The sequence below is a fragment of the Winogradskyella sp. ECml5-4 genome, assembly GCF_036903175.1.
Lineage (GTDB): Bacteria > Bacteroidota > Bacteroidia > Flavobacteriales > Flavobacteriaceae > Winogradskyella > Winogradskyella damuponensis.
Genome location: NZ_JAYJLF010000012.1, coordinates 1 through 57,671, shown reverse-complemented (window position 1 = coordinate 57,671; position 57,671 = coordinate 1). Strand labels below are relative to the sequence as shown.

Annotated in this window: 47 protein-coding genes and 2 tRNA genes (1 of these 49 running past the window's edge); 14 read left to right on the top strand and 35 right to left on the bottom strand. The window is 32.6% G+C overall.

Annotation, left to right across the window (positions count from 1 at the left end; genetic code table 11):
• Positions 1-374, top strand: partial view of a nucleotidyltransferase family protein gene (locus VDP25_RS13640; protein ID WP_334470676.1) — the end only. It extends 700 nt beyond the left edge of the window; only the last 374 of its 1,074 coding nucleotides appear in the window; the start codon falls outside the window, past its left edge; its stop codon occupies positions 372-374.
• 84 nt (positions 375-458) lie between these two features.
• A complete protein-coding gene (locus VDP25_RS13635) occupies positions 459-1,028 on the top strand; it encodes an outer membrane beta-barrel protein (RefSeq protein WP_334470674.1) in 570 nt (189 codons plus the stop codon).
• A gap of 73 nt (positions 1,029-1,101) precedes the next feature.
• On the opposite strand, the gene VDP25_RS13630 is transcribed toward VDP25_RS13635, so the two are convergent.
• Positions 1,102-2,043, bottom strand: a complete 942-nt coding sequence (locus VDP25_RS13630) for a UDP-glucuronic acid decarboxylase family protein (protein ID WP_334470672.1) — start codon at positions 2,041-2,043, stop codon at positions 1,102-1,104.
• 47 nt (positions 2,044-2,090) lie between these two features.
• Entirely contained in the window at positions 2,091-2,948 is an 858-nt protein-coding gene (locus tag VDP25_RS13625) for a zinc-dependent peptidase (RefSeq protein ID WP_334470670.1), read from the bottom strand.
• 237 nt (positions 2,949-3,185) lie between these two features.
• On the opposite strand from VDP25_RS13625, the gene VDP25_RS13620 reads away from it, so the two are divergent.
• On the top strand, positions 3,186-4,163 hold the full coding sequence (locus tag VDP25_RS13620; protein WP_334470668.1) for a Gfo/Idh/MocA family protein: 978 nt from the start codon (positions 3,186-3,188) through the stop codon (positions 4,161-4,163).
• Here VDP25_RS13620 and nhaA read toward each other — a convergent pair.
• The 3 genes from nhaA to VDP25_RS13605 all read right to left on the bottom strand — a co-directional run bounded on the left by nhaA (position 4,156) and on the right by VDP25_RS13605 (position 8,465).
• Positions 4,156-5,469: a Na+/H+ antiporter NhaA gene (gene nhaA / locus VDP25_RS13615; protein ID WP_334470667.1), complete on the bottom strand. Its 1,314-nt coding sequence runs from the start codon at positions 5,467-5,469 to the stop codon at positions 4,156-4,158. The genes VDP25_RS13620 and nhaA overlap by 8 nt on opposite strands.
• Positions 5,470-5,647: 178 nt before the next feature.
• Positions 5,648-8,026 carry an outer membrane beta-barrel family protein gene (locus VDP25_RS13610; protein ID WP_334470665.1) on the bottom strand — a complete coding sequence of 793 codons (2,379 nt, stop codon included), beginning with the start codon at positions 8,024-8,026 and terminating at the stop codon, positions 5,648-5,650.
• Positions 8,027-8,042: 16 nt separating this feature from the next.
• The gene (locus VDP25_RS13605) at positions 8,043-8,465 is read right to left on the bottom strand and encodes a DoxX family protein (protein WP_334470663.1); all 423 of its coding nucleotides are present in this window, start codon (positions 8,463-8,465) and stop codon (positions 8,043-8,045) included.
• Between the two features lie 466 nt (positions 8,466-8,931).
• Here VDP25_RS13605 and VDP25_RS13600 point away from each other — a divergent pair, with 466 nt between their 5' ends.
• Positions 8,932-10,521, top strand: a complete 1,590-nt coding sequence (locus tag VDP25_RS13600; protein ID WP_334470661.1) for an FMN-binding glutamate synthase family protein — start codon at positions 8,932-8,934, stop codon at positions 10,519-10,521.
• A gap of 248 nt (positions 10,522-10,769) precedes the next feature.
• Positions 10,770-12,896: an FUSC family protein gene (locus VDP25_RS13595; protein ID WP_334470659.1), complete on the top strand. Its 2,127-nt coding sequence runs from the start codon at positions 10,770-10,772 to the stop codon at positions 12,894-12,896.
• A gap of 110 nt (positions 12,897-13,006) precedes the next feature.
• On the opposite strand, the gene VDP25_RS13590 is transcribed toward VDP25_RS13595, so the two are convergent.
• The 17 genes from VDP25_RS13590 to mraZ form a co-directional block, all read right to left on the bottom strand.
• On the bottom strand, positions 13,007-13,543 hold the full coding sequence (locus tag VDP25_RS13590) for a hypothetical protein (protein WP_334470657.1): 537 nt from the start codon (positions 13,541-13,543) through the stop codon (positions 13,007-13,009).
• Between the two features lie 101 nt (positions 13,544-13,644).
• Complete coding sequence (locus tag VDP25_RS13585; RefSeq protein ID WP_334470655.1) at positions 13,645-14,022, bottom strand: hypothetical protein; 378 nt, start codon at positions 14,020-14,022, stop codon at positions 13,645-13,647.
• A gap of 233 nt (positions 14,023-14,255) precedes the next feature.
• Positions 14,256-14,329, bottom strand: a tRNA-Arg gene (locus VDP25_RS13580).
• Positions 14,330-14,370: 41 nt separating this feature from the next.
• Entirely contained in the window at positions 14,371-14,817 is a 447-nt protein-coding gene (locus VDP25_RS13575) for a GatB/YqeY domain-containing protein (RefSeq protein ID WP_334470653.1), read from the bottom strand.
• 162 nt (positions 14,818-14,979) lie between these two features.
• A complete protein-coding gene (gene ftsZ / locus VDP25_RS13570) occupies positions 14,980-16,920 on the bottom strand; it encodes a cell division protein FtsZ (RefSeq protein ID WP_334470652.1) in 1,941 nt (646 codons plus the stop codon).
• 65 nt (positions 16,921-16,985) lie between these two features.
• Positions 16,986-18,317 carry a cell division protein FtsA gene (gene ftsA, locus VDP25_RS13565; protein ID WP_215927265.1) on the bottom strand — a complete coding sequence of 444 codons (1,332 nt, stop codon included), beginning with the start codon at positions 18,315-18,317 and terminating at the stop codon, positions 16,986-16,988.
• A 3-nt stretch (positions 18,318-18,320) separates the two neighbouring features.
• Entirely contained in the window at positions 18,321-19,043 is a 723-nt protein-coding gene (locus VDP25_RS13560; protein ID WP_334470650.1) for a cell division protein FtsQ/DivIB, read from the bottom strand.
• Entirely contained in the window at positions 19,036-20,382 is a 1,347-nt protein-coding gene (murC, locus tag VDP25_RS13555) for a UDP-N-acetylmuramate--L-alanine ligase (protein ID WP_334470648.1), read from the bottom strand. The genes VDP25_RS13560 and murC overlap by 8 nt, the downstream gene beginning before the upstream one ends.
• Positions 20,383-21,486: an undecaprenyldiphospho-muramoylpentapeptide beta-N-acetylglucosaminyltransferase gene (murG, locus tag VDP25_RS13550; protein WP_334470646.1), complete on the bottom strand. Its 1,104-nt coding sequence runs from the start codon at positions 21,484-21,486 to the stop codon at positions 20,383-20,385.
• Positions 21,487-21,616: 130 nt separating this feature from the next.
• Entirely contained in the window at positions 21,617-22,807 is a 1,191-nt protein-coding gene (locus VDP25_RS13545; RefSeq protein WP_215927257.1) for an FtsW/RodA/SpoVE family cell cycle protein, read from the bottom strand.
• Positions 22,808-22,854: 47 nt separating this feature from the next.
• Positions 22,855-24,186, bottom strand: a complete 1,332-nt coding sequence (murD, locus tag VDP25_RS13540) for a UDP-N-acetylmuramoyl-L-alanine--D-glutamate ligase (RefSeq protein WP_334470644.1) — start codon at positions 24,184-24,186, stop codon at positions 22,855-22,857.
• Positions 24,186-25,427, bottom strand: coding sequence for a phospho-N-acetylmuramoyl-pentapeptide-transferase (gene mraY, locus VDP25_RS13535; protein WP_215927253.1), 1,242 nt, complete (start codon positions 25,425-25,427; stop codon positions 24,186-24,188). Before mraY ends, murD begins: the two co-directional genes overlap by 1 nt.
• Before the next feature lie 71 nt (positions 25,428-25,498).
• On the bottom strand, positions 25,499-26,962 hold the full coding sequence (locus tag VDP25_RS13530; protein WP_334470642.1) for a UDP-N-acetylmuramoyl-L-alanyl-D-glutamate--2,6-diaminopimelate ligase: 1,464 nt from the start codon (positions 26,960-26,962) through the stop codon (positions 25,499-25,501).
• A complete protein-coding gene (locus VDP25_RS13525) occupies positions 26,959-28,917 on the bottom strand; it encodes a penicillin-binding protein (protein WP_334470781.1) in 1,959 nt (652 codons plus the stop codon). The genes VDP25_RS13530 and VDP25_RS13525 overlap by 4 nt, the downstream gene beginning before the upstream one ends.
• A gap of 57 nt (positions 28,918-28,974) precedes the next feature.
• Positions 28,975-29,301 carry an FtsL-like putative cell division protein gene (locus VDP25_RS13520; protein ID WP_334470641.1) on the bottom strand — a complete coding sequence of 109 codons (327 nt, stop codon included), beginning with the start codon at positions 29,299-29,301 and terminating at the stop codon, positions 28,975-28,977.
• Positions 29,298-30,194: a 16S rRNA (cytosine(1402)-N(4))-methyltransferase RsmH gene (gene rsmH, locus VDP25_RS13515; RefSeq protein WP_334470639.1), complete on the bottom strand. Its 897-nt coding sequence runs from the start codon at positions 30,192-30,194 to the stop codon at positions 29,298-29,300. The genes VDP25_RS13520 and rsmH overlap by 4 nt, the downstream gene beginning before the upstream one ends.
• Positions 30,181-30,651 carry a division/cell wall cluster transcriptional repressor MraZ gene (gene mraZ, locus VDP25_RS13510; protein ID WP_334470637.1) on the bottom strand — a complete coding sequence of 157 codons (471 nt, stop codon included), beginning with the start codon at positions 30,649-30,651 and terminating at the stop codon, positions 30,181-30,183. The genes rsmH and mraZ overlap by 14 nt, the downstream gene beginning before the upstream one ends.
• A gap of 285 nt (positions 30,652-30,936) precedes the next feature.
• On the opposite strand from mraZ, the gene VDP25_RS13505 reads away from it, so the two are divergent.
• On the top strand, positions 30,937-31,701 hold the full coding sequence (locus VDP25_RS13505; RefSeq protein ID WP_334470635.1) for an alpha/beta fold hydrolase: 765 nt from the start codon (positions 30,937-30,939) through the stop codon (positions 31,699-31,701).
• A gap of 95 nt (positions 31,702-31,796) precedes the next feature.
• Positions 31,797-32,414 (top strand): ribosome biogenesis GTP-binding protein YihA/YsxC, encoded by a 618-nt coding sequence (yihA, locus tag VDP25_RS13500; RefSeq protein WP_334470633.1) that lies wholly within the window; start codon positions 31,797-31,799, stop codon positions 32,412-32,414.
• Positions 32,415-32,423: 9 nt separating this feature from the next.
• Here yihA and VDP25_RS13495 read toward each other — a convergent pair whose 3' ends face one another.
• Together VDP25_RS13495 and VDP25_RS13490 are read right to left on the bottom strand one after the other, a co-directional pair.
• Positions 32,424-33,518, bottom strand: a complete 1,095-nt coding sequence (locus VDP25_RS13495; protein WP_334470631.1) for an ABC transporter permease — start codon at positions 33,516-33,518, stop codon at positions 32,424-32,426.
• 8 nt (positions 33,519-33,526) lie between these two features.
• Positions 33,527-35,671 (bottom strand): carboxy terminal-processing peptidase, encoded by a 2,145-nt coding sequence (locus VDP25_RS13490; RefSeq protein WP_334470629.1) that lies wholly within the window; start codon positions 35,669-35,671, stop codon positions 33,527-33,529.
• 258 nt (positions 35,672-35,929) lie between these two features.
• Here VDP25_RS13490 and surE point away from each other — a divergent pair, with 258 nt between their 5' ends.
• The 4 genes from surE to VDP25_RS13470 are packed head-to-tail and all read left to right on the top strand — an operon-like array spanning position 35,930 to position 40,435.
• Entirely contained in the window at positions 35,930-36,703 is a 774-nt protein-coding gene (surE, locus tag VDP25_RS13485) for a 5'/3'-nucleotidase SurE (RefSeq protein WP_334470627.1), read from the top strand.
• Positions 36,704-36,728: 25 nt separating this feature from the next.
• A complete protein-coding gene (gene lpxB, locus VDP25_RS13480) occupies positions 36,729-37,847 on the top strand; it encodes a lipid-A-disaccharide synthase (RefSeq protein ID WP_334470625.1) in 1,119 nt (372 codons plus the stop codon).
• An 11-nt stretch (positions 37,848-37,858) separates the two neighbouring features.
• The gene (locus VDP25_RS13475; RefSeq protein ID WP_215927230.1) at positions 37,859-38,368 is read left to right on the top strand and encodes a C40 family peptidase; all 510 of its coding nucleotides are present in this window, start codon (positions 37,859-37,861) and stop codon (positions 38,366-38,368) included.
• Between the two features lie 36 nt (positions 38,369-38,404).
• Entirely contained in the window at positions 38,405-40,435 is a 2,031-nt protein-coding gene (locus VDP25_RS13470; RefSeq protein ID WP_334470622.1) for a ComEC/Rec2 family competence protein, read from the top strand.
• Positions 40,436-40,439: 4 nt separating this feature from the next.
• Here the strand turns inward: VDP25_RS13470 and VDP25_RS13465 are convergent, their stop codons facing one another.
• The 4 genes from VDP25_RS13465 to VDP25_RS13450 form a co-directional block, all read right to left on the bottom strand.
• Entirely contained in the window at positions 40,440-40,988 is a 549-nt protein-coding gene (locus VDP25_RS13465; RefSeq protein WP_334470779.1) for a thioredoxin family protein, read from the bottom strand.
• An 86-nt stretch (positions 40,989-41,074) separates the two neighbouring features.
• Positions 41,075-42,859 (bottom strand): peptide MFS transporter, encoded by a 1,785-nt coding sequence (locus VDP25_RS13460; protein ID WP_334470620.1) that lies wholly within the window; start codon positions 42,857-42,859, stop codon positions 41,075-41,077.
• A gap of 34 nt (positions 42,860-42,893) precedes the next feature.
• Positions 42,894-44,417: a peptide MFS transporter gene (locus tag VDP25_RS13455; protein ID WP_334470777.1), complete on the bottom strand. Its 1,524-nt coding sequence runs from the start codon at positions 44,415-44,417 to the stop codon at positions 42,894-42,896.
• A 207-nt stretch (positions 44,418-44,624) separates the two neighbouring features.
• Complete coding sequence (locus VDP25_RS13450; RefSeq protein WP_334470618.1) at positions 44,625-46,802, bottom strand: S9 family peptidase; 2,178 nt, start codon at positions 46,800-46,802, stop codon at positions 44,625-44,627.
• Between the two features lie 183 nt (positions 46,803-46,985).
• On the opposite strand from VDP25_RS13450, the gene VDP25_RS13445 reads away from it, so the two are divergent.
• A complete protein-coding gene (locus tag VDP25_RS13445) occupies positions 46,986-48,359 on the top strand; it encodes a hydroxymethylglutaryl-CoA reductase, degradative (protein WP_334470616.1) in 1,374 nt (457 codons plus the stop codon).
• Between the two features lie 21 nt (positions 48,360-48,380).
• A complete protein-coding gene (locus VDP25_RS13440; RefSeq protein ID WP_334470614.1) occupies positions 48,381-49,310 on the top strand; it encodes a GYDIA family GHMP kinase in 930 nt (309 codons plus the stop codon).
• A gap of 87 nt (positions 49,311-49,397) precedes the next feature.
• Here the strand turns inward: VDP25_RS13440 and VDP25_RS13435 are convergent, their stop codons facing one another.
• The 7 genes from VDP25_RS13435 to VDP25_RS13405 form a co-directional block, all read right to left on the bottom strand.
• On the bottom strand, positions 49,398-51,545 hold the full coding sequence (locus tag VDP25_RS13435; protein ID WP_334470612.1) for a peptidylprolyl isomerase: 2,148 nt from the start codon (positions 51,543-51,545) through the stop codon (positions 49,398-49,400).
• Between the two features lie 107 nt (positions 51,546-51,652).
• Positions 51,653-52,942, bottom strand: coding sequence for a hemolysin family protein (locus VDP25_RS13430; protein ID WP_215927215.1), 1,290 nt, complete (start codon positions 52,940-52,942; stop codon positions 51,653-51,655).
• A 3-nt stretch (positions 52,943-52,945) separates the two neighbouring features.
• Complete coding sequence (locus VDP25_RS13425; RefSeq protein WP_215927213.1) at positions 52,946-53,137, bottom strand: hypothetical protein; 192 nt, start codon at positions 53,135-53,137, stop codon at positions 52,946-52,948.
• Positions 53,138-53,260: 123 nt separating this feature from the next.
• Entirely contained in the window at positions 53,261-53,827 is a 567-nt protein-coding gene (lptC, locus tag VDP25_RS13420) for an LPS export ABC transporter periplasmic protein LptC (protein ID WP_334470609.1), read from the bottom strand.
• Positions 53,827-55,227 (bottom strand): tetratricopeptide repeat protein, encoded by a 1,401-nt coding sequence (locus tag VDP25_RS13415; protein ID WP_215927209.1) that lies wholly within the window; start codon positions 55,225-55,227, stop codon positions 53,827-53,829. Before VDP25_RS13415 ends, lptC begins: the two co-directional genes overlap by 1 nt.
• A gap of 14 nt (positions 55,228-55,241) precedes the next feature.
• The gene (locus VDP25_RS13410) at positions 55,242-56,564 is read right to left on the bottom strand and encodes an outer membrane protein transport protein (protein ID WP_334470607.1); all 1,323 of its coding nucleotides are present in this window, start codon (positions 56,562-56,564) and stop codon (positions 55,242-55,244) included.
• Positions 56,564-57,292: a type III pantothenate kinase gene (locus VDP25_RS13405; RefSeq protein ID WP_334470605.1), complete on the bottom strand. Its 729-nt coding sequence runs from the start codon at positions 57,290-57,292 to the stop codon at positions 56,564-56,566. Before VDP25_RS13405 ends, VDP25_RS13410 begins: the two co-directional genes overlap by 1 nt.
• A 102-nt stretch (positions 57,293-57,394) precedes the next feature.
• Here VDP25_RS13405 and VDP25_RS13400 point away from each other — a divergent pair.
• Positions 57,395-57,470: transfer RNA gene (locus VDP25_RS13400), tRNA-Phe, on the top strand.
• Positions 57,471-57,671: the final 201 nt, after the last annotated feature.

Here is a 57,671-nt window from a genome sequence, read left to right as displayed (position 1 = left end):
GTGCTTTATACAACAGTATAAGTTTTAGGTCTATTTACGATACAATTATATTACAACAAGAATATAAAGGAAATAAAGAATGGTATAAAAACAAGATATTTAAAAAATATTTTATATATTCTAGCCTATTCTTTAATGACATAATTATTGTAAAGCATGGATATACAAGAGTTTTAACTGGCTTTTACTTATTTAAACTAAAACACATTAAATTTTATAAAAGTTGGAATAAACTCTTAAAATTAATAAGCTTTATACCAATTATCACAAATCGAATGTGCTTTTTTATGTCAAATAGTTCCTATAGAAAAGCCGTAATTAAGGATAGAAAGCGAATTTTTGCTCATTTTACATCTATTTTGAGCAACAATTAATTTTTTTTGAGTATTATTATAAAACTTTTCGTAATATTTGTTTTATAAACCATAAAGTTTACCTTTGAACAAAATTATTTTAGCATGAAGAAATTATTTTTAATTGTATTATTAGTAGCATTTAGTATATCGTCTTTTGCTCAAAGAAGTGATAATGATTGGTATTTAAACGTTGGGGTTAACGCTATCAACAGTTTAGGATCAAGATCACCTATCTACCATCCTGGTGATTGGACTTTCCAGTTCCCTGTCTCTGCTGCGGTTGAATTTAATTGGAGTGAGAATTTCTCAATAGAACAAGCTATTACATTCAATGGATTTAATGAAGATAAGCTTATTGATGGTGTTGATTTACAAGAAGATTACAATTATTTATCTTTAGACACCCACGTAAAGTATTATTTTGGTGAACATATTTTAGGAAGAAATGCTGATTGGATTGATTTTTATGCCAATGCAGGTGTTGGTTTCTTTCATATAGACGAAACAAATATTTCTGCCAATGTTGGTGGTGGTGCTCTTGTTTGGTTAAATGGAAGTAGAACTTTTGGCTTAAGAGCGCAAACCATAGCTAAATTTGCCTTTAGTCATTCCGAAAGTGGGTTTGACAACAACCACTTTCAATACCACTTACAAGCTGTCTTTAAATTGTAAAAAAGTACATATAAAATAATCATAAAAAAAGGTTCACAATTAATTGTGAACCTTTTTTATATTCTATACTTAATTATTCTTTAAGTAACTTATCAAAGTAATTAATAGTGTGTTTAAGACCTTCTTTTAAATGCACCTTTGGTTCCCAACCTTCTAACTCTTTTTTTGCCAAACTAATATCTGGTTGTCGTTGTAAAGGATCATCTTGAGGCAAAGGAAGGAATGTAATTTTAGATTTAGATCCTACTAAGTCTATCACTTCTTTAGCTAATTCTAACATGGTAAACTCTATTGGATTACCAATGTTTACTGGACCAATAAAACCATCTCTACTATTCATCATGCGATGGGTTCCTTCAATTAAATCATCAACATACTGAAAACTTCTAGTCTGAGTACCATTACCAAAAATTGTAATGTCATCACCTTGGAGGGCTTGCACAATAAAGTTTGAAACAACACGACCATCTTGAGGATGCATTCTTGGACCATAAGTATTAAAAATACGTATGATTTTAATTTTAACATCATTTTGATTATGGTAATCCATAAATAACGTTTCGGCACAGCGCTTACCTTCGTCATAACAAGATCTCAATCCAATTGGATTAACATTTCCCCAATAACCTTCTGTTTGAGGATGTACATTTGGATCTCCATAAACTTCGCTAGTAGAAGCTTGTAGTATTTTTGCACCAACACGTTTTGCCAGACCTAACATATTAATAGCTCCCATTACAGACGTTTTTACCGTTTTAATAGGATTATGCTGATAATGAACAGGTGATGCAGGACAGGCTAAATTGTATATTTCATCAACTTCAACCATATAAGGATTAATAATATCATGACGTACTAATTCAAAATAATTATGATCCATTAAATGTTCTATATTTCTTTTAGAACCTGTAAAATAATTATCTAAACAAATAACTTCATTTCCTTCATTTAATAGGCGCTCACATAAATGCGATCCTACGAAACCAGCTCCACCAGTTACCAAAATTCTCTTCATATTTTTCCTTTTTATGGGTCAAAAATAAGGTTTATTTTAAATAGTGACTAATAACCTGTAAACTTATAATTAACCATTTGTTTCATATATCTATAAAGCTCTGGAAATTGAGCCTTAAATTCAGTAGGCGTCTCAATAAAATTCTCTAATAATACAGCAAAAAACTCATAATGATTCGTATAAGCATAAGCTCTAAAATATTTTGAAGCAATTAAATTTTCTCTAATAGTTTTATTGTGCTGTAAGTATGTCATCAGTCGATTAAATCCATGCTTAAACATTAAACTACTAGCATCATTATTTACAGTTGCATTAAGATGTAGTGCATGACCAAATTCATGAATTCCAAGATTAAGGTTATCATCGCCTATTTTATAACCGTGTTTAAAATCTTCCCAAGAAAACACTATCGCTTTCATTTGAGGATTTGTTTCACCTTTATGGTATGTTTTATTAATATGAGAGTAATAAGCCTTTGGGTATATAATGACTGTTTTTATTATTTCTAAAAGATACTTACTGTATCCGTAAGTTAACATTGTAGAGGTTCCTGCGACTAAAACTTTCATCTCATCAGTAACTACTAAATCGTCTCTACCTATAAATTTAGTCTTCTTTATAAATGTAGCTACTCTATGCTCAAAATAACGCTGATGCTTACCTGATAATTTTTTAAAAAATGAATACTCTTTTTTTAATATTGAATGCTGTACAGGAGTAAGTTTATTAAGCTTAAAATAAGTATGAGTATACACTGGCTTTTTAAAATATGAGACATAATAAAACTGAAAAACTTTAGCCAATCTATACAGGATAAAGAGCATTATAAGACCAATTACAATTGGTATAACGTAGTTATAAATTAATTCCGATTCAATTTTTTTTTGCTCAGTCTGTAATAGCATTTAATAAGTCGCACTAATAATTATAAAAGCTATTATTTTATGAGCTTTTAGCGCAAACTAAGACGTTTGCTTAACCATATATTATAGGAACAAATGTATAGAAAATTGAGGTCTTTTTTATCAAAATACGGATTAAAGCCTACTACTAAAAAAATTAAAACATTATATTAACATCTCCTATTATGGATTACAAATTAACACAACAATACCATTAATAAAAAAAGCTAAATTAAAGTAATGAGCATAAAAACATACAATTGGGGAATTATAGGCTGTGGCAAAGTTACCGAACTAAAAAGTGGTCCTGCCTACCAAAAAACAGAAGGATTTAAACTATCTGCTGTTATGAGACGAAGCTTAGAAAAGGCGGAAAGTTTTGCCAAACGCCATAGTGTTCCAAAGTATTATGCAAATGCAGACGATCTTATTAATGATGTAGATATTGATGCCATTTATATAGCAACTCCACCTGACTCTCATGAATATTACGCTTTAAAAGTAGCAAAAGCAGGAAAAATATGTTGTATTGAAAAACCTATGGCTCCATCTTATGACGCTTGTGTAAGAATTAACAATGCTTTTCAAGATAAAAACCTACCCTTATTTGTAGCTTATTATAGACGTTCTTTACCGCGATTTGCACAAATAAAGACATGGATAGACAATCATGCTATTGGAAGTATAAGACATCTTAATTGGCACCTAAGTAAACCTGCTAATGATATAGACTTATCAAAAACATATCATTGGAGAACTGATGCTAATATTGCACCTGGAGGTTACTTTGATGATTTAGCATCACATGGTTTAGATTTATTTATTTTCTTATTAGGAGACATTGTTCAAGCAAATGGTATTTCTATAAACCAACAAGGTTTGTACTCTGCAAAGGATGCCGTTACAGCAAATTGGCTTCATAAATCAGGAATTACAGGTTCTGGAAGTTGGAATTTTGGTACTGAAAAGCGTGAGGACATCGTTCAAATATATGGAAACGAAGGCAAAATAGAGTTTTCAGTTTTTGATGAAAAACCTATTATTTTAGAATGCAACGGAGTATCTAAAAGCTTAGTTATTGAACATCCCGAAAACATTCAACTTCATCATGTTCAAAACATAAAAAACCATTTGTTAAATCACGCAACACATCCTTCAACTGGCACGTCTGCGGCACATACATCTTGGGTAATGGATCAAATTTTACAACCTAAATAGTAGCCTTGGTACTTTTATTTGAGTCTAAACGCAATATAATATAACCTATAATAGCTGATATAAAAGAGCCTATAAGAATACCTATTTTAGCAGAATCTATGTATTCTGGTGTAGAAGCAAATGCTAAACTTGCAATAAAAATAGCCATAGTAAAACCAATACCTGCTAAAAACGCAACACCTATAATTTGCTTAAAACTAATTTCATTTGGCACTTCAATAAGTTTAATTTTTTGTGCAATCATTACAATTGAAGTAATTCCAATACCTTTTCCTAGCACTAAACAAATCACGATATTAGTTACCAATGCAATATCTAAATTATCTGCACCACCTATAAGTACACCTGCATTTGCTAGTGCAAAAATTGGAATGATAAAGTAGGCTACCCAACCGTGTAAATTATGTTCTAAATGCTGTAATGGAGATTGAAATTTAGATGACCAATCTTCTAAATCATCTATAAGCTCTATTTGCTCTGTAGAAAGAATAGGCTTTTGCAATACACTTGAGTTTTTAATATCAGTATATACATTTTCTAATTGCTCTAAAAATGTTGATGTATCAATTTTTTGTCTAATAGGAACTGAAAAAGCCAATAAAATACCAGCTACTGTTGGATGTATTCCAGATTTTAAGAATAAAAACCAGATAATAACACCAAAGAAAAACATTATAAATCGAGAGTAGTAACCTTTAAATGAGAGGTAATATAGAAACATAAGCATTACCACAGCAATCAATAATAACGTTATATTAATAGTTCCACTGTAGAATATAGCAATGACTAATACTGCTCCAATGTCATCTACAATAGCAAACGCTGTTAAAAACACTTTAAGGCTTAATGGTACACGTTTTCCTAAAACATTTAAAATTGCTAATGAAAAGGCAATATCAGTTGCCATAGGAATTCCCCATCCCTTATAAGTATCTGCATTTTGATTTAGCAATAAAAAAAAGGCAACAGGCACTAGCATTCCTCCAATTGCTCCTACTAATGGAAAAGCAATTTTTTTTGGAGAGTTAAGCTCTCCTATTAACAATTCTCTTTTAATTTCTAAACCAATTAGGAAAAAGAAAATAGCCATTAACCCATCGTTTACCCAGAGAATTAAAGGTTTTTTAAACTCAAATGTTTGGGTTACAATACCAATATCATACTGCCATATTTCTCTATAAACATCTCCAAAGGGCGAATTTGCCCAAATTAGAGCTACAATTGTAGCTAACATTAATAGAATACCACTAGAGCTTTCTATTTTTACAAATTTTTGGAATGGTGTGAGAAATACTTTTTTAATCATATAAATTTTATTTGATATAAAGTGTGTTTAACTCCAAAGATAAGATTTCAAGATATGAAAGCTTAAATTTTTTCATCATTTAAAGAATTTTTAACTTAAAATTGTTTGTTTTATAATTTATTATACTTTGTATAATTTTCGAAATATTTTTAAATCTGAGCGTTTAAAATCGCGTAGATTATCGTCGTCTTCCTCCTGAATACGTCATAGCTTCTCCTTTTCCAAAACCATAGCTTAATCCTAATGTAATGAAACGACCACGCTGATCAAAACTGTAAGTTTCAAAAGTTGGTTGTGATACAAAACGCTCTGAAATTCTTGATTCAAATACATCTCGCACACCTAAATTAACAATTGCTTTTCCTTTAAAAATCTTTTTTCGAACTCCTAAATCTAAAAAAGCATAACCAGTTACATCTCCTTGAACAGTATTGAAACCAGACTGATAATTACCTGTTAACTCGATATCAATATCTGCTGGCAATCCTATTTTAGAACCTAATCTTGATGACCACTGACGTCCTGAAAAATCAAAGGATTGTGATTGAAAACTCCCAACACGATCAAAATAATTAAAGTTAAAGTCGCCCGTAAATGTAAGCCACTTACTTAGACTATACTTTCCGTTGGTTTCAAAACCTATAGACGCATTTGTACCTATATTTTCTGGAGTTGTAGTAGTTACATTATCAACAGATGTAGAGACTCGTTCTACCACTTCTGTTGTATATTTATGATAAAGACTAGAACTAAAAGAGGCTTTTCCTATTTTATAAATACTTGTTAACTCATACGAGTCGGTGAATTCTGGCTGTAAGTTTGGGTTTCCACGACGGATATTAAAATTATTTCTAATGTTAAAAAAGGGATTTAAATCCCATAACCTTGGTCTAAAAATTCGTCTTGAATAACCCGCTTGAAACGAGACATTATCATTTACTTTATAAGAGGTATGTAAGGATGGAAAGTAATCTGTGAAATTTTGGGAATTAGCAGAATTGGTATTGGTCAACAAGGTGTTTAAATCTGTATTTTCTAATCGTAAACCTCCTTTTATTCCCCATTTTTCAAGTTCATATGACCCTGTAAAATAGACTCCCAAAACTTTTTGATTATATTCAAAATTATTAGAAAAATCATCTATCACCTCATAGTTGCCGCCTATTAAATCTCGTACTTCGTAATCGTTTCCTACATCATTAATTACATATTGCGCACCTGTTTCAATCGTAAAAGTTTCTGATAATGGACTGGTATAATCTGCTTTAAAAGTATAATCTGCTTGCTGAAACTTTGTTTCTGTTTGCTGATTGTTATCCGCTACAGTTCCTATTCTTACAGAATTATCAAACTGAGAAGATTGATCTTTTCCAAAGAACCTTCCTAAAACACTTAAAAGTAATGAATGGTCATCATTATTTTTAAACTGCTTTTTATAGTTAAGTTCATACTGATATTTTGGATTTGTAGCTTCTGTTGTTTCTTTTCTTAACCAACTACTCAATAATGTATTGTTAGAATCATAGGTTTTAAAATTAGTTTCCGATGGTTGGTCCTCAACTTCATAAGCAAAATTACCAGATAAGGTTAATACATTAAGGTCGTTTATATGATAATCTGTTCCTAAAGTAATGGTATAAAAAGTTTCATCTCTATAGGAAGTACCTTTACTAAAAACGGCTTCATTGTTTGATAAATCAGTATTAATTGCCTCACTATCTCTTGGCAATGAACGGTAACCGACCCCAACTTGTGTAAACAAATTAAATTTTTCCGTTCTGCGATTAAGGCTTAAGCCAATACTGTGATTGTCTGGAATTCCAGTATTTAATGTCACGGAACCATTCCAGCCTTTTTTCTCCTCTTTCTTTAAGATAATATTTAAAATACCTGCTGTACCAGAAGCTTCATATTTGGCAGAAGGGTTTGTTATAACTTCAATACTTTCAATCATATCTGCGGTTATAGTCCCTAAAGCATTGCTAGACTCATCTGCTAAAACAGATGGTTTTCCATTAATTAATATTTGTACACCTGAACTACCACGAAGGCTAACCTCCCCTTCAATATTAACATTAACCGATGGTACGTTATTTAATACTTCTATAGCACTCGCACCAGTACTACTAATATCTTTTCCAATATTGAACACGCGTTTATCTAGTTTAAAAACAGTTTTGGATACTTCTGCCATCACAACAACTTCTTCGAGTGCTTCATTATCTTCTGACAGCTTAATGACACCCAAATCAATTTTAGAATTCCTAAGTGTAAAATCGGTTATGGTTTTTGTTTTAAAGCCCATAAAACTGATTTCTATATAAAACCCAGAAGCTGAAGTATTAATATAAAATTGTCCTTTATCATCCGTTGTTGCTCCTGTAATAATATCCTTAGTACTATTATTGTAAAGCGCTACAGTGGCATAAGGAATAGGCTGCGAGCTATTAGCATCAACTAAAGTACCTATAACCTCTGTATTGGTTTCTTGAGCGACCACAAAATTACAAGTTAGAAGAAGCCCGATAACAACTAATTTTTTAAAACCTATTTTCATTGTTTATAAACTATTATTATTTCTCTCGGTTTTTACTTTTTAAAAAGGCATCTACAGAATATTTTCCTGGTCCTGTAAAACATAAAGCCATATAACCTATTCCATATAGTAGTGCTTTTTCCATTACTCCAAATCCATCAGAAATATGAACAACAAATGCTGCTATCAGCATGGTAATAATTAATGGTAATAATGCCCAACGAGTAAATAACCCTAAAGCCAAAAGAATTGCACATATAACTTCTGCAAATACAGCCATTACTAACGATGGTGTTGCACCAATACCAAATGGGTCTGCAAACTGAATCTCTTCACCACTAAAAAGTGTATTCCATTTTCCTATACCATGACCAAAACACATGGCTAATCCTAAAAACACTCTTAGTAATAAAAGACCTAAATCATTAAAGGTGTTTGTTCTGTAATTATGTTTATTCATCTTTATTATGCTTTTGATATTTACAAAGAAAACGTATTCTTTGTAAAACTTAAATCTAATTGAATTCTTTTACAAGTGTAACAACCTAACTTAATTATAAAAAAGAGCTTCAATCTTAATATTCTTTCACAAAGTTGTATGTCTTTTGATTAATAAAACCCAAACGGCGTAACCATTTGTTGGGATAGTTTTAAACTGTTTTCAAAAGTAGTAGAAAGTTGTTTTTGACCTATTTTTATTGGAAACCATAGCCTTAATAATTTTTAAATTATGAATTCTTCAAAAAGGTAGCTTTTTAGTAAAAATTACAATTCATTAATTTCATATATTTTAAGAGATTTATAAAAAAACCTTTAGATAATTATCGATTTAAAAAAATAATTAGCATAAAAACATAAACTACACAATTTTAATTTATTATTTGATTGGGTAATCTTATCTTTGCCGCTTTAATAAATTCAGTACTATGAAAGTTCGTGAAAAGTTTATACTAATTTCTACAATTTTAGTTTTAGCTATTATTGGAATAGCCTTCTTTTGGTCACCTATACTATGGAGTTTTATATTAATAGGCCCACTTGTAATTATGGGGATTTTTGATATTCTACAAACCTCACATACCATTAGACGTAACTTTCCTTTAATAGGAAGATTTAGATATATGCTAGAGTCTATTAGACCTGAAATAATGCAGTACTTTGTTGAAACTGATACACAGGGAAGACCTCTTAATAGAATTCTTAGATCTTTAATTTACAGAAGAGCTAAAGGCGAAAACGACACCGAACCATTTGGTACTCAAATGGACATTTACCATTCTGGATACGAATGGTTAGAACATTCAATGTATGCCAAGACTAACCCAAAAAACATTGGTGAGTTTCCACGTTTAATAATTGGCGGTAAGGATTGTAAACAACCTTATTCTTCAAGTTTATTAAATATTTCGGCAATGAGTTTTGGTTCATTAAGTGATAATGCAATACTGGCCTTAAATAAAGGTGCAAAAATGGGAAACTTTGCACACAATACAGGTGAAGGTGGTATTAGTGATTACCATTTAAAACATGGTGGAGATTTAATATGGCAAGTAGGTACTGGTTACTTTGGCTGTAGACATGACGATGGAAGTTTTAACGAAAAGACATTTAGAAAAAATGCGACAAGACCTGAAGTAAAAATGATTGAAATAAAGCTATCTCAAGGTGCAAAACCTGGTCATGGTGGAATTTTACCAGCTTCAAAAAACACAGAAGAAATTGCAAAAATCAGACATATAAAACCTGGTATAGCTGTGCATTCTCCTCCGTCGCATTCTGCATTCTCTGATCCTATTCAGTTTATGTACTTTATAAAAAAACTTAGAGAGCTTTCAGATGGTAAACCTATTGGTTTTAAGCTTTGTTTAGGTAGAAAGCAAGAATTTATGGATTTTTGTGAAGCGATGATTTTTACAGGAATTCTTCCAGATTTTATTACCGTAGATGGTGGTGAAGGTGGAACTGGAGCTGCGCCTGTTGAATTTTCAAACTCCATGGGAATGCCGTTACGTGAAGGCTTAATTTTTGTACACGACACATTAGTAGGCTTTGGATTACGAAAAGAAATCAAAGTGATTGTTGCTGGAAAAATAATAACAGGTTTCCACATGGCAAGAGCCATAGCCTTAGGAGCTGATGGTTGTAATAGTGCACGAGCAATGATGCTTTCTATTGGTTGTATCCAAGCCTTACAGTGTAACACAAACACATGTCCTGTTGGTGTAGCAACGCAAAACCCTTCTTTAGCTAAAGGTTTGGTTGTAGATGATAAAGCACCAAGGGCTAATCGTTATCATGAAGCAACAATTCACAGTTTCTTAGAACTTGTGGCTGCCGCTGGACTTAATAGTCCGGCCGAATTAACAAGAGATCATATAAGTAAACGTGTAGGTTTATATGACGTAAAAACCTATCATGATATTTATCCTCCTATTGAAGAAGGTTGTTTATTAAACATAGATACCATACCAGAAGATTATAAAAAGTTTTTCCAACTGACTCGTATTATGAAATAATAAAAACTTTTTTAGCATTATTAAGCAGCTGATAATTTTCAAAATCTCGAAAATTATCAGCTTTTTTTTTCTTAAAACAATTCAATAGTCAATAGTACCTATGAGGTCTTCCTTATTCAAGTTGTATCTTTGTACTGAATTATAAAATATAAAATCTCATTTTAACTTTTATCCTAAAACACGCTAAAGAATTATTAGAATTCTTTAAAAGCACTAGCTTTTCAAAAGCCGTTTTAATTGGTATTGCAGTGACAACTCCTATTATATTAGGTATTGCAACCAACCATTTTGAAATTGGCTTGGCTATTTGTTTTGGTGCTTTTTGGTGCTCGCCAAGTGATGTTAGCGGAAGATTAAAACACAAACAAGTCGGGATTCTTTTTTCGGCTATTCTTGTGGTAGTAATAAGCTTTATTGGTGGCTATTTTGACATTTCAAACTTCTTGCTTTTTCCTATTCTAGGGTTTTTAACCTTTTGTATTGCCTTTATTTCAATTTACGGATTTAGAGCATCGCTAATTAGTTTTTCAGGATTATTAGCATTGGTTTTAAGTTTTGCTCATACTTCTAGCACCTTAGAAGTGTATCAATATGCCTTATTAATTGGTCTTGGCGGCATATGGTATTTATTACTTTCAACATTATGGTTTTATATTAATCCCAAAGCTCAAACCGAAGAAACCCTAACTCAAACATTCCTACTCACAGCTAGTTTTTTAGATATTAGAAGACAGCTCATTGGCGAACAACCCAATAGAGACGACTTACAGGTACAACTCTTAAATATACAAAGTGAATTAACAGAACATCATGATACTTTAAGAGAAATATTAATCTTATCTCGTAAAAGCTCTGGTAAATCGAATTATCAAAGCAGACGATTATTAATATTCATTCAATTGGTAGAACTATTAGAAACTGCTATTGCAAATCCTGTAAACTACAATAAAATGGATATGCTTTTTGATGCACATCCCGAGTTTAAAACCGATTTTCAAAAGTTGCTTTCTGAATTCTCTCTTCAATTACGCGCTATTGCACAAGACCTCAACAAGTCGAAAAAATTCCCTTCTAACAACATACTGTCGGAAACCTTTAAAACGCTTGAAAATGATATTTTAAAGTTTAAAAACGAGAACCATATTGAAGATTACGAACGCTTTTTAATGCTCCAAAATCTCCTAGACTATCAAAAAAAGCAATTTGAAAAATTAAAAAAAATCAAATGGTTATTAGGTAATCCTGAGCTGACTTCAGACGATTATATTAAAAATGACAAGCTAAAACGTTTTATTGATTCGCAAGACTACAATCCAAGGTTATTACTTAGAAACTTAAGCTTTAGGTCTACTATTTTTAAACACTCTTTACGATTATCTGTAGCTGTAATGCTAGGTTATGGTATTGGTCTGTTTTTCGATTTTCAAAATCCGTATTGGATTATTCTAACTATTATCGTCATTATGCGACCTAGTTATGGACTCACAAAAACACGTTCTAAAGACCGAATTATTGGCACATTAATAGGTGCCACTCTTGCAAGCGGCCTAGTATTTCTAATTAACGACCCTTATATTTATGGTGCAGTAGGTGTACTGTCCTTAGTCGTGGCATTTTCTATGGTTCAGAAGAACTATAAAGCCTCGGCAACCTTTATAACCTTAAGTGTTATTTTTATTTATGCCATCTTACAGCCTAATATTTTAACCGTTATTCAATTTAGAGTTATTGACACCTTAATTGGTGCCGCATTGTCTTTTATAACCATGCGATGGCTATGGCCTGCATGGTCAATTATGGAGATTGGAGATAATATTAAAGATAGTTTAAAGGCCAATGCTGCCTTTTTTAAATCTATTAGCAACTTTTATCAAAAAAAAGGGCCTGTACCTACAAGTTTAAAAGTAAATCGAAAGGAAGCTTTTTTACAAATGTCTAATTTAAGCTCTGCTTTTCAGCGTATGGCTCAAGAACCAGAATCAAAACAAAACCATATAGACGACATTTACGAACTTGTTGTTATTAATCATAGTTTCTTAGCCTCTTTAGCATCGTTAAGCACATACATTCAAAACCATACGACTTCTAAAGCTTCAGAAGATTTTAAAATGATATCTGATAAAATTGATAACAACCTCAATCATGTCTGTTCACAACTAAAGGGTATTAATTTTAAAGAACCAAAACCTAAAGGCTCCAGTTTTAAACCAGAACCATTTAACTTTCCTACCAACCATATCAGTAATGAAGCTATTTCACAATCTCATAGCGAACGGACTAATAAGGAAGCTCATTTAGTTTGGGAACAATTGTATTGGTTGTTTAGCTTAAGTGAAAAAATGCTGAAGTTAACATCCAAGTTTAAGTCCAAATAGTATTACTTCTAACAACTTTACTCCACCAAAATAAAAAAATAAAAAAAAAACGCCTTTCAATATAATACTGAAAGACGTTTTACTAATTAAATAATTAAATCACACTATAATCAATTCATTGCAATAGCTATACGATCTTCTTTTTGAGAGCTTAAAACCCTACCCTTTGAAGCCAAAAGCTCATTTAAATAATCTTGCCATTTTTGCGCAACACTAAGCTCGTCACTTAAAGTCACTTCATCATCATTATTATAAAATTCTAAATAGGTGATATCATCTCGATTATGGTTTATAAGAGATAATTGTAACTTATCAATAACATCATAATGCTTAGATTTGTTTTTAACGCGCTTCGTTTCTTTTATTATTTTACAAACAGCAACTGATTTTAAATCGACAACTTTAGCAAAAACGACATCTGTTGTTGCTTTATAAAAAAACAACTTTTGCGCATCAGTGTCAACACCTAGTGCAAAGTTATTATACATTTCAAGTTTTGTTAATTTACAGTTGTGCTGTGCTGCTTCTGTTTCTATTGCTTTACGTAATTGTTTTTTTCTTTTTGCTCTTCCGTTTATAAATAATGCGAAAGGCAGAATAACGATAGCGATAATAATCGCATCGATAATAAATAATCCTGTTTCCATGATAATTTGTTTTGGATATAATTTTTAAGTGTATAAAGATTAATATGACGTTTTAGGCCATATTCCGACATCACTTTCACATGATGTTATTTACACTTATTTTACCAAAACGAATGAAATGGAAAAAGGGTTTCTCGTAAATGAAAATTGTAAAAACTAAGCCGCTCTGCAATAGTAAATTGTGAGCGCTGTGTCGCCGTAAGCTGTTTACTAAGATTGTTAAGACTGTGTTTTTTTGCCTGAAGCTCATCCGAAATTACAGGCTCTGCATAAGAAATACTAACAACACTGTAATCCTCTATTTGTATATCAAAAAACAGATGCTCTGTTGACAAAAATTGATAGACTTCGCCTGAAGAATAGGCTTTATAACTATTTGAAGATTCTAAATCACTATTCAGAAATTGAATATCGATAGTGTTAGCAGAAGCACTCATGCTAACAATAAACAATACTATACTAAAAAGTGTTTTAAACATTTTTGAATTCAAATTACAGTACAAAGTAAATCTATAATTCTGAAATCGAATGCAAAATGATTGTTAAATTATTGTCTTTTTCATGTTGCTATTTTCATATTAAACTGTAAGCAACCAGCTTTAAACATAGACTTAAAATGAGAGATAAAGCTTACACTCATTTTTAACAAAACAAAACGGAGCTCAAGGATTGCTACGTATCCCTTGAGCTCCGTTCTGAAACTATTTATTCGTGACCTCGAGAGGATTCGAACCTCCAACCCTCAGAGCCGAAATCTGATATTCTATCCAGTTGAACTACGAGGCCATTAACTTCTGTAAACACAGAAATTGCTTTACTTTATCTGTTTAAGACAACTTTGCCTTTACAATATTAGAAATCGTCTTTCCATCGGCTTGTCCTGCTAATTTTTGACTTACAATTCCCATAACTCTTCCCATATCTTTCATACCTTCTGCACCAACTGCTGCAATGGCTGTCATTACTTCTTCTGTAATTTGCTCTTCAGAAAGTTGAGCTGGCAAGAATTGACTGATCACTTCTGCTTGTGCTAATTCTGGTTCTGCTAAATCATTACGATTCTGCTCCGTAAATATTGCAGCACTATCTTTACGTTGCTTTACTAACTTAGATAGAATTTTTATTTCTTCTTCCTCAGACAAACCGTCTTGGCTACCTGATGTTTGCGCTAATAATATCTCTGATTTTACAGCTCTCAAAGCAGCTAAAGCTGTCTGATCTTTTTCTTTCATTGCTGCCTTCATAGCAGTCATTATATCTACTTGTAAACTCATAATTGTATTCTTTTTAAAGAAATGCGAAGATAGAAAAAGTTTTGCTTACGTGATGTAAGATTAGCTCTAAAACAAAAGCCGCTATAAACAAAAAGCCCAAAAAGTTTGAGGGACTTTTTGGGCTTGACTTAAGTGCTTTAACACAATAAATTAAACTTGCTACTAATCTACGTTATCGTGTAAAAATGAATTGTTACTTCTTAATTGAATATCGTCATTCTCATCGGTTCCAACAGACATTCTAGAAGCTTTAATCTCAGAAGAGTGCTGTGCATCTTCAAGGTTAACACCTTGTCTTTTGTAAGCAGGTACTTTTTCGATTTCGTTTATTTTAGCATCATTAAATTTATAATTGAAATCTTTCATTTTTCTTCTACGTTCATCTGCACGAGCAATAAGCAACTCAGAGATAGGACTGTTCATTGGATCAATCTCTTCTTCTCTAACTTCTGCTGTTTCATCCATAGGAATTGTTTTCTTTTCAAAAACAATTTCTTCTTTTACTTCTGTTTTTTCCTTTTTAGTATTTATAGAGGAATGAAATGTTTCAAAATCATCTAATGCATAACGTTTTTCACCTTGCTCATTAACCTCTGTTACTGAGATAATTTCTACAGGTGCATTAACATCTATATCCTTAACTTCTTCCTCTAAACTAAAGAACATTTTTTCTTCCTTAGCTTTAGGCTCTTCATCTTTTTCCTCTGCTTTATTTGCCAATGGTAAATCAAAAGAAAAAGTGATTTGCTCTTCTTTTGGTTCTTCAATTACTTCCGCTTTATTTACAATTGGAGTAATCACAAAATCTTCAGGCTCAATTGTAGCTTCTGGTTTTTTATCTAAAACTTCATCATAAACCACATTCATATTTTTCAATAAATCTGTTGTAGCGATTAAGTCTGTTCCATTGTTTTCTTCAGCTTTTGGCTCTTTCTTTACCTCTTCTTCGACTTCTTCTTCAAGCAAAGTGTGACGAACAATTGGTGTCTCTTTTTCTTTTTCTAAAACGATATCTGGTGTAATAATCGCAGGCTCTTTTTCTTGTGTACTTGTTTCTGTTGTTTCACCTAAAGCATGAATAACTTTCTTAGTTTCCGTATTAGAAATTTCATTCTGCTGATCCAAATCAAATCCTGTAGCAATAATAGTTACAGAAATAGATTCTTGTAACGCTTCATCTTCACCAACACCCATAATAATATTGGCTCCAAATCCAGCTTCAGTTTGAATATGATCATTTATTTCTCCGATTTCATCGATAGTAATTTCTTGAGATCCAGAAACGATTAGCAACAATACGTTTTTAGCACCTGTAATTTTATTATCGTTAAGTAATGGAGAGTCTAAAGCACTCATAATAGCTTCTTGTGCTCTGGTTTGACCAGAAGCTGTAGCAGATCCCATAATCGCTGTACCACTATTACTTAACACGGTTTTAGCATCACGTAAATCAATATTCTGAGTGTAGTGATGTGTTATAACTTCTGCAATACCTCGAGATGCTGTTGATAATACTTCATCTGCTTTAGAGAAACCTGCTTTAAACCCAAGATTTCCGTATACTTCACGAAGTTTGTTGTTGTTAATCACAACTAATGAGTCTACATGAGAACGCAATTTTTCTATACCACGTTGGGCTTGTGCATTACGCATTTTACCTTCAAACTGAAATGGCATAGTTACAATTCCAACCGTTAAGATATCGAGTTCTTTAGCCATTTTAGCAATGATTGGTGCAGCACCTGTTCCTGTTCCGCCACCCATTCCTGCAGTTATAAATACCATTTTTGTATTGGTATCTAACATTCTGCGAATGTCTTCTAGACTTTCTATTGCTGCTTCTTCTCCAACATCTGGATTGGCACCTGCTCCTAAACCTTCTGTTAAGGCAACTCCTAATTGTATTTTGTTTGGAACACCACTATTTTGAAGTGCTTGAGAATCTGTATTACAGATTACAAAATCGACTCCTTTAATACCTTGCTGAAACATGTGATTGATGGCGTTACTTCCACCTCCACCGACACCAATTACTTTGATAACGTTTGATTGGTGCTTTGGCAAATCAAATGAAATGTTTCCAAATTCGTTGCTATTACTCATTTTAATTATGATTATGGGTTTTCAATTCTATTTTTAATTCTATTTAGATAATTTGTTATTGCGTATTATTCCGCATTGTCCAAAAAATCCTTTACACGCTCAGTTAACTTATCTAAAAATGAACGACGCTCTTTTTTTGGTTCTTCTACTACAACATCCATTTCTGGTTCTTGCATTTGTTCTTCTTCTACAGCCGCAATCATTTCTTCTTCAATTGCTTCTACTTTTTTACGTTCTTGACGCTTTAAGCCATCCATAACTAAACCAACTGCTGTTGCAAATAATGGACTTGCTATATCTTCGTCACTATCACCAGCTAAATGTTCATTAGGATAGCCTATTCTAGTATCCATGCCTGTGATATACTCTACCAATTGCTTTAAGTGTTTGAGCTGCGCTCCACCTCCTGTTAAAACAATACCACCAATTAGTTTTTTCTTTTGCTCTTCGTGACCGTAATTTTTTATTTCGACATAAACTTGCTCTATAATTTCTACGACTCTAGCGTGGATAATTTTAGACAAGTTTTTTAATGTAATTTCTTTTGGTTCTCTTCCTCTTAATCCAGGAATAGAAACAATTTCATTATCCTTGTTTTCTCCTGGCCATGCCGATCCAAATTTCACTTTTAAAAGTTCAGCTTGTTTTTCTATAATTGAACAGCCTTCTTTTATATCTTCAGTAATTACATTTCCTCCAAAAGGTATAACTGCAGTGTGACGGATAATACCATCTTTAAATACAGCCAAATCTGTTGTTCCTCCTCCTATGTCAATTAACGCAACACCAGCTTCTTTTTCTTCTCTGCTTAAAACAGCATTTGCCGAAGCTAAAGGCTCTAGCGTAATACCTTCTAAATTTAAGCCTGCACTTTGTATACAACGACCAACATTTCTAATCGATGATACCTGACCAACGACCACATGAAAATTGGCTTCCAAACGTCCACCATACATTCCTATTGGCTCTGTTATTTCGGCCTGACCATCAATTTTAAACTCTTGTGGTAAGACATGAATAATTTCTTCGCCAGGAAGCATTACTAATTTGTGAACCTGATTGATTAAGCGATCAATATCCTCTTCATCAATAACCATATCAGAATTTGGGCGCGTAATGTAATCGCTATGTTGCAAACTACGTATATGCTGACCTGCAATACCAACGGTAACATCTTCAATTTTTTCACCAGCAGCAGCCTCAGCTTCTTGAACGGCTTGTTGAATAGACTGAATGGTTTGGGTGATATTATTTACCACACCACGATGCACACCCATACTTTTGGCTTTACCTAAGCCTAAGATTTCTACTTTATCATACTCGTTTTTGCGACCAATCATGGCCACAATTTTTGTGGTTCCTATATCTAGGCCTACCGAAATGTTTTGCTTGTCCATAATTTACTTTTTGGTGCAAATAACTTGTTTATCAAACTTTAAATTCACTTTTGAATAATGATCTAAAACTTGGTCTTTTAAAGCTTTTTGATAAAAAGCCTTAAAATTATTCATCTTTTTTTTGAGTTGTTTTAAAGTTCCTACATGAACCGTAAAATCACATTTTCTAATTTTAAAATCAATAGTATTATCGTCATTTTGACGAATCTCAATGATATGTTTCTTTAAGAAATCATCTTCATCTACAGTTTTTGCAAATTGAAAGACTGTTTCGAGCTTATTTTTCTCAATATTACCGGTAACGAGTGGTACCCTTGCTGCATAATTATAAGACAAAGGCATATAACCACCTTCATCATCGATATAATATGACGCATTTGTGTGCACTCTTGCAATAGGTCGTTTCTGTTCAATTTCAGCCGAAAGTGCACCGTTTACTGACATAAACACTTCCGCTTGCTTTATCATTGGATTAGATTTCAGGGCAGATTCTAATTTATTCAAATCTATAATTTCTTTAGGTTGCTCCGAAACAGGTTCCTGATTTACTATTAACAATTTACTAACATTCGCATCTGTTATAAATAATTTGTTTTCTCCTAAGAATGTGATGTTAGGCTCGCTTACTTTTCTAGTTTTATTTCTTAGATTAGAAAAGGCAAACAGAAAACTCACCAAAACTATTAAACCAATGATTTTTATGTAGTTATAATTTATTTTAAACATAGAAAGCTTCTTTTATATGTTTAACTTCAACTCCAATATCTCCAGCTCCAATTGTTAAAACGATTTGAGCTTCAGATTTTTTAATTTCATTAATTATTTCTGTCTTTTGAATTAATTTTTTATTCGAATTTTCGATCTTATCTAGAAGCCATTTAGACGTTACTCCTTCTATAGGTAATTCTCTTGCTGGATAGATATCTAACAGCAATAATTCATCGAATTTTGAAAGACTTTCTGCAAATCCATCTACAAAATCTTTTGTTCTACTAAACAAATGCGGTTGAAAAATGGCCAATACCTTTTTATCTGGATACATTTCCCTTACGGCTTGATGTACTGCATTAATTTCTTCAGGATGATGCGCGTAATCATCTATAAACACAAAATCATCTGTTTTAATCTGATACGTAAACCTGCGCTTTACACCTTGGTAAGTTTCTAAACCTTTAGCGAGTTCTTCATAAGAGCAACCATATTCTGCAGCCATAGCCAATGCAATTATTGCATTAGATAAGTTGTGTCTGCCTGGCAGGCTAAACTTGAAATTTTTATAAATCCCACTTGGTGTCTTAACGTCAAAAACATAACTCCCGTTTGCTATAGAGATATTTTGAGCACAATAATCAGAATCGTCTTCAATTCCGTAAGTAATCCCTTTTAACGGCAAACCATTTTTAATAAACAATTTTCCGTTTGGCTTTATACACTCTGAAAATTCCTTAAAGGTGCTTACTAGCGCTTCTGCATTTCCATAAATATCCAAATGATCTGCATCCATTGATGTTATGCAGGCCAAATCTGGTGACAAGGTTAAAAACGAACGATCAAACTCATCGGCCTCCACAACTGTAACTTCTGTTCCGTTAATAATTAAATTGGAATTATAATTCTCACTTATTCCACCCAAAAATGCCGTAACAGGCACATTACACACATGTAACAAATGCCCTAAAATACTTGTTGTAGTTGTTTTACCATGTGTTCCCGCAACAGCAAGACAAACGGTTTGTTTGGTAATTTCACCTAAAACTGCAGAACGTTTTAAAACATTAAAACCATTATCTTTAAAATAGTTAAATTCTGAATGATTTTTAGGAATTGCAGGCGTATATACTACAAGTGTGTTTTCAGGATTTAAAAAGACCTCTGAAACAGCTTTAATATCATCTTCAAAGTGAATAGTAACACCTATCTCCTCAAGCGAATTTGTAATTTCAGTAGGTGTTTTATCATAACCTGACACTTGCTTACCATTGGCCACAAAATAACGCGCAATAGCACTCATTCCGATACCTCCGACACCAATAAAATAGACGTTATTTACTTTACCGAAATTCATTTACTTTTTTAATAATTTTTCAACTTCATCAACAATAGCATTTGTTGCATTTACCAATGCTAAGGCTTCTATATTTTTACTTAATTCGCTTTGTTTATTTTTATTAGAAATTAATTCTGAAAATTCGTTTTGAAAATCAGTATTCAAATCTTTTTCTCGTATTAAAATAGCGGCATTTTTATCTGCAACTGATTTTGCATTTTTAGTTTGATGATCTTCTGCTACATTTGGCGATGGTATAAAAACCACTGGCTTACCAACAATACATAATTCCGAAACCGAAATAGCACCTGCTCTAGAAATAATAACATCTGCAGCGGCATAAGCCAAATCCATCTGATTTAAAAACGCATGAACTTGTACATGCTCTAATTCGTTATACTGCTTGTACTGGTCGTAATACAGTTTTCCACATTGCCATATTACTTGAATATCTTGTGCCTCAAAAAACTTGATATTTTCTTCTATAAGCTGATTGACCCGTCTTGCACCTAAACTCCCACCCAAAACTAAAAGTGTTTGCTTATTGTGCGTTAACTTAAAGACATCTTTACCTTCAATATGCTTATCTTTTACATGTAACAAATCTTTTCTAATTGGGTTTCCGGTCAACCTAATTTTAGCTTTTGGAAAGAATTTTTCTAAACCTTCATAAGCCACACAAATGGTATTCACTTTTTTTGCCAGCAACTTATTTGTAATTCCTGGGAATGAATTCTGTTCCTGAATTAAACTTGGTATACCTTTTGACGAAGCCACCTGCAACAATGGACCACTAGCAAAACCTCCAGTTCCAATAACTGCATCTGGCTTAAACGCATTTACAATTTTTCTTGAACGCAGCAAACTGCTTAATAGTTTAAACGGGAATGCTAAATTCTTCAATGTTAATTTACGTTGGATCCCAGAAATCCATAAGCCTTCAATTTTATAACCGGCTTGTGGCACCTTATCCATTTCCATTCGATCAGAAGCACCAACAAACAGGAACTCGGCATCAGGATAGCGCGACTTTAACTCGTCTGCAATCGCAACCGCAGGATAAATATGCCCTCCTGTTCCTCCGCCTGATAGGATAAATCGATATGTCTTATTATTTTTCAATCTTTAAAATTCCAACGTTTTAACTTTAGTAAAAAACAGACTTAAAATCCCCTCAAGGAGACAATAACTCAATTCAAATTACTCTAAATTCATTTTTTTCTTAACTCTTAACTCTCTTTTATTTTTTCATTTAAATTGCTTCGCTTAATATGGCTAATGGATTATCTTCTGCATCTTCTTTCTCCTTTAATTCTTCACGTTTAGCACTAACACTTAAAATAATTCCTATGGACAAGCATGTCATCCAAATAGATGTTCCTCCACTACTAATTAAGGGCAAGGTCTGGCCAGTCACCGGAAATAACTCAACAGCAACTGCCATATTTATTAAGGCTTGAAATACAATTGGCAAACCAACACCTAAAACTAATAACCTTCCAAATATGGTATCCGATTTATGGCTCACCACCACTACTCTAAACAAGAACCATAAATACAAAATCAGTATAAACACTCCACCTATAAGGCCATATTCCTCTATAATTATGGCAAAAATAAAATCTGAAGAAGACTGAGGTAAGAAATTCTTCTGAATACTTTTTCCTGGCCCTAAACCTTTAATTTCACCAGTAGCAATAGCAATTTTTGCTTTTTCAATCTGATAATCAGCTTCGGTATCTCCATCATTAGTAAAATTTTCAATTCTACTCATCCATGTATCTACTCTATTTGGCATCGCATCTGGAAATGCTTTAGCTACTAGAACAAACATTGTAAGAGCTAATAAGCCTGTCCCTACAATAATTAAAAGATACTTTATTGGATAACCACCAATAAATGCCAGCATCATTATCATTGTAAAAATGATTGCTGTTGTAGAAAAATTGGCAGGTAAAATTAAAATTAAGACTAGAAAAACCGGTCCCCAAAGCGGCAACAACGATTCCTTAAAACTGACTTCTTTATCTTTTATTTTTGACAAATATCTTGCCACATAAACCATCAAAACAACAGCTGCCAACGTTGAAGTTTGAAAAGACATATTCACAATAGGAATCTGAATCCAGCGACTCGCATTTGCACCATCAATGGTTGTCCCTTGCAACATAGTAACAAGCAACAGTACAAACACAATGGGAATCATAACCATAGATAACCCACGAAAGTATTTATATGGTATTTTATGAACCCCAAACATAATTACAAAACCTAAAAGCAAGTGCATAAAGTGCTTTACAAGCAATGAAAATGTATTTGTATTTCCAATGTTTGCCAAATTACTCGCAGCACTATAAACAGGCATAAACGAAAATATAGCCAATAGCGCGACTATTGCCCAAATGGCTTTATCTCCTTTTATTTGTTTAAATATGTTTTGCATGCTTAACCTTTTATAGATGAGTCCCTAATTCATCTCTAATATCTCATTTATAAATTTCGAACGGCATTTTTAAATTGACGTCCTCTATCTTCATAGTTTTCAAATAAATCGAAACTAGCACATGCAGGTGATAACAACACATTATCTCCAGCTTGAGCAAGCTTATATGCTATTTTTACCGCTTCACTCATGTATTGCGTTTCAATAATTACATCAACCATTTTTCCGAATGACTCTATAAGCTTTGAATTATCTACTCCTAAACAAACAATAGCTTTAACTTTTTCGTTTACAAAAGGAAACAACTCTCTATATTCATTGCCTTTATCAACACCTCCAACAATCCAAACCGTTGGGGCATCCATACTTTCTAGAGCAAAATAAGTAGCATTTACATTTGTTGCTTTTGAGTCATTAATGTATTGCACTTTATTAATTTTTAATACATGCTCTAAACGATGCTCAACACCTTGAAAATTCTCCAAACTTTCTCGTATAGTTTGTTTTCTAATTTTAAGTAAATGTGCCACAGTAGAAGCTGCCATTGCATTCTTCACGTTGTGCTTTCCTTCTAATGCTAAATTCTTTGTTGGCATAATGATTTTATTATTATCTATTGTTATTATTATCTTATTGTTGTCTAAATACGCACCTTGCTCAATAACTTTTGTTAATGAAAAAGGCAATTTTTTTGATCGAATTTGATGCGTTTTCATATAGTCTGAAATAACCTCATCATCAGCATCATATATGAAATAATCGTCTTCTGTTTGATTCTCTACCACTCTAAATTTTGAAGCGATATAATTTTCAAACTTATAATCGTATCTATCTAAATGATCTGGTGTAATATTGGTTAAAACCGCAATTTTTGGTTTAAAACTTATGATATCATCCAATTGAAAACTACTAATCTCCAATACATAGTTATCATGATTTTTTTCTAAAATTTGCTTCGCGAAACTATCACCTATATTCCCAGCTAACCCAACATCTAATTCTTGTTTTAACAAGTGATGTGTTAAGGTTGCCGTTGTGGTTTTGCCATTACTTCCTGTAATTGCAACTAAAGTCGCATCCGTAAATTTGGAAGCAAATTCAATTTCAGAAACCACTGCAATTCCTGCTTCACGAATTTGTTTCACCAAAGCCACTTTATCTGGAATACCAGGACTTTTCATAACGATGTCTGCATTCAGAATTTTTGATTCCGTATGCTGTTCATCTTCAAATTCAATCTCATTATTTAAAAGAACGTCTTTATATTTTTCTTTAATCTTTCCTTTATCTGATACAAATACGTCGTATCCTTTTGCTTTTCCTAAAAGCGCTGTTCCTACTCCACTTTCACCTCCACCAAGAATTACCAGCCTTTTCATTATCTAATTTTCAAGGTTACTATAGTTATAATAGCTAGCAGAATTCCAACAATCCAAAAACGGGTTACAATTTTACTCTCATGATAGCCAGACTTCTGATAATGGTGATGCAAAGGCGACATTTTAAAAATGCGTCGTCCTTCTCCAAACTTTTTTCGTGTGTACTTGAAATAACTCACCTGTAAAACAACCGATAAGTTTTCTGCTAGAAATATTCCACACAACACTGGAATTAACCATTCTTTTCTAACAGCAATAGCTATTACAGCTATAATTCCACCAATGGTTAAGCTTCCTGTATCTCCCATAAAAACTTGAGCTGGATAAGTATTGTACCACAAAAAACCAACTAAAGCACCAACAAATGCAGCGATATAAATAGTTATTTCCTCTGCTCTTGGGATATACATTATATCTAAGTATTCTGAAAAAACGATATTACTTGACACCCAAGCAAAAATGCCTAAGGTTAACACAATTATGGCCGATGTTCCTGCTGCAAGACCATCAATGCCATCTGTGAGATTAGCTCCATTTGACACTGCGGTGATGATGAAAATACTGACCAAAATAAAAACTATCCATGCATATTTTTCTAAATCTGGACTTATCCAAGTAATTAAATCAGAGTAATCAAACTCGTTATCTTTTACAAAAGGAATCGTTGTCTTGGTTGACTTCTCTTCAGGCTTAAATAATTTTGATGCTTGTACATCTGGGTTTTCAGCCCTTAATTCATTCTGCTGTTGAATTGGTAATTTTTCTTTTATAGTGACATCATTATGAAAAAACAATGTTGCTCCAACTATAATTCCCAATCCTACTTGACCCAATACTTTAAATTTCCCTTTTAAACCTTCCTTATCATTTTTGAATTTTTTAATGTAATCATCAATAAATCCAATGGTTCCCATCCAAAGTGTTGTAATAATTAGCAGAATGATGTAAATATTTTCAAGCTTCGCTAGTAGCAATACAGGAATAAGCGTGGCTAGTATTATGATAATCCCGCCCATTGTTGGAGTTCCTGCCTTTTCTACTTGACCTTCTAATCCTAAATCTCGAATCGTTTCTCCTACTTGTTGTTTCTGTAAAAACTTAATAATACGCTTACCATATATCGTAGAAATTAACAATGACAATATGATTGCCACAGCAGCTCTAAAGGTTATAAACCCAAACAGCGATGCGCCAGGCAATTGGAACTGTTCTTCTAGATATTCGAATAGGTAATACAGCATTCTTTATTATTGTTTGTTTTCTACTTTTTTTTTAGTGCTTGCAAGTTTTTTTTGATGTCCTGCAGAATAAGCTACTCTTGTAATTGTTTTAAATACTCTTGAACAATTTTATAATCATCAAAATCAAAGCGTTCACCTTTAATTTCTTGGTAATTCTCATGTCCTTTTCCTGCAATTAGGATTATATCTTTTGGCCCTGCCATTTGACAAGCTGTTTTAATGGCTTGCCTTCTATCTGTTATAGCCAATGTTTTTTTGAAATTTTGAGGTTCAACCCCTTTTTCCATATCTTCAATAATGGTTTCAGGCACTTCATTACGTGGATTATCGCTTGTAAAAATCACTTTTGTACTTAAAGCCGAAGCGATATGCGCCATTTTTGGTCGTTTTGTTTTATCTCTATTTCCTCCACAACCCACAACTGTAATCAGTTCTTCATTTTTAGTTCTGATGTCATTAATAGTTTCCAATACGTTTTTTAAAGCATCTGGCGTATGCGCATAATCTACAATCGCAGTCACTTGTTTTCCTGAAATAAAATACTGAAAGCGTCCAGCTACGTTTTCGAGCTCACTGATAAGCCTTAAAATCTCATCTTTTTCTAAGCCTAATAATTCAGCTGCACCATAAATTGCAAGAATATTATAAGCGTTAAAACTGCCTATTAGACGCGTCCATAATTCACTATCATTAACCTTTAACAACAAACCACTAAATTCACTTTCTAAAATCTGCGCTCTGTAATCTGCATAATTTTTTAAAGCATAGGTGTATTTTTTGGCTTGCGTATTTTGAAACATAACCAAGCCATTTTTATCGTCTATATTAGATAAAGCAAAGGCCTCTTTTGGCAATTGATCAAAGAACTTTTTCTTAACATCTCTATACTCAGCAAACGTATCATGATAATCTAAATGGTCGTGAGACAGATTTGTAAAAATGCCACCTTCAAACCTTAAACCCGCTGTTCTGCTCTGATGAATACCATGCGAACTCACTTCCATAAAGCAAAACTCTACACCTTCAGCATTCATCATTTTTAAATACTTATTGATGGTTAATGAATCTGGTGTGGTATGTGTAGCTTTATAGCTCGTATTATCTACCATAATTTTTACCGTAGACAACAAACCAACTTTATAACCTGCTTTTTTAAATAATTGATACAACAAACTCGAAACGGTTGTTTTTCCGTTTGTACCTGTAACTCCAATTAATTTTAAATTCTCAGAAGGCTGCCCATAAAAGTTATTAGCCATATATGCTAAAGCTTCATTAGAACTTGCGACTTCAATATAAGTAATCCCATCATGAAGCTGCTCTGGAAGCGACTCACAAACTATAGCTGTCGCACCATCCTTAATTGCTTTTTCAATATACTTATGACCATCTGTAACCACTCCTGAAATTGCCACAAAAACATCATTGGTTTGAATCTGACGCGAATCGAACTCAATTTTACCCACAGTAATACCTGTACTACCTACGACAGCATTAATTGTAACCTTATATAATATGTCTTTTAATACCATCATGATGCTACTAAAACAATAGTTTGATTGGTTTGTAATTTTTGATGTTTCTCTACAGACTGCTTTTTAACAATGCCACTTCCTGTTAATTTTATTTTCACATCAACTTGCAAATTTTCTAATAATGCGATAGCATCCATTGCTGGCATTCCAATTACGCTTGGCATTAACTCCTTATATTTTCGCGCATTTTCAAAATAACTTTCGAACTCTTCATTAGCCAAATTATCTTCAAAATTGAGCGTTTCAATTTCATCTACAATTGGCGTATCTGTGTAAATTTTTTGAGCAATTCTTTTGAATACTGGACCAGATACATCAGCACCATAATATCCCACTTTGGTACTTGGTTGATGAATAACTACAATGCAAGAATATTTTGGATTGTCAGCTGGAAAGTAACCGGCAAAAGACGACACATATTTTTTGTCTTTTTTCCACTTTTCGTAATTTGCATAGTCTATTCTTGCTGTTCCTGTTTTTCCTGCCATAGAAAAGGTTTCAGAATACATTCGCCTACCTGTACCACGAATCATAACATTCTTTAATATGTCTTGAATTTCATTTAAAGTCTTATCAGAGCATATTTTACCAACAAGCACTTCCTTATCAAACACTTCAATATTTTTATCAAAAGACTTTACAGACTTCAAAAAACGAGGCTTCAACAACTCACCACCGTTTGCAATTGCATTATAAAAAGCTAAGGTTTGAAGCGGTGTCATTCTTAAATTATAACCATAAGCCATAGATGGCAAAGCATTTCTACTCCAATTTGAAGCACCAGGTTTAGGAATATCTGGTTTTCCTTCTCCAATTATTGCTACACCTAGAGTTTTATCAAGCTTCCACGAGCTCAATCTATTTAAAAATTTCTCTGGTTGTTTTGAATAATGATCATCTATAATCGTTGCCATTCCTATGTTTGAAGACACCTCCAAAGCTCTTGCCACTGAAATCTCACCAAACCCACTTCCAGAATCAGTAATCACTCTACCATAAAAAGATTTTCGTCCTTTTTTGGTATCAACAACTGTTGCTGTATCAATTACCTTATCCTCTAAAGCTGCCATTACCGCCATGACTTTAAATGTAGAACCAGGCTCATGACTTTCTCCAACTGCATAATTTAAACGCTCGTAATACTTACCTTTTTTATTTCTTCCTAAGTTAGAAATTGCTTTTATCTCGCCAGTCTTAACATCCATTACCACCACACAACCATGATCTGCTTCATAAAGCTCTAATTGCTTCAACAAAGAATGGTGTGCTATATCCTGAATATTAACATCTATAGTGGTATAAACATCATAGCCGTCTTTTGGCTCAATTTCATTACCATCTCTTATGGGTTTCCATTGCCCATTACCTATTTTTTGTTTGAGCTGCTTACCATTTGTTCCTTGCAAGTACTTCACCCCAAAAGCACCATCGATTCCTGGCCTTGTAACATCTCCATTCTCATCTGTTCTTTCATAGCCAATTGTACGCTCGGCTACACCTCCCATTGGATGCTCACGTCTTGTTGTTTGCTCTACAATTAAACCACCTTTAATTGCTCCTAGATTTAGCAAAGGAAAATTGCGCATTCGGATATAATCAGAGTAACTAATATTTCGTGCTAAAAGGAAATATCTGTTCTTATTTTTTCTTGCTTTTCTAATAATATTCTTATAATAAGATGCTGGCTTCCCTTTATAAACATGAAGCGAATCAGCCAAAGCATTGATATACTTTTCAAATGTTGCGTCTTTAGCTTGAATAGCATCAATTCTAATATCATACTTAGGTATTGAAGTAGCCAACAAACTTCCGTCTGCAGAATACACATTTCCACGATTTGCAGGGATTGGAAAATCTCTAGTTGTATTCTTTTCGGCAAGAGCCCTATACTCATCACCTTGAACAAACTGAATACTAACCAACTTAAACACCACTGCCAAGGCAAAGACAAACATGCAGCCTGCTACAAAGTACAATCTGTTCAATATGTTTTTTTCTGTTATTGCCAAAGCTTATCGTTCTTGCTTTTGTGATTTTACTATTATTTTTGTTGGTGGGTTTAAGGAAATCCCAATTCCTTTATCTTTCATTTCGGCTTCTACAAAAGATTCTTTTTTAAGCTGCATAAGCTTTCCTCTTTTATCTACAAATGCCGAACGCAACTCTTTTACTTCATTAGTTAACTTTGCGATTTCATATACTTTTTGATCCGCACTATGCGAACTTGCAATCATTATGATTGCTAGAAATGAAATAAAAATGATGATACGCCAATTTTTAAACGAATCATCACTGATTAGAAACCTCCCTTTTAATATGCCGTATATGTTTTTTTTCATATTTTTTTAGCAATCCTCAGTTTCGCACTTCTAGCTCTATTGTTTTGTTTTATTTCTTCTTTGGAAGGCACAATTAAACCTCCCACTTTTTTTAAAGGCACTTCAAAATTCCCAAACACATCTCTTTCAGGTTCTCCTTCAAACAGTCCATTTCTAATAAAACGTTTCACCAATCTATCCTCTAAAGAATGGTATGAGATAAAACTCAAACGACCATCTTTTTTTAAGATTTCAGGGGTCTGAAGCAACAATTCTTTTAACACTTCAATTTCTTGATTCACTTCAATACGAATTGCTTGATAGATTTGCGCTAAAACCTTATTCTCTTTTTGATGATTTAAAAACGGTTTTAAAACTGCCTTTAATTGTTCGCTTGTTTTTATTTCTGCTTGCTTACGTTCTTCAACAATGACTCTTGCCATTGCTGGCGCTTGTCGCAATTCACCGTATTGAAACAAGACCGTTCTTAACTGCTCTTCATCATAATTATTAACAACTTCAAAAGCAGACAACTTACTATCTTGATTCATTCGCATATCTAAATCCGCTTCAAAACGCGTAGAAAAACCACGTTCTGCAACATCAAACTGATGCGACGACACTCCGAAATCTGCCAAAACACCATCAACCTCTTTAGCACCATAAAATCTTAAAAACCGTTTTATGAATCTAAAGTTCTCATTAATCAACACAAAACGATCATCATCAATTGCATTTGCTAAAGCATCTTTATCCTGATCAAAAGCATACAATTTTCCGTTAGGTCCTAACCTAGACAAAATTTCTCTACTATGACCACCACCACCAAACGTAACATCGACGTATACTCCATCTGGCTTAATAGCTAAACCATCAACGGTTTCTTTTAGTAATACTGCATTATGATAATCCATTGTCATCTTCCTCTTGTCCCATGACTTCTTCGGCCAAATCAGCAAAATCTGAAGCCGCATCATCAATAGCTTGTTCGTATTTATCTTTATCCCAGATTTCAAGAATATTTACTGCAGAGGCCAAAACCACCGCTTTAGTAATACCAGAAAAACCGATTAAATCTTTCGGAATTAATAATCGCCCAGCACTATCCACTTCTACCATTTTAACTCCAGCAGTAAAACGTCTAATAAAATCATTGTTCTTTTTCTTAAAACGATTGAGCTTATTTATTTTCTCCATCATTTTATTCCATTCAGACATCGGATACAATTCTAAACACGGCTGAAATACAGCGCGCTTTAAAACAAAACCATCTTGTAAGGCCGATGACAACTGTTTTTTTAGCACAGCAGGTATCATTAGCCTTCCTTTGGCATCAGCTTTACATTCGTATGTTCCTATAAATGAATTCAAAAGGTTTCGTTTACCACTTTAACGATTAATATTCAAAGATATTGAAAAAATCACCACTTTTTACCACATTCTACCACATTTGTTGATAAGTTTTGATTTGAAATACATTCAAATTATTTTAAAGCCAGTAAATTCGACTTGCGTACTATAATTTTCAAAGTGGGAATTATTAACATCGTTAACCTAGAAGTTCTCAGATAAAAAAAATTGATATTTTATTGATAATATTTATATTCTAAAGGATTTGGTTATATTTGTTTTTAACACATAAGCACTAACTTGCAAATGACACACCTTTTAAAAAAAGAAAAGGATTATAGATATATTGAAGTAGGCGAAGGCACACCAATTATCGTGTTGCATGGATTAATGGGTGGGCTCAGTAATTTTGATGCTGTGACTAAACACTTTAGCTCAAAAGGCTATAAGGTTATTATTCCAGAACTACCTATTTACACCATGTCTTTAATAAAAACTAACGTAAAAAGCTTTGCCAATTACTTAAAAGCTTTTATTGAGTTTAAAGGCTTAAATGATGTTATTTTATTAGGAAATTCTCTTGGTGGACATATTGGCTTATACTACACAAAACTAAATCCTAAAAAAGTAAGAGCCCTTATTATTACAGGGAGCTCAGGGCTTTACGAAAGCGCTATGGGAGGTGGTTACACTAAACGTAGTGATTACGAAGTTATAAAAAAGAAAGCCCAAGATGTTTTTTACGATCCGGCAGTTGCAACAAAAGAAATTGTAGATGAAGTTTACGAAACGGTTAACGACAGAAACAAACTAATAAAAACTTTAGCGATTGCAAAAAGCGCCATTAGACATAATATGGCTAAGGATTTACCTAAGATGGAAACTCCGATTTGCATTATCTGGGGAAAGAATGATACCGTGACGCCACCTGAGGTTGCTGAAGAATTTCATGAACTGTTACCAGATTCTGAATTGCATTGGATTGATAAGTGTGGACATGCCGCTATGATGGAACACCCTGAAGAATTTAATACAATTTTAAATGCTTGGCTTGAAAAACGCGGATTTTAAAACCGCCTGATGTTTTTTTTTGCAAAAAGCATAAATACGCATATATATTACCTTAAGTTTAATTTAAAAGATTCCTACTTTGTTAGGAACGAGAGATGAAAATAAAATCAGCTGAATTTGTAGTTAGTAATTCCGAAGTGGAAAAGTGTCCTAAAAACAACTTACCCGAATACGCTTTTATAGGTAGAAGTAATGTTGGAAAGTCTTCACTTATAAATATGCTAACCGACAGGAAAAGTTTAGCAAAAACATCTGGAAGACCCGGAAAAACACAATTAATCAATCATTTTATCATTAATGAAGATTGGTATTTGGTAGATTTACCTGGTTATGGTTATGCTCGTGTTTCTAAGAGTTCTAAGCAAAAGTTTCAGAAGTTTATTACTAATTATTTTGAACAACGTCAGCAACTCGTTTCTGCATTTGTATTGGTAGATGTGAGACACAAACCGCAACCTATTGATTTAGAATTTATGCAGTATTTAGGAGAAAGTGAAATTCCTTTTGGGATTATATTTACCAAAGCAGACAAATTAAAACCTAAGGCCATAGAGCGACAAGTAGACGAATATTGCAAAGAATTGCTTAAATTTTGGGAAGAACTACCTCCTTATTTTATAACATCTTCATCTAAAAGCATTGGCAAAGACGACGTTTTAGAGTTTATTGCAACGACAAATGAAGAGATTGAACAATTAAGGTCTAGTCTGTAATATAAAAAACTAGGTCTTTACATCTAAAGCATCTCTAAGTGCATTACCAACCAACATAAAAGCCATCACTAATAACATAATACAAAAGCCAGGTATTAAAGCCAAATATGGTTTTCCTAATATGATATAATTATAGTGATCTTTTATCATAGCCCCCCAACTTGCCATTGGCGGTTGCGCACCAATGCCTAAAAAACTCAATCCACTTTCTATTAAAATTGCAGCAGCGAAATTAGCCGCTGAAATCACAATTAAGGGTCCAAAAACATTAGGCAAGATGTGTTTTGTTATGATTCTGTAATCATTATACCCCAAAGCTCTTGCTGCGGTTACATATTGCATTTCTTTAGCACTTATAATCTGCCCTCTTACTACTCTTGCCACTTCTACCCACATTGTTAACCCTACAGCTATAAAAACTTGCCAAAAACCTTTACCTAAGGCTAAAGTAATAGCAATAACTAATAATAAGGTTGGAATAGACCATGTGATATTAATAACCCACATAATAAAAGCATCGACCTTTCCACCGTAATAACCAGCCAAACTTCCCATTAACAGTCCAACTATTAACGATATAAAAACAGCGACAAAACCAATAAAGAAAGAAATACGAGAACCTATTAAAACTCGGCTTAAATAATCTCTTCCATATTTATCCGTACCAAAAACAAAGCTTCTGTTCTCTATATAATCATTGAAATTGGAATCTGGAAACCTTGACAACTCTATTTGCTTTTCTATACCTTGTAATCCATCAGAAGCATATTCCACATAATGTAAAACACCATTTTTTAAGCTGTAAGATTGAATAGGGATTTCAGTATCTGTATTGTTAGATCCTAAAAATAATTTTGAAAAAAAGTTTTGTTCTGTTTCAATTCCTGATGGAATAGTTAACATTTGAACTTGAAATCCAGGTGGTTTAGAATGAATAGACAAATGCATCTGATTTGCATTTTTTGAAGCATCAGGAGCAAACAGATATGCAAATACAGAAATTAACCCAATACAAGCAATAACTCCCATACTAAAAACGCCCCAAAAGTTTTTTTTGAACTTTTGAAGCGCCAGTTTTGATAATGAATTACTTTGATTGCTCATTTATAACATTAATTCTTCACAGAATTTGCTACTTTATTTTTAATAGCATAAGTCATTCTTAAGTCATTAAGTACATTTATAGCTTCCTCTACATATACGTCTTTTGATAAAGCTGTATGCCAACGGTTTCTTTTTTCCATTAACACAGAATCTTTATCCATCAATTTTAATTCGTAAGGCAAGGAGTTAAAAGTTAGGTTTGTTTTATATTCTGATAATTTCGAAAAACGCTTGGCTTCTTCTTCATTAATTTCCATTTCCTTTTTATAGGCATCATAGTTTAACGAATAAGTTTCACGGTCTCTTATTTTTTTAACCCACTGCGCATTAGCATCTATAAGTTTTAGCTGCTCATTTGCTGCCATACGCGCTTTACTCTTGCTAATTGTGGTTTCATAATCAAAATAATTTTCCCAAACATCATAATCTGCTGCATCAATTTTATCCCATGGCAATGGGTTTTCTTGGTTTTTTTCACCAATATCAATATAGCTATAACGATCCGGAACCACTACATCACTCTTAACTCCTTCTAATTGCGTTGAACCACCATTTATTCTATAAAATTTCTGAGTTGTAAACTTCAAGGCTCCCATATCTCCTTTCGTATTATTCCTTACCATTCGGTTTAAATCCCATACCGTTTGCACAGTACCTTTACCATAGGTTTGTTTACTACCAATAACAATTCCTCGTTTATAATCTTGCATTGCTGCCGCTAAAATCTCAGAAGCCGAAGCCGATAATTCGTTAACTAAAATAACTAACGGTCCATCCCAAACTATTGATTTATCTTTATCACTAAGCACTTCTTTAGCTTCACCTGTAGTTTTTACTTGCACAACAGGACCTTCTTCAATAAATAAGCCTGCTATATCTACAACTGTTTGTAAAGAACCACCTCCATTATTTCTTAAATCCATCACCAAACCTTCAACACCTTGTTCTTTTAATCTTAAAATTTCTTGTTTAATATCTGAAGCTGCATTTCTTTCGTTATAATCTTCAAAACTGATATAAAACTTAGGCAAATTAATAATACCAAAGGTTTTACCCTCTTTTTCTACTATAGACGATTTTGCATAGGTTTCTTCTAACTCTACAACATCTCGCTTAATAGATATATCTTGAATAGTACCATCTACTTTCTTTAAAGTTAATGTTACAACAGTTCCTTTTGGACCTTTAATAAATTTAATAGCATCATCTAAACGCATACCAACGACGTTAACTGCTTCTTTTTCATTCTCTTGTTTCACCTTAAGAATCTGGTCGCCAACCTCCAATTCATTGGCTCTCCAAGCAGGTCCACCACTTATAATTTCATTGACCATGATACCGTCAACTTTCTTTTGTAAACGTGCGCCTATTCCTTCAAATTTCCCAGAAATATCTCTATCAAAACGCTCTTTGTCTTCTGGCGCAAAGTAAAACGTATGTGGATCAAACTCTTCTACAATAGCATTAATATATACAGAAAACCAATCTTGACGTCTTCTGTCCTCAATGTAATCGTAAAGCTCATCTAATGATTTTTTGGTTGTTAATCGTGCTTCAGCTTCTACTTCTTTAATTGACTTCTTCTCTTTTGGTTTTGCTTCTTCACCTGACTCTTTATCAGAAGAAAGCTGAGAAAGAGCATCATCATAATTAGCAATAGTAGAAAACTTAAGTTGTTGCCTCCAACGTTCTTTCATTTCTCGCTTATTTGTAACATAAGTGAGTGCTTCATAATCTGCATTATAATTTTCTTCTTTTGAAAAATCGAAAGGCTTTTCTAACACATCTGTGTAAATCTTTTTAGATTCTTGAATACGCTGCAACAGGCGTTCGTGTGTAAGGTTAAAAAACGAGACGTCATAAGCTTTAATTTGATCGTCTATTTTATCCCTATATGCTTCAAATTCTTCGATATCTGATTCATAGAAGTAACGTTTAAACGGATCTAAATTATTTAAATAAACGTCAAAAACATGCGTTGAAAAATCATCATTAATATCTTTTGGATCAAAATGACCTTGATCTAAGAGATACGTAATAAGTTGTATAAGCAATTTATCTTTATCTGGATCTTCAAATTTCTTAGTTGTAAAACTGCATGAAGCGAACGCTATTAACAACGCTAGCAGTAAAAACTTATAATTCCCTTTCATTTTTCTTTTATTTATTGTTTGATTTGGTAAAAATGAGTTTTGCTTTTACCTCATAGTTTCCATTAAAAAACTTTAGAAAGAAGCAATTCATTTTTATTATTTTAAATATCTACTTTAAGTAGACTTCAATTTTTCACTAAAATAGATGAAAAAATCGTGCCATAAAAAAACGAGACACTAATTTTTTGTTAAACACGATATAATGTATAAAACCAAAGCTTTTTACTATTTTTACAATTCATTAATTCTTTGTACGAAATGTCTGCACGCCCTTTAATTTTAGTTACCAATGATGATGGTATTACAGCCCCAGGAATTAGAACCTTAATTTCAGTAATGCATACTATTGGAGATGTTGTAGTAGTTGCGCCAGATAGTCCACAAAGCGCCATGGGACATGCCATTACCATTAATTCTACTTTACACATGGAAAAAGTAACGATTGATGGCAAACAACCCGAATACAGTTGCTCAGGAACTCCTGCAGATTGTGTAAAACTAGCAGTAAATGAAATTTTAGAACGACGACCAGACATCTGTGTTTCAGGAATTAACCACGGCTCTAATTCGTCAATAAATGTTATTTATTCTGGCACAATGAGTGCTGCTTTAGAAGCTGGTATTGAAGGTATTCCTGCCATCGGTTTTTCTCTTTTGGATTACAATTGGAATGCTAATTTTGAACATTGTAAGCCTTTTATAGAAACCATAACGAAACAAGTTCTGGAACATGGTTTACCAGATGGCGTTGTATTAAACGTCAATCTTCCAAACCTTGAAAAAGAGGCTATAAAAGGTATTAAAGTTTGCCGACAAGCAAAAGCGAATTGGAAAGAAGAGTTTGACAAGCGTACTAATCCATCTGGACGCGAATATTATTGGCTAACAGGTAAATTTGTAAATATGGACAAAGGTGAAGATACGGACGAATGGGCTTTAGAACACGGTTATGTTTCTGTTGTTCCTGTTCATTTCGATTTAACAGCGCACCACACCATTCAAAAATTAAATACTTGGAACTTGAATGATTAAAACAACACAAACCTAATTTAAACGAATGAAGTATTATATCATTGCTGGAGAAGCTTCAGGAGACTTGCATGGTTCTAATCTTATGAAAGCCTTATTTAAACAAGATAAGGAAGCCAACATCAGATTTTGGGGTGGAGATCTTATGCAAAGCGTTGGAGGAGAATTGGTAATGCATTATAAAGAGCGTCAATTTATGGGGTTTGCTGAAGTGATTCTTAACCTCAGGAAAGTTTTAGGTCAAATAAAATTTTGTAAAGCTGATATTGAAACATTTCAACCCGATGTTATTGTTTTTATTGACAATTCCGGTTTTAATCTTAGAATAGCAAAATGGGCAAAAGCACTTAATTTTAAAACGCATTATTATATTTCCCCTCAAGTTTGGGCTTCTAGAGCAAGTAGAGTTGAAAAAATAAAGCAGTATGTAGATGCGATGTATTGCATCCTTCCTTTTGAAAAAGCATTCTACAAAAAATACAACTACGATGTTCATTTTGTTGGACACCCTTTAATTGATGCTATTGCAGATAGACCTCAAGTTGATGACAGCGTTTTTAGAAAGACACATAATCTTAACGACCAACCTATTATTGCATTATTACCTGGAAGTCGAAAACAAGAAATCACAAAAATGCTTGGTGTTATGCTAAGTTTAGTTGATGATTTTAAAGATTATCAATTTGTAATTGCTGGTGCTCCTAGTCAAGACTACGAGTTTTATAAAAGTTTTATTAAAAAGAAAAACATTAAATTTATTTCTAATAAAACCTATGATTTATTGAGTATTTCGACAGCAGCTTTAGTGACTTCAGGAACTGCAACCCTTGAAACCGCATTATTTAAAGTACCACAAGTTGTATGCTATAAAGCCAATGCTATTTCATATCAAATTGCTAAACGAATTATTACTTTAAAATATATTTCGCTGGTGAACTTAATTATGGACAGGGAAGTCGTAACAGAACTCATTCAAGGAGATTTAAACAAAACACGACTAAAAAAAGAATTAACTGCTATTTTAGATACCAAAAAACGAGAACAACTCTTTTTAGATTATTACGAATTAGAGCAACTATTGGGCGGACGAGGAGCTAGTGCACAAACCGCTAAACTAATTTATGAAGCGGTTAAAACTAAAGACTAAAAAAAGAATAAATGAAAAAAACAATTACACTTATATGCCTTATTTTACTTGTAAGTAGCTGTAAATCTAAAAAATCATACTCTAGTAAAAAAAGCCAAACGCATACTGTAAAAGTTAATACCAAAACAAAACCTTCTGCCGAAGCAGAAACCATTGTAAAATATGCCAAGACCTTTGATGGCACACGTTATAAATATGGCGGCACTACCAAAAAAGGCATGGATTGCTCTGGTTTAATTTACACGAGTTATAAAAAATACAATGTTACCTTACCAAGAACCACATCTGGACTTAAAAGTACGGGAGATTGGATAGACTTAAAAGAAGTTAATGTTGGAGATTTAGTGTTTTTTGCTACTAATAAAAACAGTAGAAAAGTGAATCATGTTGGTATTGTAACCAATGTAAGAACAGGAAATGTTGAATTCCTTCACGCCTCGAGCAGTAGAGGTGTTATGATTTCTTCGTTAGCTGAAAAATATTGGTATTACTCTTTTGTACAGGCAAGACGCGTGCTGTAATTACATTTTTTATTTTTATCTTAGTAACTCACAATCATGAAGTTACTAAATTTTACCATAATAAAACTGACCATTTGTTTGGCCGTTGGGATTCTTTTAGCTCATCATCTGAAATTGAATTTCCAATATGTTTTATATGTAACCATTGCTTTAGTAAGTTTACTTGGCATTTGTTGGTTAATGTTAAAATCAAAAATTAACCGTTCTCCTCTTTTTGGAATTATAGCATATCTATGTATGACAGGAGTTGGAATGACCTCCTACAATATCCAAAACGAAAAATTAAGGCCACAACACTACACAAATTTAAGTTCTTCTGAAAACTATAACACTATTGTTTTTAAAATTAAAGAACGTCTAAAACCAGATGCTTATAACGATAAATATATTGCAACCATAAAATCATTTAATGATAAAACAGCAATAGGTCGTTTATTAATTAATATTAAGCGCGACAGTATTCCAAAACACATAAGTATTGATGACGTTTTCTTTACTTCTTCAGAATTAAAACAAATTCAAAAACCATTAAACCCGCATCAATTTGATTATAATAAGTACCTAGAACTACAACAGGTACACCATCAATTATATCTAAATTCTACAACTATTTTACAATTATCAGATTCTAAATCTACCATATATGGTTATGCCGATGCATTGCGAAGAAAAATCAATATTAATTTAGCTAAAGCCGGATTTGAAGATGAAGTGCTTAGTATTATGAATGCACTGTTATTAGGCCAACGACAAACAATTGACAAAACAATATATAATAATTATGTCAACTCAGGAACCATTCATATTTTAGCGGTTTCAGGCTTACATGTAGGTCTTATTTTATGGATCTTAAATGCATTATTTAAACCACTACTCTATCTTAAGTATGGTCATTTTATCAGACCTTTTGTCTTAGTCATTATACTATGGAGTTTTGCAGTTATTGCTAGCTTATCTCCATCTGTTACAAGAGCAGTAACAATGTTTAGCATTATTAGTATTGCTATGCATCTAAAACGACGGACAAATATTTATAATACTTTGGTCATTTCTGCATTTTGGATATTACTGATTGAACCTACATTTTTGTTTGCTGTTGGATTTCAAATGAGTTATTTAGCTGTACTTGGAATTGTAAGTATCCAACCTATTATTTATAACCTTTGGAAACCCAAATATTGGATTATAGATAAACCTTGGCAAATTTTTACAGTTACTTTAGCTGCTCAAGCAGGAGTTGTACCAATTAGTTTGTTTTATTTTCATCAGTTTCCTGGTTTGTTTTTTATTTCAAATCTAGTTGTCATTCCGTTTTTAGGGATAATACTCGGATTGGGATTGCTTGTTATTGCTCTCGCTCTTATGAATATGCTTCATAGCTCCATAGTCTCTATTTATAGTTTTATAATTGATAGTTTAAATGGATTTATAGCTTGGGTAGCTCAATATGAAAACTTTCTATTTAGAGATATTCCGTTTACAATGCCTCAAGTTATTGTTTGTTATATAATAATTATAGGCTTAGTCCAGCTTTACAAATTCAGAAATTTTAAATGGACAGCGACTAGTTTAATTGCTATAATTATACTTCAGGGAGTTAACTTTTACAACAAATATAAAATTCAAAACGATGCTTTCGTTGTATTTAATAAAAGTCGTAAAACAATGATTGGCTTCAAACAACACAAAAAATTAACCATATATCATAATTTAGATTCTACAAAACTAGAATCAGATTATGCAATAAAGAATTATAAAATAGGCGAATCGTTAAACTTTATAATTTCTGACAGTTTACAATCTGTTTACCAATACAAAGACAAGGTGATTCTAGCCATAGATAGTTTGGGCATCTATAAAGGCATTACATTTCAACCCAATTATATCTTATTGCGAAATTCGCCAAAGCTCAATCTCAACAGAGTAATTGACAGCCTAAAACCACAACTAATCATTGCAGATGCAAGCAATTACAAATCTTATTTAAAACGTTGGAAAGCGACTTGTAGGCATAAAAAAATCCCTTTCCATCAAACTAACGAAAAGGGAGCTTTTATAATTGAATAATTTTTTATTCTTTAAAGGTTGGCTCAAATGATTTGTAATATTCATTAAACTGCTCTTGCGTAGTCATTTCTTTATACTTATCACTTTGAAATATCTTTAGATACAATTCTAATTGTTGCGGCTTTAAATAGCCTTGAACAGGCGAAATCACGCCTCCTTCTTCATCAAAAAAGACCATTGTTGGATATGCTCTAACCTGTAGATATCTCGAAAATTCGTGTGCACTATTTCGTCTATTCGCTTTAGTTGCATCGTAATTAGGGTTTCTAAAAGTATTATCCTTATAGGTTACTTCTTCATTACCTTCTGCATTAAATTTTACAGCATAATAATGTTTATTTACATAAGCAGCCACATCTGCGTTCTGAAATGTGTTCTTATCAAGCATTTTACATGGTCCACACCAATTGGTATAAACATCCATAAATATTTTTTTGGGTTCTTTTTTCTGAAGTTCTAAAGCTTCATCCATAGTTATCCAATTAATCTCTTGTGCTATTGCTGTAAACGACAACGCAAAAACAGCTATTAATCCTAATGTTATTTTTTTCATCATATTCAATTTGTTGCAAATAATAAGCCGAACTTACAAAAAATGCTCCTTTTTAGGAGCATTTCTGATATTTTTAACGGTTTTTGTTATTTAACACCGTGCATTAATTTTTTCAACACAGGGTTAAGTAACATTGATATAACACCAACTCCAGCGGGAACTAGTGTAAAAATCAAAAAGAAAGTACTTAATGAATACTCTGCTGTAATTTTATCAATCATACCTCCCATTGAACCAGCTGCTTTATTACCAATAGCTATGGCTAAATACCATATCCCAAACATGAAGCCAATCATTCTTCCTGGAACCAATTTACTCAAGTAAGAAAGACCAACTGGAGAAATACATAATTCCCCCATAGTATGCAGTAAGTAGGCAAGTATTAAGAATATCATACTAACTGATGCTGTTTGTGCACCTGGTTCAATTCCCATTGTACCAAACACTAAAACACCAAATCCTAAACCTAATAGCATTAAACCCATACCATATTTCATTGCTACACTAGGGTTATATTTACTTTCCCACCATTTAGAAAATAGTGGCGCGAGCGTAATTATAAAAAATGAATTTAAAATACCAAACCACGACGCCCCAACTTCTGTAGCGTCTTTGCTGAATTCATTATTAATTTTATAAAATACAACCGCCCATAAAAACACGAATGTTAAGCCTAAAACAATATTTGAATACGGAATCTTTTTGAACGTCTTTTTAAACAATAAATACAATACCCATGAAATAATTATTAATGGAACTACTGTAAGAATAGAATCTATTATTTTAAATATAGTTGCAGACGAACCTTCTAAAACTCTATCGGTATAATCTCTAGCAAATAAAGTCATTGAACCTAAAGATTGTTCAAAAGCTGTAAAGAAAAACACAGTAAAGATACCAAATATACCTACTGCAATAATCTTATCTCTTACTATTGGATTGTATCTTAGAATTCTTGTTGTAATTAAGTATAAAAACAGAACCAACGCTAACAACACAATAAAATTAGATCCATCTAATCCAAACAATTGAAAATCTAATAAATTAATATTTCCAATTTTAGACAATGGATCATTGAATAAATAAAGTACACCACCAATTGAAGATAAAAGAATTAAAATTTTATCTACAGAAGTAAAAGGATTTAATTTTTCTGGAACTGCCTCCAAATCATGCTCTTTAGGACTTTCTTCATTAATGTTCTGTGGTAATTCCACTTCGTGAACCTTAGAAGGTCGCTCACCTATTAAACCAAATAAATCTTTTGCCAACCAAAACTGAATTAATCCTCCAAGCATAAAAATACCTGCAAGTCCAAATCCATAACTCCAGCCTAAATTTTCAGCTAAATAACCACAAAGCATCATTCCAAAAAAGGCACCAGCATTCACTCCCATGTAATAAATAGTATATGCTCCATCTTTTTTAGACTCTTTTCCTTTATACATTTCAGAAATCATTGATGTCATATTAGGCTTAAAAAAACCAGTACCAATAACCAACAATGCTAAGCCTAAATATAAGGACCAAGGTGTTTCAAAGACCATAAAGGCATGACCAAGCATCATAATAAAACAGCCAATAATAACCGCCCATTTATAGCCTGTGTATTTATCAGCCAACCATCCTCCAACTATTGGAGTTAAATACAGTAATGAAGAATATGTACCAATTAGTGCCAAAGCATTTTCTCTTGACCATTCCCATCCAGGATTATCACTTAAAAAAGGTGCTGTTAAAAATAACACTAGTAATATTTTCATTCCATAGAATGAAAAGCGTTCCCACATTTCTGTAAAAAATATCACGAACAATCCTGCTGGATGCCCGATGACCTTATCTTTAAATAAATTTTCGATGTCTGTATTCATTATATAAAGGATAGATTATAATTAGTTGCAATAATTAATTGATTCCATGCATCATTTTCTTCAATTTCGGATTTAAAATCAATAAAATCACTGCTGCAAAAATAGGTATCGATGCAATAATTAAGAAGAAAGTAGACATAGAGTAAGTTTGTGAGATCTTATCGATATATGACCCTGTCATTCCTGCAATAAAGTTGGCAATTGCCGAAGCTGTAAACCAAAGTCCAAATAATAAACCTGCTAAACGTTTAGGTGATAATTTAGAGACATAAGACAGTCCTACTGGTGATAGACATAATTCTCCTGTTGTATGGAAAAAATAGGCTAATATTAACCATATCATACTAACCGAAGCACTAGTTGCTCCTTGTGGAATACTGTTAGCACCTATAGATAAAACAACAAATCCAATTCCGACTAAAGCTAAACCCATTGCAAATTTAACTGGACCAGATGGATTCCATACCTTTTCCCATATTTTACTAAACGAAGACGCTAATGTGATAATAAAGAATGAATTAAGAATTTGAAACCAAGAAACTGTTACTTCTGTTTGCTCAAGACTAAACTCTCTATATACTTTCCAGCCACCTAAAAACCATATAATTACAAAAGATATCCCTGTAAAAATAATCGTTAACGGATACGTCTTATATATTTTCTTACCTAAACTAAATAATACCCAAGATACTATTATAATTGGAAAAATAGTTAAAATAGCATCTATCCATTTAAAAATAACACCAGAGTTACCCTCTAAAACTCTTTGTGTGTAATCTTTAGCAAAAACAGTCATAGATCCACCTGCTTGTTCAAAAGCAAAGAAGAAGAAAATACTAGCAACCATTAATACTCCAACAACCACTAATCTATCTCTTACAATATTAGCAGGAGTCTCAATTTCCTCTTCCTCGTCTACAATCTTATCTAAATCTGCTTCAAATTGTTTTTTAGGTGTTTCACCAATAACACCAAATATATTACGTCCAAAATAGAATTGTAACATTCCAAAAAGCATAAATACACCAGCCAATCCAAATCCATAATGCCATCCTATTTTTTCACCAATGTACCCACAAAGTAACATTCCTAAGAAAGCACCTGCGTTAATACCCATATAAAATATAGTATAACCAGCATCTTTTTTAGAACTTGAATCTGGATATAAATTTCCTACCATTGATGAAATATTTGGCTTAAACAAACCATTTCCTAAAATCATCATTACAAGTCCTGCGTAGAAAAAATTAGGGCTTATACCTTCAAAGGCCATAGAAGCATGTCCTAAAGTCATAATTAATGCACCTAATAAAATTGCTTTTCTAAACCCAGTAAATTTATCGGCTAACAAACCTCCTAACAATGGAGTTAAATAAACAAGACCTGTATACCAAGCATATAATTGCATAGCATCGGCATTAGTCCATTCCCAGCCTCCTTTGCCAATTTCTGTTATTAAAAATACCGTTAACAGTGCTCGCATTCCATAGTAACTAAAGCGTTCCCACATTTCTGTAAAAAACAACACGAACAATCCTGCAGGATGTCCCATTACCATAGAGTCATCAATACCTTGCTTTTTGAGATGCTTGATTAAAGACGGATCATTTTCTTGGCTCATAAGTTTAATTTTTAGGTTTATAAAATTTCAGTTAGTTAGTTTATTCTTTTTTAAATCAAATTTTTATTTTCTTCTCATAATTTGCTTTTGTGAGAAAGCAGATTAGTTCCTTTTTTCACTCACATAAGCGCTTACTTAATCTAATTACTCACCCAATGTACGATGAATAAAATCTGTCATCTTTTTATAAAGGTGTAATCTAGTGTTTCCACCATAGATGCCGTGATTTTTATCTGGATAAATCATCCATTCAAATTGCTTATCTGCCTGAATTAAAGCTTCAACCATTCGCATGGTATTTTGTACATGAACATTATCATCGCCTGTACCGTGAATCAATAAATAATCTCCTTTTAATTTATCTACATGATTTATTGGAGAATTTTCGTCATAACCACTTGGGTTTTCTTGCGGAGTAGTCATGTAACGTTCGGTGTAAATTGTATCATAAAACCTCCAACTCGTTACTGGAGCAACTGCTATAGCCATTTTAAAAACATCGTTCCCTTTCAATAGTGCATTGCTACTCATAAAACCTCCATAACTCCATCCCCAAATCCCTATTCTTTCAGCATCAATATAATCCAATTTACCTAATTGTTTGGCCGCTTCAATTTGGTCTTCGACTTCGTATTTCCCCAATTCGTTTTGAGTAACTTTCTTAAAAGCTGCACCTTTAAACCCTGTACCTCTACCATCAATACAAACTACAATATAACCTTGCTGTGCTAACATTTGATACCAATAATCGTTTGCACTATTCCAACGGTTAGCTACTTGTTGTGAACCTGGTCCAGAATATTGATACATAAACAAAGGGTAGGTTTTATTGGCATCAAAATCTTTAGGTTTAATAGTCCACATATTTAAATCATTACCATTTACAGAAATAGTACTGAACTCTTTTTTAGACATGACATAGCCTTCTAATTGTTTTGCTAAACTTCTATTATCTTTAATAGATTTTATCAATTTACCAGATTTTGAAGTGTGCAGAGTATATTCATACGGTACTGTTGCACTAGAAAACGTATTAATAAAATATGTAAAATCTGCACTAAATGAAGCGCTATTTGTTCCAGTTTTATTAGTAAGACGCTTTTTGTTTTTCCCGTTTAATTGTATGGAATATACATCTCTATTTATAGAACCATTTTCTGTAGATTGGTAGTAAATAGTATTCGCTTTTTCATTAAAACCATAGTAATTGGTAACTTCCCAAGTGCCTTTAGTCACCTGATTTATTAATGTTCCTTCTTTTGAATAATGATAAATATGATTAAAACCATCTAACTCACTTGTCCAAATAAAACTGTTGTCCTTTAAAAACGTTAAATTAAAAGTCACATCTATATAAGCTTTATCTTTTTCTTTCAAGACGTTAGTCATAGACTTATCCTTGGTATCAAACAACCAAAGTTCTAATTCATTTTGATGACGGTTCATAAACTGAACACTCAAAACATTAGCCTCATTGGTCCATTTTAATCTTGGAATATAAAAATCATCAGGCCTGTCTTCACTTAACTCTGTTAGTTTTTTAGAATCTAAATCGTACAGATGTAAAGACACTTTAGAGTTTGCTTCACCTGCCTTTGGGTATTTAAAAACATGTTGTGTTTGGTATAAATCTGAACCATAAACATCCATAGAAAATTCAGGAACCTCAGACTCGTCAAATCTTATAAATGCAATTTGATTGCTATCTGTATTCCAATCAAAAGCTCTAACAAAGCTAAATTCCTCTTCGTAAACCCAATCCGTTATACCATTAATAATCTTGTTTTTTTCGCCATCTGTAGTTAACTGTTCTACGTTTCCAGATGTTAAATCCTTTACAAATAAATTATTTTCAAATCCGTAAGCTACTTTTGTTCCGTCTGGCGACAATGTTGGTTCTTGTACTAAATCTTCTGATACTTTAGTCACTTTTTTTGATGCCACATCATAAATATAATATTCACCCAACGTAGAGCGTCTAAAAACGGGTTGTGATTTTGTAGTGAGAATTATTTTAGATTCGTCTTCACTAAATGAATAATCAAAAAAACCTTGAATCTCAGAAATATCAGCTGAAGACACTAAGGTTTTTACTTTTTCTAAAGTTTTATAATCGTAAATATCTATGGTAGATGTTCTGCTTTGCCTATCGAAATTCAACACTGAATACTGATTTCCATTAGCCATTGAGTGTAAGGCTTGCATCCCTTCTGTTCTAAAAGTCCCACTCCAAATATCTTGAAGTGTGATTTGTTTTTCTTGACAAAAAACGAGAGAGGTCATTAAAAAGCAAAAAACAGCTGCAAGGTGTCTTAATTTCATGTATATGTATTTATTATTTACAAAAAGTTGCACGTGATTCGCTACTAATCATTCTTTTGTGCGATAACATTTTTAGCATGCTCAATTTATAAATTTTATGTTTTAATAAAGCAATGCCAAGTTTACTAAAAATTATGCAAAAAATCGCTATTATTAACAGTAAATCGGCATTTACAATGGTTTATGCACACATTTTACACCAATCCTAGTATCTTTGTTTTTTCAAAAATAAGAACCAACATGCCAAATACCATTTCTGGCTTTTCTAAGCTTTCTAAATCCCAAAAGATCGAATGGCTTTTAAACACGTATTTCACAGATAAAGATAATGCAAGAGCACTTGTAAAACAGTATTGGAACTCAGACGATAAACTTCAAAAATTACACGATGAGTTTATTGAAAACACCATTACTAATTACTACTTACCATTGGGTGTTGCTCCTAATTTCTTAATTAATGAGACCACTTACACCATCCCAATGGCAATTGAAGAAAGCTCTGTTATTGCTGCCGCAAGTAAAGCTGCTAAGTTTTGGCTAGATCGCGGTGGTTTTAAAGCCGAAGTATTATCTACCGAAAAAATTGGTCAAGTTCATTTTATATATAAAGGCGATTTTAACAAACTTAAAGCCTTTTTTAAACATGTAAAACCTAAACTTATTAGTGACACAGCTTCCATAACTAAAAGCATGGAACGCCGAGGAGGTGGTATATTAGATATTCAATTACGAAACAAGTCTCAAGATTTACCTAATTATTACCAGCTACATGCCACTTTTGAAACTCTGGATGCGATGGGAGCCAATTTCATCAATACCTGTTTAGAGCAGTTTGCTACAACTTTTAAAAACGAAGCGTTAAAGTTTGATGATTTTAATACTGAAGAGAAAGATCTTTCTGTTGTAATGAGTATTCTTTCTAATTACGTACCACAATGTATAGTACGCGCTGAAGTATCTTGTAAAATAGAAGATTTAAAAAGTAAAGATATTCCTAATCCTGAAGAATTTGCACAAAAATTTAAACAGGCCATTAATATTGCTGAAATAGAACCTTATAGAGCCGTAACGCACAATAAAGGTATTATGAATGGTATTGATGCTGTTGTTTTAGCTACAGGAAATGATTTTAGAGCTGTTGAAGCTGGAGTACATGCCTATGCTGCAAAAGATGGCAGCTATTCTAGCTTAACACATTGTTCAATTACTGATGATATTTTTAAATTTTGGATTGAAATCCCATTAGCCTTAGGAACTGTTGGTGGCTTAACGAGTTTACATCCTTTAGTCAAATTCTCATTAGAGATGCTACAGAAACCAACTGCAAAAGACCTAATGAAAATTGTTGCTGTTGCAGGATTGGCTCAAAATTTTGGTGCTGTAAAATCTTTAACCACTACTGGGATACAAGAAGGTCATATGAAAATGCATTTGATGAATATTCTAAATCAGTTTGAAGCTACAGATGATGAAAAAATAAAACTTGTTGAACATTTTAAAACTAATGTCGTTACTCATAGCGCTGTTGTTGAGGCTATAAAAAACATAAGAGCGTAGAAAAATCCTAAAACCAAAACTTTGAACCCAAAGGCTACAACATATAGAAGTAACGGAAAATTATTACTCACAGCTGAATACGCTGTTTTAGACGGAGCAAAAGCTTTAGCTATTCCTACTAAATATGGACAGAGTTTGGTTATTGAACCTAATCATTCTAATCTAATACATTGGAAGAGTTTTAATGAACTTGAAGAAATTTGGTTTCAATGCTCAATTACTTATGATGAGATTACCGCTAGTATTCAAAAAAATAAGCCTGCTGATAACATCAAAGCACGTTTATTACAAATTTTAAAAGCGACTAAAAACTTAAATCCTGAGTTTTTAGCGTCCAACCAAGGTTACAATATTACCACTTACCAAGATTTTAATAGACTTTGGGGATTAGGCACCTCTTCTACCTTAATTAACAATATCGCTATTTGGGCAAATGTTGATGCCTATAAATTACTCGAAAAAACTTTTGGTGGTAGTGGATATGATATTGCCTGTGCTCAAAATGAGACTCCTATTACATTTCAGCTACAACCTAAACAAAGCCCTCTAGTAAAACCTGTAAATTTTCACCCAGAATTTAAACAGCATCTCTATTTTATATATCTCAATCAAAAACAAAATAGTAGAGATGGTATATCGGCCTATAAAACATTAGGTAAAATTAACACTGACAGCATAACAAAGCTCAATGCTATTACAGAAGAAATGATTAAATGTAATTCGTTTTTAGAATTTAAAAATCTAATTGAATCTCATGAACATATCATTGCTAACCTTATAGAACAAACTCCTATTAAAGACCGATTATTTATAGATTTTAAAGGCGCAGTAAAAAGTTTAGGGGCTTGGGGAGGTGATTTCGTTTTAGTGGCTTCTCAAGACAATCCTACCAATTATTTTAATACTAAAGGATTTGAGACTATTATTCCTTATACAGATATCGTTTTATAAATGACATACACAATAACCAAAGGTGTACTCATAAAAAAAGGCTTAACATTTCTGTTAAGCCTTTTTAAATAATTTATTTAAAGTCGATTAATAAACTGTCTTAGCTCTATTATCTTCTATTTCTGCTGCATTTTCTAAAGCTGTAAAAACTTTAGTCTGTACTTTATTTCTACGTTCAGTATTTAACCTGTTCATAATAGCAGTATAGTTGTCTAATTTTGTTGCTTCATTCACTTTAGTTACCTCAACTACATAAACTCCTTTTTCGCCATCAATTGGCTTAGAAGTTTCACCTTGGGCTAATCCAAATGCAGCTCCTACAACTTTAGGTTCAACACCAGCTCCTGATAAAGTTGTATTTTTAATTGTGATAGCTGCTGCAGTCTTTATACTCTGACCCTGGTTTTTAGAAATATCTGCTAATGTTGTTCCAGTTATCTTTTCGCGAATCATTTTCGCTTTCTTTTCTTTTCTTATTTCTGGTAATGCAGTAATAGAAGCATCTTCTGTACTCATTAAACCTTTTTCTTTTTTCTCAACTAATTTAGCAACAATAAATCCGAAATTAGATATTGCAAAATTCTTAAATTCTCCAGTATCAGTATCGTCATCAAATGCCCAACGCACTACTTCTCTCTGACTTCCTAAACCTGGTATATTTTCATCAAGCTCATTAAATGTAATTGGCTTAACTGTTAATTCGCGTTCTTTTGCTAAAGCATTAAAATCACCATCTTTAGAAGCAATTTCAAACTTAGACATTTTATTAAACACATCTTGAAGTGTTTGATCTGATGGCTCAATTTTATCTGCTATAGTTGCAACTTTTACAGTTTGGTTAAAGCTCTTTTGCTCTAAAATTTCAATCACATGATATCCAAAAGATGTTTGAACAACATCTACATCACCTACTTTGTTATCAAAAGCGTAAGCTTTAAATTCTGGTGCCATACCTGCTTTGTAATCAAATTCAATTTCACCATCTTGCTCATTACTTACTTTATCAGAAGATAATTCTAATAAATCCATAAATTTAGTTCCACTGTTGATTTTTGCTAAAATACTATCAGCCGTTTTCTTTGCTTCTTCTGGCGTCTTTGTTACAGATGCATCTGCTCTTGTACCACCAACATTAGGAATTAAGATATGACGAACTTTTACCGAGTCTGGCATTTGCTTTTTTGCAATAACTTTAGATAACTTGTAGTATTCGCCATCTTTATATGGACCATAATAATCACCAACATTTAATTTAAGTAAAGTATCCTTAGCTACAGCTGGTAATTGATCTGCTCTTAAAAATGAGTCATTGTATTTGATATCTGAATTAGAGTTTACAAATTCCTCAATATCTGAAGCTGAATCAAATCCCGGAATTGTTTCAGTATTCTTACTGCTTTCATTGTATTCTGTTTTATCAGCTTTTAAAGCTAACAGGTCTGCTTTTATTTTATCTTCATCAGCTTTAGAAGCCTCTTCTTTAAACTCAACATATACAACCTCTCTAGTTGCATCTGTTTCGTACGTATCCTTGTGCTTATTCATATACGCTTGAATATCACTTTTAGAAACGTCAATTAAACTATCTGCAATTGTTGTATAAGGAACTTGCACATAACGAACATCTATCGTTTTTGCATCACCAAAATACTCTTCTTCTGCTTCTGCTATAGTTGTACTAACCCCAGCTTTAATCATGTTATAATACGTTTGCTGAATTGCATTTGCAGCAATAGTCTGCTCATTATTTGTCCAACTATCATAATTAACCATAAAGTTACCTAATGGTGCAGTTTGACCATTTAGATCTCTTAAGTTAGAAATAAAAGCATTTAAACGGTTAACATCAAAGTTTCCGTTTTCATCTTGAAACTCAGGATAAGAAGAAAAACTATTTTTCAACAAATCTCTCATTTCGTCTTTTTCAACAGACAATCCTAATTCTTCAAACTCAGATTTTAAAACAATATTACGAAGCTCTTGATTGTAAATTACATTCATAGCTTGTGTAGACGTTTGTCTTCCACCTGCTCTCTCTTGATAGTTCTTTACTTTTTGTTGAAACTCTGCACGATTGATATCTGTACCATTAATAGTAGCAACAACATCTTGCGAACTACCTGTTAGGGCATCAGAGTTTTTGAATAAATCTCCAATTACAAATGCGAATAACGCTAATGCGATTACTAATATTAATACCAGTGAGCGTTGTCTAATTTTATTTAAAACTGCCATAGTCTTTTTTGTATAGTATAATTTTGGTGTAAATAAGTCTGCGAAAATAGTATTTTATTGTAAATAATAAAAGGAGAAGTGCAGTTTTTATGAGTGTTAGAAATGCATTAATCTACTTCAAGTATTTTTAAGATGATTTCATCTATTTTTGTTGAAGACACTTCTGTAATTGTAAATTTGAAGTTATCGATTTGCACATCGTCATTTTCTTGTGGAATTTCTTCAGTAGCATTAACAATTAAACCACCTAAGGTTTCGTAATTTTCACTTTCTGGAAGATTTATTTTATAGGTTTCATTAATATAATCAACCTCTAACCTTGCAGAAAATTTATAGGTGTTTTCATTAATTTGTTCCTCAACCATTTCAATAGTATCGTGCTCATCTTCAATCTCTCCAAACAATTCTTCAATAATATCTTCAACGGTCATAATTCCAGAGGTACCTCCATACTCATCAATAACCACAGCCATACTACGACGCTTTTTAGTTAAAATATTAAGAACGTCTTTAATCAGAATTGTTTCAGGTACAAAACCTACCGGAATAATTATAGATTTTAGGGATTTTGGCTTTTTAAACAATTCAAAAGAATGTACATAACCTAAAATATCATCTATACTATCTTTATAAACAATAATCTTGGTTCTACCAGAATCTATAAATAACTGCCTCAAATTCTCTAAAGACTCAGAAATATCTACAGCAGTAATCTCTGTACGAGGTACCATAACCTCTCTAGCTTTCACATCTGAGAACTCTAAAGCATTCTGAAAAATTTGAATTTCACTATCTACATCATCATGGTTCTCAACAGATTCCATTTGTTCTGTAATATAGTTCCCTAGCTCAACCTTAGTCATTGCTAATACAACATCTTCTCCTTCTGCTTTAAATATATATTTTAAAACAGCATCTGAAATCCAAATAACAAAATCTGAAATCCAAGAAAACAGCACATAAAATATATAGGTAGGAAATGCCAAAACCTTTAATAAGGTATTTGCATAGATTTGAAAAAACACTTTTGGCAAAAACTCTGCAGTAAATAGAATAACCAGAGTAGAAATTGCAGTTTGTGTTAACAGCTGTAAGTCATTAAATAAATAGTTTAAAGCAGCACTATCTGAAGGTAACATCGTATTAAACCATCGCACAAGGACATCACCCATTTTAAAGCCATAAATAACTAAGGCAATATTATTACCTATAAGCATTGTAGCAATATACTTGGAAGGTTTGGCTGTAAGTTTACCTAAGATTTGCCCTAGAAAATCACCTTGTTTTTTCTCTAACTCAATATGAATTTTATTCGCAGATACATATGCGATTTCCATACCAGAAAAAAAAGCAGAAAGTATTAATGTACTTATAATTATGACTATATCAGCAGTCATAGATTACTTATTATTACGATCTTCAAACTTTTTACTGAAGCGTTTTCTAAAGAAAAACATAAAGGTAGCCAATGCGGCAAAAAGCAATGACATGTATGCTCCATTTCTATTATCGGACCATTTTGAAATGGCATCGTATAAAAATAGTACAGCAAAAATAATGTAAGCGTAATGAAAAATCTTCTGTATTTTCATGTGTTGATGTATTGTTTTTTATTTGTCACATCCTGTTCGCGCATGGTACAATTTATAAAACATTGCAATTTTATGATGCGCTAGAATCATGTGTTTAGTAAAATGGTTAAGAAACAAAGATAGTTAATTATCAAATTGAAAGTCACCTCCCATTTCTAACATCTGAAAATTCTTAAACTCTTTATCCGAATCAAAACCAATACCATGCATTGGACCAACAGCACGATTAAACAACCAAGGCTCATTAGTAAATAGCCATTCTAACTTTTGATTATAAAATAATTGCTCTGTAAATAACGTATCCTTTCCAGGTGTTGCAATTACAACATTACCTCGTAAATCTATAATATCAGTTTCGGTATAGGCAATAGCGTAGTTAGACGTTATAGTAGTTTGGTTATTGTTTTCGTCATAAATCTTAAGCTCAATACCTTTAGGGAATTCTGAAAATGCAAAATCTCTATTAGAATAGTCTAACATTTTAGGACTTAAAAGATTGGCTAACAACCTCACTGTATCTTTTTTGAACTCGGTATATTTTAAATCGATATGCTCTGTTTCACCAATGGGTTGATTTTGTAAAACACCGACTTTTTGAACATCGTCAAAATCGTTTTTACATGAAAAAAACAAAGTCACAACAATTGCTGTGACTAAGTTTTTAATAATATGTAAATACTGTTTTCTCATTAATCTTTTGGTACAACTACTGAACGACCTATCCAACATCCTATTTTAATAGTTTGACCAGCATTAGTAGCGCTAAAAATTTCTTGTTTAGTAGGTGCACTAGCTCTATAACTAGCTGCTGTTTTAGCGGCTACAGATTTTAATCTTCCATCTACTCTACCAGCTTTTTCTGCTTCGTTAGCAGCTAACCAGAATACAGCTCTTTTGTTAAAGTTAGTGTCTCCACAGTTGTTTGCACTTTTAGCGTACATAGCTGCTATTCTCAAATATGGTCCACCATTAGAAGGATTTAATTTTAAAGCTTCCATATATTGCTGTCTTGCTTTACCATAGTTACCTCTTTTGTAATTCTTTTCAGCTACACGCATTACAAGCTTCCATTTTTTAAGCGGATCTGTTTCCAAATCAAAAGACTGGTTGTAATACTTATCAGCCTCAGACATTTTACCTTGCTTTTCTTTTAAAACACCTAAATAATACGCTGTTTTAGCATCAGGCTCAACTTTATTTTTTTGTTCAACTAATTTTTCAAATAAAGGATCGTCTGTACATTCCTTTTCCCCCATTTTATTCATGGCACGTTGTAACCAAACAGCATCATCTTTATTTTGCTCGTAATCTTTTTGATATAAAGGAATTAAGACTTCACAATTAGCTCTGTCACCAAGCTTCTTGTCCATGCTTGTTAAAATCTTAGTTTCAAACACATCTATATTAGACTCGTAACTCTTTTTATATTGTTGTTCCTTTTTAGACAAAGCTTCTCCAGCTTCTTCTTTTTCGGCATATACATTTAATCTTTTAGTATAACCGTTGATTAAATTTTCAATAAGCTCGCTTACATCATCATATTTATCAAACAATTTTTGAGCATCTGCAGGTGTCTTTGCACCAGCATCGTATAAATCTACAGCTAATGAAAAATAAGTATAAAGACCTATCGCACTATCAAAGTTTTTAGCATCTTTTTTAAATGCCTCGTCAAACATATTATATAACTCTTGATCTGACTTATTTAACTCTTTTCTATACTTATAAGCTAAGTTTGCCTTATCTTCTAATATTTCACCAAGATCATATTTAGACTCAAAATGCTCTCTACTTTGATCATATAACAACATTAAATCTTCAATGTGAGCTATTTGTTCTGCACCTGTAGATTTTTCTATTTTATCCTTCAGTATTTTCTCACCATGTACATAAATCGCTCTATTAAATTTAGGACATTTCTCTCTAACTATTTTCCATGGCCCGTAAGCATCATCATATTTTTTACTTTTCACATAACTATCAAATATTGATAGATTATTCATACATTCTTCTTGATCATTATCTTGAGCAATTCCTATGTTAACACTTGCAAAAAGCGCTAAAAGTAGTATTGTAATTCTCGTCTTCATTTTTATTAATTTTGTTAGTTATACTTCTTTTGTTTAAACCATCTAGAGCTTAAAGATAAACTTACATTAAAGTTTACAAAATTCTCTTGAATTAAATTTTGATTAGTTGTTCCTCGTCTTCCAAACTCTACGCCTAAATTGGCATTAGAAAATAAACTTCGGTTTCCAACTGGTAAACCTAAACCAAAAGACATGCCAAACTCATTAATTGACTCATCTTTTATTACTAAACCGGTATTTGAAAAGTTAAAACCAGCTCTATAAACTATACGTTTAAAATACCCTGAAAACGCTTTGTAATCTGGAATATAGAACCCACCAATAGCAACTTTTGATGAATTTTCAAAAGCAGAAATTTGATTAGAAAAAACAGGGTTAGAAAAATTACTTGAATTTTGAAATGTATATTCTGCACCTACAAACCAAGATTGAGGTTCACCTATACCAGCACCAAAAGATAAGGTAGACGGCAATGTTAAATCGGTACGGTCAAGGTTTTGAGCCTCTAAGTCCGCATCTATTTCACTAGACACACCCGAAATTTCTAACGTAGTTGCATCTAAAGAAACTGTTGAAAAAGACCTGATATTATCTGACTTTAATTTACTTTCTGGAGCATATGTTAAGGTTGTAGACAGCTCTAACTTATCATTAATCATGGTTTTGTAAGCTACACCAAAATTAAAGTTTAAACCACTTAAATCAGACCTATTAAACTCACTAGTTTGGTATTGCACCAAATCTCCTTCTGGTGTGTATTTTATTTCAAGACCTGTATTCTGAATATTTCCAAAATTATAATTAAAGTCTACACCAACACTTAATTTGTCTGTAACTTGGTAACCCAAACCAGCAAAAACTCTATTGACACCACCTTCACCATTGTAACGATTTACTAAAAAACCATCACTATTAATATCATCTAGCTTGTAGCCAACAGATGTGTAAGGCATTAAACCAAAACCAAAACCAAATTTACCAACTGGTATTGACATGGCTATATAATCAAAGATTGTACTATTTGTTTTTGCTTCACCCGAATTGCTTTTTAATGTCACATCTGACATGGTTCCGGCAACAGTAAACTTTACAGGTCTACTTTCTCCATCAAAAGGAAATGCTTCAACATTCTTACCTGCATATGACGCTGGATTTCTTAAATTAACGTGAATGCTATCTAAGTAAACACCAATACCTCCCATACTACGGTTTTCTACAGTACCGTTAAACTTTAGACTCCCAATACCATAAAATGAATATGGAGAACCCGTTCCTTGTTGTGCAAAAGCAGCAGAACTTATAATTGTAATACAAATTACAATGAATCGTTTTATCATTATTTTGAATTATATTCTAGAATAAAATTCAAACCTTCCAATAGAAAATTTGAATTCGCAAATATGCTATTTTTTAATTGGTTTGACAAAAAATTGGCATCTCCTCCTGTTAAAATAACTGTTAAATCTGAATAATCTGTTAGATATTGATCTATAATTCCATCTATTTCCTTAATAACACCATTTACCACACCAGAATGAATTGATGATTCTGTAGAGTTTCCAACAATAGTATGAGGCAACTTTGTTTCTAATAACGGAAGATTTGCTGTTAAATTATTTAGCGAAACATAACGCAACCTCAATCCTGGCGAAATAGCACCACCAAGATAATGATTGTCTTTTGTAACAAAATCATAAGTTATACATGTACCAGCATCTATAATTAGTACATTTTTATTTGGAAATTGATTTACAGAAGCACAAACCAAAGCAATTCGATCTACACCCAATGTGGTTGGTGTTTGATAATCGTTTATAAACGGGAAATTTAATTTTGAAGTTAACTCAACCGTATTAAAATCATTTCTTATGAGTGTAACTTGTTCACTTGACAAGTTACCAACAGATGAAATAATTGCTTTTTTTAACTTAGGAAAGTCTTTTTTCAATATTTCATACTGCATTTTAAACCCATTAAGCTTAAAACTTAGCTTATAAATTAAATTTTCATCATCAAAGACAGCAAATTTAACATATGTATTCCCTACATCTACAATAAGATTCATATCAATTCTGTTAATTGCAAATTTATAAAATCAAATTTTATCAAATTCTTTTTGCGTATATAAAAAATGCATTTATATTTGCACCCGCTTAATTAAGCAACTGGTGCCTTAGCTCAGTTGGTAGAGCAAAGGACTGAAAATCCTTGTGTCCCTGGTTCGATTCCTGGAGGCACCACCACCAAAAAGCCTTAAACATTTGATTATAAATGATTTAAGGCTTTTTTGGTTTTTATATTCTCGCATAACCCCTAGAAAAATATGGGTCATTGCTAAAAGTTGTGTGTGATGATTAAAAAAAGATTCTGATTTTTGTAAAAAAAAAAAAGACTTTTGGACAATTATCTAGAACTACTGAAACTTATTCTTCCTGAATTTTTAA

Coding starts and splice junctions, on each gene's coding strand:
- VDP25_RS13525 (WP_334470781.1), bottom strand. CDS start 28,917: ATGTTTGTCTTTGCCTTGGCAGTGGTGTTTAAGTTGGTTAGTATTCAG.
- VDP25_RS13635 (WP_334470674.1), top strand. CDS start 459: ATGAAGAAATTATTTTTAATTGTATTATTAGTAGCATTTAGTATATCG.
- VDP25_RS13590 (WP_334470657.1), bottom strand. CDS start 13,543: ATGGAAACAGGATTATTTATTATCGATGCGATTATTATCGCTATCGTT.
- VDP25_RS13425 (WP_215927213.1), bottom strand. CDS start 53,137: ATGAAAATACAGAAGATTTTTCATTACGCTTACATTATTTTTGCTGTA.
- VDP25_RS13465 (WP_334470779.1), bottom strand. CDS start 40,988: ATGAAAAAAATAACATTAGGATTAATAGCTGTTTTTGCGTTGTCGTTT.
- VDP25_RS13620 (WP_334470668.1), top strand. CDS start 3,186: ATGAGCATAAAAACATACAATTGGGGAATTATAGGCTGTGGCAAAGTT.
- VDP25_RS13520 (WP_334470641.1), bottom strand. CDS start 29,301: ATGAAAAAAAACATATACGGCATATTAAAAGGGAGGTTTCTAATCAGT.
- VDP25_RS13450 (WP_334470618.1), bottom strand. CDS start 46,802: ATGAAATTAAGACACCTTGCAGCTGTTTTTTGCTTTTTAATGACCTCT.
- murC (WP_334470648.1), bottom strand. CDS start 20,382: ATGAATTTCGGTAAAGTAAATAACGTCTATTTTATTGGTGTCGGAGGT.
- VDP25_RS13435 (WP_334470612.1), bottom strand. CDS start 51,545: ATGGCAGTTTTAAATAAAATTAGACAACGCTCACTGGTATTAATATTA.
- VDP25_RS13410 (WP_334470607.1), bottom strand. CDS start 56,564: ATGATAAAACGATTCATTGTAATTTGTATTACAATTATAAGTTCTGCT.
- VDP25_RS13470 (WP_334470622.1), top strand. CDS start 38,405: ATGAAGTTACTAAATTTTACCATAATAAAACTGACCATTTGTTTGGCC.
- VDP25_RS13495 (WP_334470631.1), bottom strand. CDS start 33,518: ATGAGCAATCAAAGTAATTCATTATCAAAACTGGCGCTTCAAAAGTTC.
- mraY (WP_215927253.1), bottom strand. CDS start 25,427: ATGCTGTATTACCTATTCGAATATCTAGAAGAACAGTTCCAATTGCCT.
- surE (WP_334470627.1), top strand. CDS start 35,930: ATGTCTGCACGCCCTTTAATTTTAGTTACCAATGATGATGGTATTACA.
- VDP25_RS13530 (WP_334470642.1), bottom strand. CDS start 26,962: ATGATGGTATTAAAAGACATATTATATAAGGTTACAATTAATGCTGTC.
- VDP25_RS13490 (WP_334470629.1), bottom strand. CDS start 35,671: ATGAAAGGGAATTATAAGTTTTTACTGCTAGCGTTGTTAATAGCGTTC.
- VDP25_RS13405 (WP_334470605.1), bottom strand. CDS start 57,292: ATGAATCTTATTGTAGATGTAGGGAATACATATGTTAAATTTGCTGTC.
- VDP25_RS13445 (WP_334470616.1), top strand. CDS start 46,986: ATGCACACATTTTACACCAATCCTAGTATCTTTGTTTTTTCAAAAATA.
- VDP25_RS13475 (WP_215927230.1), top strand. CDS start 37,859: ATGAAAAAAACAATTACACTTATATGCCTTATTTTACTTGTAAGTAGC.
- yihA (WP_334470633.1), top strand. CDS start 31,797: ATGAAAATAAAATCAGCTGAATTTGTAGTTAGTAATTCCGAAGTGGAA.
- VDP25_RS13610 (WP_334470665.1), bottom strand. CDS start 8,026: ATGAAAATAGGTTTTAAAAAATTAGTTGTTATCGGGCTTCTTCTAACT.
- ftsZ (WP_334470652.1), bottom strand. CDS start 16,920: ATGAGTAATAGCAACGAATTTGGAAACATTTCATTTGATTTGCCAAAG.
- VDP25_RS13545 (WP_215927257.1), bottom strand. CDS start 22,807: ATGCAAAACATATTTAAACAAATAAAAGGAGATAAAGCCATTTGGGCA.
- VDP25_RS13415 (WP_215927209.1), bottom strand. CDS start 55,227: ATGAAGACGAGAATTACAATACTACTTTTAGCGCTTTTTGCAAGTGTT.
- ftsA (WP_215927265.1), bottom strand. CDS start 18,317: ATGGACAAGCAAAACATTTCGGTAGGCCTAGATATAGGAACCACAAAA.
- rsmH (WP_334470639.1), bottom strand. CDS start 30,194: ATGGATTATCATAATGCAGTATTACTAAAAGAAACCGTTGATGGTTTA.
- VDP25_RS13460 (WP_334470620.1), bottom strand. CDS start 42,859: ATGAATACAGACATCGAAAATTTATTTAAAGATAAGGTCATCGGGCAT.
- VDP25_RS13630 (WP_334470672.1), bottom strand. CDS start 2,043: ATGAAGAGAATTTTGGTAACTGGTGGAGCTGGTTTCGTAGGATCGCAT.
- lpxB (WP_334470625.1), top strand. CDS start 36,729: ATGAAGTATTATATCATTGCTGGAGAAGCTTCAGGAGACTTGCATGGT.
- VDP25_RS13605 (WP_334470663.1), bottom strand. CDS start 8,465: ATGAATAAACATAATTACAGAACAAACACCTTTAATGATTTAGGTCTT.
- VDP25_RS13625 (WP_334470670.1), bottom strand. CDS start 2,948: ATGCTATTACAGACTGAGCAAAAAAAAATTGAATCGGAATTAATTTAT.
- VDP25_RS13585 (WP_334470655.1), bottom strand. CDS start 14,022: ATGTTTAAAACACTTTTTAGTATAGTATTGTTTATTGTTAGCATGAGT.
- VDP25_RS13455 (WP_334470777.1), bottom strand. CDS start 44,417: ATGGTAATGGGACATCCTGCAGGATTGTTCGTGTTGTTTTTTACAGAA.
- murD (WP_334470644.1), bottom strand. CDS start 24,186: ATGAAAAGGCTGGTAATTCTTGGTGGAGGTGAAAGTGGAGTAGGAACA.
- nhaA (WP_334470667.1), bottom strand. CDS start 5,469: ATGATTAAAAAAGTATTTCTCACACCATTCCAAAAATTTGTAAAAATA.
- VDP25_RS13430 (WP_215927215.1), bottom strand. CDS start 52,942: ATGACTGCTGATATAGTCATAATTATAAGTACATTAATACTTTCTGCT.
- VDP25_RS13505 (WP_334470635.1), top strand. CDS start 30,937: ATGACACACCTTTTAAAAAAAGAAAAGGATTATAGATATATTGAAGTA.
- VDP25_RS13600 (WP_334470661.1), top strand. CDS start 8,932: ATGAAAGTTCGTGAAAAGTTTATACTAATTTCTACAATTTTAGTTTTA.
- VDP25_RS13560 (WP_334470650.1), bottom strand. CDS start 19,043: ATGTTTAAAATAAATTATAACTACATAAAAATCATTGGTTTAATAGTT.
- VDP25_RS13575 (WP_334470653.1), bottom strand. CDS start 14,817: ATGAGTTTACAAGTAGATATAATGACTGCTATGAAGGCAGCAATGAAA.
- lptC (WP_334470609.1), bottom strand. CDS start 53,827: ATGAGAAAACAGTATTTACATATTATTAAAAACTTAGTCACAGCAATT.